This window comes from Chitinophaga sp. 01L420 (assembly GCF_056399985.1).
This window is the reverse complement of sequence record NZ_JBFTSK010000031.1, coordinates 1-57,671: the sequence shown is the minus strand read 5'-3', so window position 1 is coordinate 57,671 and position 57,671 is coordinate 1. Positions and strand designations below refer to the sequence as shown.

The window sequence follows — 57,671 nt, the reverse complement described above, 5'->3', positions numbered from 1 at the left end:
ATATTAGCATGATTGAACTGCGACATTAATGCCGACAGGCTCTGGTAAAACATCACCATCCAGAAAGGTACTCCCATAGCAACGATGGCTATAAAGAGGGCGATTACCCTGAACAGGCTTTCCACCGGATGATGCCGGAGGGCGGTGGTAGCATCTATCTGCGTATCTATATGATGTATTTTATGAAATTGCCACATCCAGCCGGTTTTGTGCTGCACCCAATGTATGAGCCAGGCGCCGATGAAATCGAGCATCAGCAGGGCGAGTATGGTATGAAGCCATAAAGGAAGCTGCGTCAGGTAAAGGAGGCCAAAGCGGTGGGCGCTGGTCCATAGGGATGCTTTTACAATAAGGAAGGCCAGCCCGGTGTTCACAATCACGGTGGTGAGTGTAAAGAACAGGTTGGTACCCGCATGTTTATAGCGTTTGTTGCCGAAACGGAACCGGGGCGCCATGCCCTCAATGATCCATAACAGCAAGAGGCCGCTCATTAAAATAGCAGTACGATAGACGGACGGAATATGTTCAAAAAAGGTTACCATATGATGGTAAAATATATATAGTCGTATGTTACTCTGCGCTATGTTTGGTTCTCCTGACCAGGCCAACAAAATCTATACAGTGGATATGGGGAAGTGATCTTATATTATAATACACAGTAATCATATATGCGTTACTGTTATTATCCTTTCGTTACTGTCATGAACCTGCTGGTGTATTTCAACCACTGATTCCGGTTAAAAATTACAACTATTTGGGGAATAATAAAAGGCCTCTTTTGGGCCATAGACAAAGAAAAAAGCAACCTCTTTGTTAGAGATTGCTTTATGTATAAGTTTTTAGCTATAAGTATTTTTCTTTTTAGCATTTAGCTAACAGCAGCCGACTAGTTATTCAGCATCAGTGGCATAACCAGCATCAGCAGATCTTCGTTTTCTTCTTTTTCAGAAGGTCTGAGAATACCTGCTTTGGTAGCAGTAGCCAGGTCGATGGAGATTTCGTCGCCTTCTGCAGCGTTCAGCATTTCGATGAGGAATTTCGCATTAAAAGCAATTTGCATATCATCGCCGGTGTACTGGCAGTTCATACGCTCGTTACCTTCAAAAGAGAAATCCACATCCTGAGCAGATAACTGTAATTCGCTACCAGTGATGCTCAGGGCAACCTGGTTAGTGCTTTTATTGGCAAACACACCTACACGTTTTAAAGCGTTCTGGAAGTCGCTTTTCACCACGGTGAGGCGGTAAGGATTATCTTTTGGTATTACTACCTTATAGTCAGGGAAACGGGCATCAATAAGGCGGCAGATCATCTGGGCACCTTCGTGCTGCACGAAGAAGTGGTTCTGGCTATAAGCTATTTTGATAGGAGAATCGTTATCAGGCAGGGCAGATTTCAGCAGGTTCAGCGGCTTTTTAGGGACGATGAAGCTGTCTGCCTGCGGGCAGGTAACATCTGTTCTTACATATTTCACCAGGCGATGTGCATCGGTGGCTACAAAGGTGAGACTGTCCAGTGCAATTTCGAAGAACACGCCTGTCATAGCAGGACGGAGGTCATCGTTGCTCACGGCAAACAGTGTTTTATTAATAGCGGTTACCAGACCTGTAGCGGACATGGTAAAAGAAGTAGTGTCGTCAGCTGCCGGCTCTTTCGGGAAGTTTTCCGGGTTTTCGCCCATTACCTTGTATTTACCATTGTCTGAAGTAATTTCTACTGCGTAGGAGTTCAGGTCAATGTGGAAAGTCAGTGGCTGGTCAGGCAGATTTTTGAGAGAGTCCATCAGGATCTTCGCCGGAATACAGATACGTCCGGTTTCCTTGGCTTCTACCTCCAGCTTCACCCGCATAACAGTTTCCAGGTCAGTAGCAACTACAGTCAGTTCGTTTTTGTCAATCGAGAATAGGAAATCCTCCAGTATAGGCAATACTGTGTTAGAATTGATAACCCCGCTGATCTGTTGTAATTGTTTTAATAAAGTAGAGGAAGAAACAATAAATTTCATGATTTATATAAGTTTGCTTATCATTTTTTGTTGTTGGGTAACCTTGGCGTGCAAGCCCTGATTCACATAGTTACCTTTCATAAAAGGTCAAATGTACTGTAAACAAAGATAGAAAGTTTTGTCGTTCTCCCTAATTTCATCACATCTTATACACGAAGATAACGTGGTTTTACACAACGATTTGCAGGTATTCATACATTTGTTTTTAATATAATGCTAGATAGAAAGATTGAAAAGTGCCTTTTGTTTAGATGAGATGTAATAACTGCTATAGATTATTGATGAATGTRAAAAGAATTAGGGTATTCTTTTAAATTATCTTCAAATCGGTTACTTTTGCCGCGCTGAAAAAATATTCCAAACCAACAAAAAAAAGCAGGTTATGAAACTGTCTCATTTAGCCGAAACACTGATTGGATCCGAAATCATTAAGTTAGCAGCTGAAATAAAGGAGAAACAGGCCAAGGGTGAGAAGATCTACAATTTCACGATTGGCGATTTTGACCCGAAGGTATTTCCTATCCCGGTTGAATTTGAACAGGAAATCATAACAGCCTATAAGGAGCACCTCACTAATTATCCTCCTGCTGATGGTATCGCGGAGTTAAGACAGGCAGTAGGTGATTTTATAGCTGAGCGTGAAGGTCTCTCCTACGATCCTGCAAAGGAAATCGTTATTTCCTGCGGTGGTCGTCCTATCATCTACGCTACTTTCAGAACGATTCTGGATCGCGGTGAAAAAGTAGTGTATGCTACTCCTTCCTGGAACAATAACCACTACACCCACTTCCTGGAAGCGGAACACGTAGTGCTGGAAACCAAACCGGAAAATGATTTCATGCCCACTGCGGCTGAATTAAAACCACTCCTGAAAGGTGCTACCCTCCTGGCGCTTTGCTCACCGCAGAACCCAACCGGTACTGCCTTCGGCAAACAACAGCTGGAGGAAATCTGCGACCTCGTACTGGCAGAAAATAAAAGCAGGGGTGCCGACGAAAAGCCACTCTACGTATTGTTCGATCAGATGTATTGGGTACTCACTTTCGGTGAAACACATCACCACAACCCGGTGACTCTCCGTCCTGACATGCGCAACTACACCATCTTCATCGATGGTATGAGTAAAGCCTTTGCTGCTACCGGCGTAAGAGTTGGTTGGGCGTTAGGGCCTGCACACGTGATCGCTAAAATGAAATCCATCCTCTCTCACGTAGGTGCCTGGAGCCCGATGGCAGAACAAAAAGCTGCTGCCCGCTACCTGGTACAGAAAGAGAATGTGAATACCTACCTGAAACACTTTAAAGGTGAAATCGAAGAGAGACTGGTGAAAATCTACCAGGGCTTCGACAAACTGAAAAAAGCCGGTCACCAGGTAGAAGCCATTGCTCCGCAGGCTGCTATTTACCTCACCGTTAAATTTGACCTGGCAGGCAAAACAACGGCTGATGGTACAGCACTTGCAGATCAGGCTGCCGTTACTTCTTACATCCTGAATGAAGCTAAAATAGCCCTGGTGCCGTTCTATGCTTTCGGATCTGCTAAAAACTCCCCATGGTACCGCCTCAGCGTAGGTACCTGCGTGAAAGAAGAGATCCCGGCTATGCTCGAAAAACTGCAGGCAGCACTGGAGAAATTAAAATAAGTGTTAATAATTGGCCCCTGAAGGTCAGTGTATATTAGGAAAGAGCGAAGATGGAAGTGGATTTACCGCTTTTGTCTTCGCTCTTCTTTTTTCTCTGATCCTGACTTTCTGACTTTTACCATCGAAAAGTTAAATACCTGTTAAATGGTCAACTTTAGTTACTATATCCAAAAAAGTTCCTAATTTTGACCTTGAAACTAAAAAAGTCAAAAAGTTGATGCAAACAGAAGCTAAAGATGAAATGAGGGATAAGATCCTTGAGGCGGCTCTGAAGCGTTTTACTCATTATGGCGCTTCTAAAACAACGATGAACGAAATAGCAGATGATCTTCACTGCTCCAAAGCATCGCTGTATTACTATTTCCCCGATAAAAAAGCCATGCATACTGCAGTGCTGATGAAAATCGCGGAAGCCTATTTTCAGGCAATGGAAAAGGAAGCAAAGGAAGTGAAATCGGCAACAACAGCATTATATAATATCATCGACCTCCGGAAAGACTTCATCAGTAAATTCTGCCGGCTCGAAATATTTAAAATAATACAGGACAATTCGAAATTCTTTCTGGAAGAAAAGAAGAAAGCGAAACAACGTGAATTTAATATCCATACAGACATCATTAAAGCGGGTATTGCTTCAGGAGAGTTTAATGTAAAAGATCCTGTGCTAACGGCGGAAGTATTAGTACAGGCACTTATGGGCTTACGCTTTTCTGTTCCTGATCATATCCGGGAAGATATGGACCTCGATGATGAAATGATGGACAACATTATAGATAAACAAAAACAACTGCTGGAGATCTTCATTAAAGGAATAAAGGCGTAATAAACGGAAATCATGGTGGTGAGAGAACGGATACTGGAAACGGCACTGAGAATGTTCAGAACCTATGGTGTGAAGGGAGTGACTATGTTTGACATAGCACGTGATTGCGGTATCTCGAAGAAGACAGTATATGAGCATTTTGTAGACAAACAGGCGTTGATAGATGAGGGGATGCAGCAGTTGTTATCTAATCACATTAACTATTTCACAGAATGTCTGCAAACCACAGACAATGCTATTGAGGAAATGGTACGTAACATGAAATATGTTACCAACATGGCGAAGACGATGAATCCTGTAATGTTGCATGAAATCCAGAAGTATCATCCGGATACCTGGAAAAGCATACAGCGTTTTAAAGAAGATGGGATACTGTACAACATCAAAGAAAATTTAAAAAGAGGTATGACGGAAGGCCTATACCGTCAGAACCTGCATATAGATATTGTGGCACGAATGCGCCAGCTGCAGCTGGAAGCCGCATTTGATCCGATACAATACCCGGCAGATCAGTTTGAAATGCATGTGGTGATGGAACAGATAACCGCCCATTTTATATTGGGAATTGCCACTATTAAGGGACATAAACTGGCTAACCAGTACCTGCAAATAATAGACGAAGAATAAACTACTACGCTAACTGATTTAATTTATGAAGCGATTAAAGTTAACGCTTATCCTCTTGTTGGGGATAGGGGGGTATAATAGCTATGCCCAAACGCAGCTGACCTTACCGGAAGCACTGAAGTTTGCATTAAGTAATAACAAGCAATTGGCCAAAACCAGGATGGACGAAGAAATGGGTAAATATAAAACCCAGGAAGTCCGCTCCCAGGCTTTGCCACAACTGAATGGTAATGCCTCTTACACTGATAACCTGATGTTACAGAAGTCACTCATTCCGGGTGCTGTATTTGGTAAGCCGCCAGATAGTTCTATCCTGGTAGCTTTTGGTGTTAAATACAATGCTACTGTTGGCGCAGAGTTGAGCCAGCAGATCWTTAACCAGGCGGTGTTTACCGGCCTCAAAGCAGCTAAATCAGGAGAAGAGTATTATAAGATACAAACAGAACAATCTGTTGAAAACCTGATCTATAACGTATCTCAACTTTATTACCAGTTGCTCGTAACACAGGAAAAAATTATTACGACCAATAGTAATATAGAGAAACTCACACAATTGGTAAGCGCCACTAAATCACAGTTTGATAATGGGTTGGCCAAGAAAATTGACCTGGACCGTATCAAAGTGAATCTTACCAATTATGTTACACAACGCACACAGCTGCTGAACCAGTACGCTACGCAAACCAATAACCTGAAACGGGTAATGGGCATGCCGCTGCAATCTATGTTTCTGTTGCCACCTGCCTCTCTGAAGGATATTGAAAACAAGGCTGCAGGCGTATTACAGTACGATGATATGAACCTGGCCAACAGAACAGAATACAAATTACTGAAGAAGCAGGAAGAGTTACAGCTGTTTCAGAAGAAAGCTTATCTCGCAGAATACTATCCATCACTGTCATTATTTGGAAGATATTCCTACAACGGGATGAGTCAGCAATTCGCTTTTTCGAAAGATCCATCTAATTCTACCAGTTGGTTCGGTGCAGCCGCCATTGGCGTGTCATTGAAGATTCCCATCTTCGACGGTTTTGGCCGCCGCTCTAAAGTAAACCAGCAAAATGTTACACTGCGTCAGCTGGGCAAACAACTGGAAGACACGGAATTGTCGCTCAACACAGATTATGAAAATGCCAAACTGATGGTGCGTAGTAATTTATCTACCATCAGCACTCAAAGGGAAAATATGGACCTGGCCAACGAAGTATATTATTCTACACAGAATAACTACAAACTCGGTCTCGCTGGTTTAACGGATCTGCTGAATGCAGAAACTTCCCTGGCAGATGCACAGAACAGCTACAACGAGGCCCTGCTGCAGTATAAACTGGCAGAGCTGGAAATCATAAAAAGCAAAGGAAGTTTAAAAGACCTCCTCAACTAAACGTATAAACGAAAACAACGATAGACAATCAAACTATTTGCAGATGAAAAAGTTTATAATCTGGGGCGTAGTGACAATAGGTGCAGTGGTACTGATCATGTGGAAGCTCAACGCTAATAAAAAAGCCAACGAGGCCAAAACTGAATTCGTAAAACAAAGTAATATTGGCGATATCCCTGTGCTGGTGCAGAAAGTAACCCGCAACGATTTTTCACAGGGCTTCCTGGCCAATGGAAACTTTGCACCTGTTCGTGAACTGTCTTACCTGGCAGAAACAGCCGGCCGCATTACCAAATTGCTGGTAGATGAAGGTAGTGTAGTAAGACAGGGGCAACCTATTGCTTATATAGATGCACAGATCGTAAGCACAGATCTCGAATCTGCAAAAGCTAACCTCAACCAGCTGAAAGTAGATAAAGAAAGATATGAAAGCGCCTTCCAGACAGGTGGGGTTACACAAAAACAAATGGACGATGCCCGCCTGCAATACGACATCGCTAAAACACGCTATGAGGCTGCCAGCCGCCGTGTGAGCGATACGTATGTGAAGGCACCTATCTCCGGTATCATCAACAAAAAATACATTGAACAAGGTGCTTACCTTTCTGTCGGTAACAAAATGTTCGACATCGTAGATGTATCCCGGCTGAAACTCGCGGTATCTGTTCCGGAAGGTCAGGTGGTAACACTCAAAACCGGTCAGAAAGTAGCTGTCACCAGCAACGTTTTCCCGGAAACAAAGTATGAAGGTACTATTACTTTTATCGCAGCCAAAGGCGACAACTCCCTGAACTACCCCGTGGAAATGGAAGTAAGCAATGTACAGGGAAAAGACCTGAAAGCAGGTATGTACGGTACTGCGCACTTCGTGGATCCTAAAGCGGATAAAACTATTTTCATTGCACGCACTGCTTTTGTTGGTGGTGTAAACAGCAACGAAATATATATCATGGACGGTAATGTGGCCAGGAAACGTAAAGTGGTAGCCGGTCGTATTATCGGTGACCAGGTAGAAATACGGGAAGGGCTGAACGAAGGTGATACTGTTATCACAAGTGGTCAGATTAACCTGACAGAAGGTGCCACGGTAGCGGTTCAAGCCGCCACTAAGTAAGCGAGGAAAATGTATCTGGTGTTTGAACAAATTTTTGCAACATGAAGATTACTGAAGTATCGATTAAGCGACCTACGATTGTGGTGGTGGTATTTACCATCCTCACACTGTTGGGCGTGATGAGTTATAAATCGTTGAACTATGAGCTGTTGCCTAAGTTCAGCTCCCCTATCGTAACGATAGCTACTATTTACCCGGGAGCCTCTCCCAACGAGGTAGAGAGCAGTGTTACCAAGAAGATTGAGGATGCGATTGCCTCCATGGAAAAGATCAAAAAGATCACTTCCAAATCTTCTGAAAGCTTGTCTGTTATTACCGTTGAGTTGAATAACGATGCTAATGTGGATATCGCATTGCAGGATGCGCAACGTAAGGTAAATGCTATCCTGGCGGACTTGCCAGGCGATGCAAAACCACCTTCCCTCAACAAATTCTCACTGGATGATTTGCCTATCATGACGCTGTCTGCCACCGCTAAAATGGACGACAAGCAGTTTTATGACCTGGTAGATAAGAAGCTGCAACCTCTATTATCCCGATTACCGGGTGTGGCCCAGGTATCGCTGATTGGCGGCCAGGAACGCGAAATACAGGTGAATGTGGATCCGAAGAAAATGCAGGCATTTAATTTATCTATTCTGCAGCTGCGTCAGCTGATTACCAATGCCAACCTGGACTTCCCAACCGGTAAAGTGAAAACTGCCAATGAGCAGATCCTGATCCGTTTGGCGGGTAAATATAAAAACGTAGATCAGCTCCGCAACCTGGTGCTGCAAACAACAGAAAATGGTACACAGGTGCGTTTGACAGATGTAGCTGATGTACAGGATGCCCAGAAAGATGCGGATCGTATTGCCCGTGTAGATGGAGTGAGTTCCATTGCGCTGCAGGTGCAGAAACAAACGGATGCCAACGCGGTAACCGTGAGTGAGGAAATGAAAAAGACGATCGCTCAGATAGAAAAAGACTACGCTGCTAATGATCTGAAGATGCTGGTGGCAAATGATTCCTCCGACTTTACGCTGGAATCGGCCGACTCCGTAATACATGACCTTATCCTGGCGGTAGCGCTGGTGGCGGTGGTAATGCTGTTGTTCCTGCACAGTGTGCGCAGTGCCATCTTCGTAATGATCTCCATTCCGGCTTCCCTGATCGCTACTTTTATTGGTATGAAGCTGATGGGCTTCTCGCTCAACCTCATGTCTTTGCTGGGCTTGTCGCTGGTGGTAGGTATCCTCGTGGATGATGCCATTGTGGTACTGGAAAACATCTATCGCCACATGGAGATGGGTAAAAACCGTGTACGTGCTGCATTTGATGGGGTAAAAGAAATAGGATTCACCGTTACGTCTATTACATTGGTAATTGTGGTAGTGTTCCTRCCGATCTCTTTAACCAATGAGCTGGTGTCAAAAATTTTGCGTGAGTTCTGTGTGGTGGTAATGATTTCTACCATGTTGAGTTTGCTCTCCTCCTTTATGATTGTACCGTTGTTGTCTTCCCGTTTTGGTAGACTGGAACATATCACGGGGAAAAACTGGTTTGAGAAATTTATCCTCTGGTTTGAAGCGCAATTGTCGAAGTTCACCCGCTGGATGACAGATATCCTGCGCTGGGCGCTGGCACATAAAGCCATTACCCTGATAGTGGCGGTAGGCTTATTGTTCGCCTCTTTCATGCTGTTAGGTAAAGGATATATCGGAGGTGAGTTTATCCCGAAAGGTGACCGCGGGCAATTCATTGTGATGTTGGAAATGCCAAAGGATGCGTCTGTAGATCAGACTAACCTGGCTACCAGGACAGCTGAAAAATATCTCAACAAGAAACCGGAAATCACCCGTTTGATCACTACCGTTGGTCAAACCAGTGAAGATGGCTTTGGTAATTCACAGTCCACCGCCTATAAATCAGAGATCACCGTAATGCTGGTAGATCCGGAGAAACGTGCGGATGCTTCAGATATTTATGCGGCAAAGATTAAGAAAGAGTTGAAGAACATCTTACCGGGCGTTAAAGTGAAAACTACGGCAGTGAGTATCATGGGGACAGCGGAGAGAGCGCCGGTAGAGCTGATCGTAATGGGCACGGAACTCGATAGTGTAATGAACTACGCTAAAAGAGCGATGGATACCCTTAAAACCATCAGCGGTGCTACGGAAGTAAAACTGTCTGTAGAAGATGGTAACCCGGAAATCAACGTACAGGTAGATCGTGATAAGATGGCCGCGCTGGGGCTTACCCTGGATGCTGTGGGAGGAACCATGCAAACCGCCTTCAGTGGTACTGCAGATGATTCCAAAGTGAAATTCCGCCAGGGCGATTATGAATACGATATCAACATCCGTTTTGATGATTTCAGCAGAAAGAACCTGGACGATGTATCCAATATACAGTTCATCAATGATAAAGGTCAGTTGATTAAGTTGTCGCAGTTTGCAGCTGTAACGGAAGGTTCCGGCCCGAGTCACCTGGAAAGAAGGGATAAGAACACCTCTGTATCTGTGCAGGCACAGGTAATGGGTCGTCCTTCCGGTACCGTAACACAGGAGTTTACCGACAAGCTGGCTAAGATGGGTAAACCAACAGGTATCAGTTACCTGTTTGGCGGGGATGCTGAAAACCAGGGTGATTCCTTTGGTACACTGGGGGCGGCGTTGCTGATCTCTATTGTACTGGTATACCTGATCATGGTGGCACTGTACGACAACTACATCTATCCGTTTGTGGTACTGTTCTCTATCCCGCTGGCGATTATCGGTGCCTTGCTGGCACTGGCGTTGACCAACAATACGCTGAACATCTTCACCATATTAGGGATCATCATGTTGATTGGGTTGGTGGCAAAGAATGCGATCATCCTGGTGGACTTTACTAACCAGATGAAAGAGGAAGGCCAGAGTACGTATCAGGCGCTGATACATGCCAACAACGCACGTTTGCGTCCGATCCTGATGACCACTATCGCGATGGTGATCGGTATGTTACCTATTGCATTGGCAACAGGTGGTGTGGGTGCTATCAAAAATGGTTTGGCCTGGGCCATCATCGGTGGTTTGATCAGCTCCATGTTCCTGACCCTCATTGTGGTACCAGTGGTATACATGGTGGTAGATAAGGTGATGGCGAAGTTTGGAATTGGTAAGCTGTCTACCAAACGTTATATCAGACAGCGTATGGTGGCTGCTTATGAAGAAGTACCGCTAAGTGATATTCATTCGAATTAAAGATATGTTACTAACAGTGTAACAGTTGTAGGTTTAGGTAATAGCCGGGATAGTCATATCCCGGCTTTCTTTTTTCTTTGATATTAACAAGTAATTCTTTCCTTTTCACATTCCATTTTTATTTGCAGCGTATTACTTTTGCGGATATAAATTATCCTCATGAAAAAGTATATCCCCATTTTATCATTATTAGTGCTGCCATTTATTACGCAGGCCCAGCAAACCATTACAGGACTGGYATTACCAGAAAGCGTAGTAGCTTATAAAGGCGGATATTTTGTATCCGACATCGGGGCCAAACTCGATCCCACCGCCAAAGACGGTGATGGCGCTATCTCCTATGTGAACAGCGCAGGTAAGCTGCAGGAGTTAAAGTATTTTAATGATTCACTGAATGCTCCCAAAGGGCTGGAGATCATTGGTGATGTAATATATGTGGCAGATATTGACCACCTGAAAGGGTATAATATTTCCACCCGCCAAAAAGTATTTGATTTAAACCTGGAAGGAAAAGCGGTACTGCTGAACGATTTGAGCAAAGTAGATGATAGTTTGCTGGTGATAACAGACTCTTTTAAAAGTCATGCATTACTGATAAATGTACATACCGCTTCCTGGACAATACTAAAGGGAGATATGATGGTGCCCAATGGTATTTTATATAACGCGCAGCGGGACGAAGTATATGTATGCTCCATGGGTGCTGATTTAGATGGTACCGGTAAATTATTTTCAAAGAAGTTGCATGACGACAATGCCGCCTTTGAGCCGATGGAAGGTTCTCCTATAGGGCTTTTTGATGGTATTGTACAGTTAGATGATCACCGTTTGCTGGTATCTGACTGGATCACTATTAAAGATCCGGTGAAAGGTAATTTATATGTGTACGACCTGGATAAAAAGCAATACACAAAAATAGAGACGAAACGTTCTCCTGCAGATATCGCATTGGATGTAAAGAAGCATGATTTGCTGATCCCGCAATTGCTGGATAATAGATTGGAAATTGTATCACTGAAGAAATTAGGGTTGTAAGGCAGAGCGAAGCAGAAAGCTGTGGCCAGCAGCTTTCTGCTTTTTATTATTTTCTGGCCATCAATAACATATGTGATACAGGAAATGGGATAGGTAAGGGTACATCATTATTGCACGGGCGCATCAGTTGTACCTTTCCTTCCAGCCTGTTTTTCACAATCCATTCATTCCGCCACGTGGAAGATAGGTTATCCAATCTTAGTCCGGCTTCCTCCAGCGCTGCTTTCCAGTCGCTGTAATTCCAGAAACAAAACGTTTCATGCATTTCACTGAGCCAGTTATCGTGGTAATCTTTTTTGAAAAGAAACTCACAGGCATTTTGCATAGATAACTGCGCATAGGTTTTATCTGCGATAGTTACCCATTCATGAGGTAATTGAAATCCTTCATGATGACGGAAATCTTTTACGAATTGTTTGAAAATGGCCATAGTAGATAGTTTGCCCAGCCAGGCTGCCAGTTCATGTGTATTGGCATTTTCGGGTTTAGGCAAATTGTTTTCTCCATCTGTGTTGTTGAGCCATAATAAGACCGTTTCTTCTTTATTCTCTGGTCCCACCACATCTCTGTTAATCCATACACCGCCGGGAACGAGTTCACTATAACGGTTACGAATGAACGCTATTAAATCTTCCCTGCTACCATACGATTCTATTTCATGTGTGAGTGAGGAGGTATGAATGGTATTCATGCTGCCTGCTTCAAATACGAGGCTTGTCACCGCATTTTTTTGTGAGAAGAAAACTGATGGGTTGGCGAATTCACCGTTATGTTTTCGTTGCAGGCAGATATCGTATAAATGCCGGGATACTTCAATGCCGTAGAAGTCGCACTCATGGAGACGATCATCTTCGCAGGCCATTTTAATCCAGGAGCCTACTGCGCAACCGATGTCGCCGATAGTGCCGGGCTGAATGTAGGGGGCTGTTTCGCGGTATTTGTCGGCCGCGATATCGTCCATTTGTTTTACGTATACGTTGTAATCGCGGGTAGCGGTGAGATCGCCGTCTGCTCCAATGATAGGATCTTTCAGGATATGCTGCACCTTCTCTCCTACTCCATACAGTGACCATATTTTAAAAGACGCCGGGTGCATCTGGTCGAGGATGGTTTTGTTTTTGCGCCAGTCACCGGAGTGTGCTACCAGTTTTACTATGTCCCATGGCATGGGTTGTGTAAACTGGTTACTGGCAGGGTCCCATTCTGCCGGTAAAACGGTATAGCCATGATGGAGGTACATTTCCTTCACCGCGGTGGAGCAAATAACGAAGGTATTTTCCGGATTCAGCTGGTGTACACCTTCACTGGAATGTCGTATAGTCTTTACCGTATATTCTGTAAAATCGTTGATCACGCCTACGTCATCGATACCATACACAAATGCAGGTACATCCAGCGAGTTGGAGAATTCCTGGATGATCATGGCGCGGAGATAGAATGGTACCGGGTTCCGCTTGGTACCCAGGTGATTGGCAGAAGTAACGGCGAAGATAACACCGTCTATTTCCTGTGTGGCTAACGGGTTGCCATACACGTCTTTTTCGCCTTCCAGTTTGCATTTGATAAGGCGGTTCAGGTATTTGAACTGAAAATCTGTTAGCAGGTGATGGCGGCCAGGTATGAGTAGATACATGTCGTGAAGTTAAGCAATGAGATGAATTATCATAAGTCATATTCGTTAAAAAAAGTATAACAATTCAATATTTTGTCATAACCGTATGCGTTGCTGAATGTCTTATAACCTGCTGTGGAAGACCATTTTAGCTAGCATGATTCTTGTCTTGTAATAGATGGTTATGCCTGCATGATGTCATCTTTTTTAACGAGTATTAAAAACGTGTCATATGAAAAAAATAATATTGGTCACCTGCTTAATTATCAGTGGTTTCTTCTACGGGAACGGGAGTGCGCAGGTGAAATTAAATGTGAATGTAAATATCGGGAGCCAGCCGGTATGGGGACCAGTTGGATATGATTACGCCGAATATTACTATCTGCCTGACGCAGATGCATATTATTATGTACCCAATCATCAATATATCTATCTGAATGGAGGCCGGTGGGTGTTCGCTTCTGCATTACCTGGCAGGTATCACTACGATCCATACAGGAGCTACAAAGTAGTGGTGAATGAGCCGAGGCCTTATCTGCATCCAGACATATACAGGAACAAGTATGGTAAATACAAAGGGAATTATAATCAACAGCAGATTATCAGGGATAGCAGAGATGAAAGGTATTATGTAGTAAAAGGCCATCCTATGAATGGAAAGGGTAACCAGAAGAAATACTACGGCGATGATAATAATGGCAACAAGTATAAAGACAAGGGACATGGGAATAACGGTAATGGGCATGGCAATAATGGTAATGGGCATGGGAACGGCAATGGGAATGGTCATGGCCACAACAAGGACTAATCGTTTTTTTATAAGTGTAAGGTGTCTCATTCCTGGGGCACCTTTTTCATTTGTGGCAAAGTAAAAGGCCGCCTCACACAGGAGGCGGCCAGGAGCTGAGGCAAACTTGCTGGAAGAAATAAGGATGATTTTAGAGAACGGCGGTTTTGCGGACTTCATCGAAAGTATAGCTCTTGATGACTTCACCGTTTTCGAATACCGTTTGCAGCAGATCGGCGGAGGCGGGAGCTTCTGCTTCGCTGACTGTTTTGAAGGTGTTATTATCTTTTACGAGCCTGAGTTTTCCGGCTTTTGATTTTTTGAAAGAGGTGCGTAAGTGGCCGGTAGCATCTAGCTCTACCGGCATCTTTTGTACATTGATGGGCGCTCCGTTCACCACAGCGTAAGCGCATTTGAGGGCAAATTCCTGCGTGTCGCGGTTTACGCGCTGGAGCAATGCGCCACCCATACCCAGTACGAGGTTTTCAGCACTGATACCTGCTTGTTTCAGGGCTTCAAATATGCCAGGTATAGAAGAGTAGCTGATACCATCGCCTTGTATTACCCTTACCTGTGGAGGTAATACTTTAAAGCCTTTTTCATTGGTAGTAAAGCCAAACTTATCCATCAGTATACTGAAGATTTTCAGGAGGGTTTGTACGGGATCGCCGCTATCGGGGCGGATAACCAGGGTGCCATCTCTCTTCAGTATTTGTTCTTTTAGAGCAGTACCCCAGTATTCTTCGCAGGCCCGGAAAATATTGTAGGAGTCGGATACACAGGCGATGGTGCCGGTGGGATAAGTATCCAGTATATGTTTGAATATTTCCAGTTCTCCTTCTTCTCCTAATAAAGTAACAACAGAGTGTTCGGTAGCGGGAATGGACAGACCGGGTGCAGTGGGGGCATCATAATATCTTTTGGCAAACAGGGATCCGGGAATGGTATCGCTACCAGCGAAGTTAACCAGGTGGGCGCTACCGCCTATACCGGCGCTTTCTACAGAGCTGGCGCCGCGGAAACCAAAGTCGTTGAGTACAAAATCAATTCCGGCAAAAGCTTCCTGGCTGGCGGTTTCGTCATAATATTTCTTTACTACTTTTTTAATTTCGCGGGATACAGATGCTACGGTGCAGGGGTACCATACCTGCATGAGCAGTGTTTCGAGGAAGTTGGTGAGCCAGAAACATTCAGGGTCAGTGTTTTCGATGGTCATCAGCACATTTCGTACAGGGACTACCGTACCTTCTGCTACTGCTTTGATGCGGATGGGAAGTTTACCACCATGTTTGTTAATGATGTATTCAAAGCGGCTGCGGTCAAAAATATCTTTGCGACCAAAAACCTCTGTGAGCATGGTTTCTGCTTCGTCCAGCTTCTCTTTGGTGAATACTTCTCCGGCTAAATATTCTTTCAGAAAATATTGGAGACCATAGAAAACGGTTTCATCAAATTTACCACCTCTGCTTTCGAGGTAAGAGTAGATGTATTCGGTGCCGGGAATATAGAGTTTGTGGTGGGAGTATTTGTAAGCATCTGCGAGGAGGATTAGATTTTCCTTTGTCATATCTCAATATTTTAGTCTTAGTAAGAATATTTTTCTATCAGTTTGGCGAGTAAAGGGAGGTGTGTATCTGTAATTTCTCCCTGGGTCATTAAATCCGGTATATCCTTTACCGTTACCCATTTTACTTCGGCCAGGTCATCACCGGCGGCGGGTGTGCCGTCCACCAGGTCTGTACTGAACAGGGTGGTAATGATTTTGTTCACTTCAGAGCGATACCGCCAGTCGTTCACCCGCAGGGAGGCGACGTATTCCATGGGGCCAATTTCCAGTTTGCCACATTCTTCCTGTAACTCTCTGGCAGCGGCCATTTCGAAATTATCGTCTGTTGGGTCGGAAAATCCGCCAGGCAATCTCCATGCTTTTTCGTTGGGTTTACGACCTAACAGTAGCTCTTGTTTATTGTTTCTGAACAGTGCAATATCTACGGTTGCGTATACAGAAGGAAACAGGTTATAGGTATTGTATATAATGCCTGCGCGAAATTCTTCTGTGTCAAACACCTTGTCGGATAAGGCTTCCCGCATAGCGGTGGCGTTATAATCTTTCACCGGTGGCAATGCTTCGGTAGTATACTTACCGGAGTAAGTGCCCATGAAGCTATCGCGGCTGCCGTATAGCAAAAAGCTTTCGTGCGGAAAGTTGTTACGCAGCAGTTCATCCAGTTTCTGTGACCATACGGCATCGCTTTTCTGATCGCTCAGTGGTAATACGATGATTTCCGGGAACTGTTGTTTGATCATACGTTCGCGGGTGTAGTAGTCGAGCGGATTTTTGCGGCTGCCTCTTACCGGGCTTACACCTAGTATGATCAGCACCCGGTTGTGCTTCTGCTTCACTTGCCGAATCAGTGCCAGATGACCTTCGTGTAAGGAAGGTGTCTGGAACCTGGCGATAATAACTCCTGTGGGCTTCGTGTTTTGCATATCCGAGCTATTTTGTGTAATTGTTACACAAATGTATGTAGAGGGTTTGAAATGACAAAATATTTCTTGTAAAAAATACACAAAATAAAAAGTCAGGTGCCGGGAGATTGGTGGAATGCAATCTGATGGCAGGCTGAGATAGGATAAATGTAATGAGTTAGCGTGAAAGTTGTATGCCTGTCAGATTAAAAAGAATGTCTCATTTATGAGACATGTGTCTTATCTTTGAGCTATGGAAGAAACAGCCCAAAGAATTATTGATGCCGCCATTTATATATTCAATGATAATCTTTCCGCCACTTTAGACGCTGTTGCAGATAAAGCCGGTGTAACCCGAAGAACACTCAACAGGTATTTTAAGGAGCGTGCGCAGCTGATAGAAAGCTGTAAAACCGAAATGCGTCAGACCTGTGAGCAGGCAATGAATACTGCTTTTAATAACAATACTGATCCTTTAAAGCAACTGGAAATGATGCTTTATGCCGGAATTGATTGCGGATATAAATATGCATTTCTGAATAAACTGAAACAGCAAAACATACCTCCACAAGTAGAAGTCTGTAATGACCAGATGGATAATGTAAAGCAGAAATGGTTTTCGCTGGTAGCTGGCTTGCAAAAGAATGGTACAGTAGATAACCAGCTTACGCTGTGGTGGATCTTTGTTCTCTATGGTGGCATGATCAATACCACCATAGATGCGTTACGATCCGGTAACGTTGCGCAAAATGATATTAAAAAATTCGCCTGGTTTTCTTTTAGCAGGAGTATCGGCATAACGTTTTAAAAATGGAACAGCATGATTGATTTTTTAAAGCCTGTCATATGACGGAATTCTGGGAATCAAGTTTTATAGAAAAGCAATTAATGTGGGGTGCGGAACCAGCAGATTCCGCCATCCAGGCAAAAGATTTTTTCATAGCGAATAACGCCCATGATATACTGCTGCCTGGATTTGGATACGGCAGAAATGCCAAGATCTTTCATGATAATGGTATTAACGTTACCGGCATCGAGATCTCCAAAACAGCCATAGATCTGGCAAAAGCCCAGGGGGCTGATGACATGACTGTTTATCACGGTTCCGTGTCGGACATGCCTTTTGATAACAAATTGTATGACGGAATATTTTGCTTTGCGTTGATCCATTTATTGAATAACCAGGAAAGAAAGAAGTTCATCAGGGATTGTTATGATCAGCTGAAACCCGGTGGATATATGATTTTCGTGACGATCTCAAAAAAGGCGCCTATGTACGGGAAAGGTCGGAAACTGAGTAGAGAGCGGTTCGAGGCAAGGAAAGGCGTACAACTGTTTTTCTATGATGCCGATTCGATACAACGGGAATTTGGAAAGTATGGGTTGATGGAATTCTCAGAAATGGAGGAGCCTAATAAGCAGGTGGAGAATGGAGCATCACTGAGTTTTATAATTATAAAATGTAAGAAGGAATAATAAGGCAGATTGATGGGCGGCCGGATATGTTTCCGGCCTTTTCACAGCACACTCCTATCTTCAGAAATTAAATCTCAAACGTCATCCCTTCTTTCTTCAACTTAAAATACCGGTCCTCATCAAAGCTGAACAGATTGGCGGGTCTCCCCTGCGACACCTGTTTTTGCTTTTCATTATGCGAAATCAGTATGCCGAGGTGGTTAATCTTCTTTTGAAAATTGCGGCGGTCAATCGGCCGGTCGAGCAAGGTTTCATAGAGTTTTTCCAGATCGGCGATGGGGAATTTTTTATCGAGGAGTTCGAAGCCGATAGGTTCGTAGCGGATTTTGCTGCGCAGGCGTTGTACGGCCACGTTAATAATGGTGGCGTGATCGAAGGCCAGTGCGGGGAGGTCTTTGATGTTAAACCAGTTGGCATCTTCCGCATCGGAGCTGGCAGCCAGTTTAAAGTTAGTGGGATTTACCAGGCCGAAGTAGGCGATAGACACTACCCTGCCGCGTGGATCACGGCCCGGGAGACCAAAAGTATACAGTTGTTCCAGGTAGTTGATGTTTACGCCGGCTTCTGTGAGCAGTTCACGGGTCACTGCTTCTTCCAGGGCTTCTTCGTCCAGCACAAATCCACCGGGCAGCGCCCAGCTGTGCAGATAGGGCTGTATGGTGCGCTTAATAAGCAGTACCACAATGCCTTCTTTGGGAATATATCCAAATACGACCGCATCTACGGTTAGTCTGATGTTTTGTTTTATCGCCGCCAAACTCTTATCTGATTATTTTACTTGAATGTAATGATCTAACTGGGCAGTGCCTTTATGTAAATTTACGAACAAAGGATTTTTCTGCGGATCAAAAACGATAATAGTGCTTTGTTCCCATATATCCTGAGGGGTGGGTAATTCTATGATCACTTCCTGGCCGTTGGCGCGGTGAAACAGCAGGCTATCTTTTGCGGCGATGTGGCCTTTAAACTGGTGCTGGTCCAGGTAGTCGGTGAGTTGTTTTCTTAGTTGCAGTACGGAATCGTTCTCTGCGCTGGCGGCCGGTTTAAATTCGCGGTACACGTAGGATTTCTCGCTGATCACATCGTAAGCGGATTTGTCTGTAGTGTGCTCGTCATTACGGGAATGGTTACACGCAAACAGTGTTACGGTGATAGTAAGGAGTGATAATATTTTATTCATGATCTCAAAGCTTTAATGTTCGTAACAATCGTAGTTGCGTTGGCGGTAAATTTTGCCATCGCGAAATTCGATGATGGTGCAGATGAATGCTTTCATTATTTGTCCCCGGCGGAATTGTCCTGCATCTACTCCTATTTCGCCGGTCCATTTGGCTTCTACCACGAGGGTGTTGCCGGATTCCACTACTTTCAGCACGCTGAAGTGTTGGGATTTTAAGATGATTTTATTGGTAGCCATGCTTTCCAGCATGATCTCAAAATTTCGTTGTTTGATCTCATTCGAGAGCTGATTTGGATATTCAGTCTGAATGATGTTGGGATGAAAAATCCTGGCAAATTCAACGGGGTCTGCTGAAAAGCTCTCCAGCAGCTGGAAATACCGGTATATAAGCGCCAGTTTCTCGTCCATTTAAAGGGATAAATTGAAGTATGTACGGTGCGAAAATATACAATTAGAGGTTAGAATTACGAATTAGGAATTACGAATTACGGATTTGTGGGGAGGTTGACCGCTATCATCTCCCCACAAATCCGTAATTCGTAATTCCTAATTCGTAATTCCTGTGAATGCGAGTTTGTCTTTATCGTTTGTTTTATCAATGATATTGTATACCAGCTTCAACACGTTGAGGGTGCCATCGTAATTTATCTTGTTGTCGCTGGTGGCCGTGCTGGTAGAGAAGTAAAGAACGGGTATATTTTTTTTGTAGAAAGATGCATGATCAGAGTTGTAGATACCRCTGGAATCATATACCAGTGGCAGCTCTTTGGTAGTGGCCTGTTGTAGAATTGCAGCCCATCCCGGGGAGGTGCCGGTGCCACCGATCTGTAAGGCGGTGCCGGGGTTCAGCTGGCCGATGCCGTCCATATTAATCATATAGTTTACCTGCGAAAGGTTCACGGTGCTGTGGGCCGCAAAATATTTAGAGCCGGACAAGCCTTGTTCCTTGCCGGAAAAGGCGGCAATAATATAGTTGTTGTTATGGAGACGGGAGTTGTTCAGTAAGCGGGCTATTTCCAGCAAAGCCGCTGTTCCGCTGGCATTATCTTCTGCCCTGGACGTGGTTTCCCAACCGCGGTAGTCATAATGTGCGCCGATGATGATGGTTCTGGGGGCTTTGTTGTTAATATAGCCGATCACGTTGGTACCGCTGCGTTTAATGGCTTTAAAGGCAATCTGCATGTTTACCTGGAAGCTGCCGGCATCTTCGGCATTCAGCTTTTTGCTGACATCGTTGCTCACCCAAACGGCCGGGATGCCTGTAGGGGTTGGGTGTTGCTCGAGCCATTTCAGTACTTCAGCAATGGTTTCTTTCCCATTATAAAATACCACACCGGAGGCGCCGGATTTTTCGGCGATCTGGGTTTGCTGCAGATATAGCTGGAGCATGCTTTTCTGGCTGTCGGAATCTATTTCGGCCACATTAATGAGCCAGATGTTATCGGGTTCATTTACGCTGGGCATCGCTTCGCCTTTGGCTGATTTCTCTGCGCTGAAGGGTAATGGGAGAAATTGTTTGCCTGCCAGCAACTTATCTTCATTGATGGTTATATGGCAGGAAGCTGCCGGTTCACGGGTTTCTTTTATGGTAAAAGTCTGTAAAAATCCATCTTCTCCCATGGGAGTTAAACCGTTTTGCTGCATCTGTGCGGCAATGTATGCTGCGGCGAGCTGTTCACCGGGAGCCCCGGTACTACGGCCTTCCAGCTTATCGCTGCTTAGGTAATTAATGTGCAATTGTAGGTTACCTATGGTTTTTCTGTCCTCTTTCTTCTGTGCATGAACGTATATGGTTACAACCACCAATGGTAACAGCCAGGTTATCTTTTTCACAGCAATCTGATTTGGGTGTTGGTGCAAAATTACGGATTACCAGTGTCGAATAGCTAAATTGAGTGAAGTTCTTTTGACGATCCTGTTGTATTCTAACTAATTATAATGTAATGCTTTCGTCTTAAAACAGTCATTCGCCACTTTCTGTTGGCCGTTCATAATTCTCAAATCGCTATTTTTGCCCCGTTTTAAAAACAAAGTATGAAAAACACGCCTTTTACAGAGAAACACATTGCGCTGGGTGCCAAGATGGCTGCCTTTGCGGGTTACAACATGCCTATTTCCTACACTGGTATTAACGATGAGCATCAGGCGGTGCGTACAAACGCCGGCGTGTTCGATGTAAGCCACATGGGCGAATTTATTTTAAAGGGCGAAAATGCACTGGACCTGATTCAGCGCGTTACCAGCAATGATGCATCCAAGCTCACTGCAGGCAAAGCTCAGTACAGCTGTTTACCCAACAACAACGGTGGTATCGTAGACGATCTGCTGGTTTATTGCATCGAAGAAAATAAAGTATACATGCTGGTGGTAAATGCCAGCAATATTGAAAAAGACTGGAACTGGATCAGCCAGTTCAACACCAACAACGTGGAAATGCACAACATTTCCGACAAAACCTGTCTGCTGGCCATCCAGGGACCTAATGCTACCAGCATTCTCCAACCGCTCACAGAAGTAGACCTCGTGAACATGAAGTACTACACCTTCACCAAAGGCATGTTTGCAGGAGTACCTAACGTCGTGATCAGCGCTACCGGCTACACTGGCGCAGGTGGTGTGGAAATTTATTTTGAAGATGTAGATGGCGCAGCAGACAAGATCTGGGACGCTATTTTCGCAGCCGGTGGTCCTAAGGGCCTGAAACCTATTGGTTTGGCCGCCCGCGATACCCTCCGTCTGGAAATGGGTTTTTGCCTCTACGGTAATGATATTGACGATACTACTTCTCCCATGGAAGCTGGTTTGGGATGGATCACCAAATTCACCAAACCATTTACCTCCAGCGAGTTATTTGCAAAACAGAAAGCAGAAGGTGTTACCAGAAAGCTGGTAGGTTTTGAAATGGTGGATAAAGGTATTCCCCGTCACGACTACGAAATTAAAGATGCGGAAGGTAATTTGATTGGCCGCGTAACTTCCGGCACCCAATCCCCTTCTATGCAGAAAGCTATCGGTCTCGGCTATGTGAAAACAGCTTTCGCAGCGCAGGATACTGAAATATTTATTGCCGTTAGGGATAAGGCCCTGAAAGCAAAAGTGGTAAAAGTGCCATTCCTGAGTTAGGAATATGTATGAATAGCCGGTTAAAGTTGTTAATTTCGGTGCCTGGAAAGTTTTCAGTGCACCGGAATTTTTATATTTTATTACCATATCTATGCCTACCATTCACTTAACTACTGTCATCCATGCTCCGCTGGAGAGGGTCTTTGACCTGAGCAGGAGCATTACGCTGCACAAAAAAAGTATGTCGCACCGCCAGGAGGACGCGATAAAAGGTCGTACCAACGGACTGATATCTTATAACGAAACAGTGACCTGGCGAGCAAAGCATCTGGGCAAAATGAGGGAGCTGACGACTAAGATCACCGCGATGCGCCAGAATGAGTTCTTTACTGATGAAATGACTTCCGGCGACTTTACCCATTTGAACCATGAACATCACTTTAAAGAAATCGGCAACGGTACAGTAATGATTGATATCATGGATTTTGGAACGCCCTACGGCTGGTTCGGACGGGTATTTGAACGATTCTATCTGTGTAAATATATGACCAAACTCCTGCAGGAGCGTAATAATGCCATTAAGGGTTATGCAGAGAGTGAAAAGTGGAGAGTAATCCTTGATTAAAGTTAAAAGTAATTGAATGACAGAAAGCAACAAACCCAGTCTGGAAGTATGTTTATCTCCGGCTTTATTACATTTGTTTGATGTAAAAAACAGTATTGTAGTTATTATAGATGTACTACGCGCTACTTCTACCATTTGCACTGCACTGTATAATGGTGCTTCCCGGGTAATACCAGTGGCCAGTGTGGAGGAATGTGTGAACATCGGCCGTGCCATTGGTGGCATCACCGCCGGTGAACGCGATGGCAGAATAGCAGAAGGACTGGTACACGGAAATTCTCCTTTCGAGTATCCACGTGAGTTTGTAGAAAATAAAACACTCGTTTTAACCACTACCAACGGTACCAAATTATTGCACATGGCGAAAGATGCCATACAAATCATTACCGGCTCTTTCCCTAATATCAGCGCCGTGTGTGATTACCTCATCGCACAAAATCAAAACGTTATTCTTGGCTGTGCTGCCTGGAAAGACCGTGTAAACATGGAAGATACTCTGTTTGCCGGCGCCGTGGTAAGCCGCATCAAAGCGCACTTTGACGTAAGCTGTGATTCTGCTGTTGCCGCAGAAACCCTTTACGATACCGCCAAAGGCGATATCTATACCTTTATGACACAAGCGTCCCACTACAAGCGCTTAGCGAATTATGGGCTGGAAAAAGATATACATTACTGCCTCACCGCAGATGGCGCTAACGTGCTGCCACTGTTTAAGGACGGGGAGTTGATTGCAGGATAATTTTCTTGCATTGGATAAAAAGAGGAGCGAAGATGACCATATCAACGATGGGATCTTCGCTCCTCTTTTTTGACCCTCTCAGGCTGCCACGGACGAAACCTTGCCTTTATTCAGCGCAAAAAACGTGGTCACCAGCAACATCGTCAACGGGTAAGATATTTCTGCAAAAGAGGCGCCACTGCTCACTTTAAAGATCGTGGCCACGACCATGGTTAAGAATAAACCGATCGCTAATGGTCTCACAAAAAATCCGGTGATCAATGCAAGCCCGCCTAAGAACTCTGCCAGGGTAGCCAGTAAGCCAAATCCAACCGGGAAGAAATCAATCCCCACCGTTTTTAAGGTGCCGCCCAGGAAGCCCCAGGTACCAGGGCCGCCGGCCAGTTTCATGATACCAAAAATGGTAAATAAAACGCCTATGCCTATACGTAAAATTAGAAATGCCAATTTGTTGTTGTCTTTCATAGCAATTGTAGTTTAAGTAATACCACAAAAGTAGACTACATCAACACACCAGTCGATGGATAAAAAGTGGTTTGTATTGTACTTTTTTACATTTGCTGTTCCTGTTCCCGGAATTGCTGTGGAGCTATACCCATATTTTTTTTGAAGAAACGATTAAAATAGGCAGGGTCTTCAAAGCCAATCTGATAGCCTATTTCCTTGATACTGAGCGTGTCTGTGAATAACAGGCGCTTGGCTTCCAGCAGCATACGTTCCTTTATAAGGGTGCCGGCAGTTTTGCCGGTGAGTTTTTGTACCAGCGTATTCAGTTGCCGGGGTGTAATATGCAGTCTGGCGGCATAGTCCTGTACTTCATGCAGTTCATGAAAATGCTGATGCAGCAGCTTTTTAAATTCCAGCAACTGTGTTTGTGGGATGCCGGGATGAAGGTGTGTTTCCTGCAGGTGTTGTTTCCGGATACGCAGTATTTCCATCAGGATCACGCGGATATAGGAAAACAGGATATCTGCTGCACCATTGCCCGCCTGGTCGTATTCCTGCAGCGCCAGCGTCATCAGGGTATGTAAGCGGGTGTATTCAGGTGGTTGCAGCTCAATTACAGGATAGGTTTGCAGGTTGTCGAACAGGAAGTGGGCGTATAGCTGGTTGTCGGGGTCGTTGCCGCTGCTGAAAAACGGCTCGTTAAATTTCAGGGAAAAGCCCCTGCTGCCTTTAGTACGCACCAGTTCATGTACTTGTTCCGGGGATAACATAAACACGGCTGGTCCTTTGAATGGGTAAGGTGTGAAATCTACATGATGTATGCCTTCACTGTCGTTCAGCAACATAATTTCATAATAGTCATGACGGTGGGGATATTGCCGTTTCATGACCTTTCCTTCATCGTTTATGCCCGCCACCAGCACATCTTTGAGCTGAGTGGGGATGTTGGCGGTAACGCCGTCGGATATACGATGAGATGGAATCTGTTTTCGCTGCATGTCCAAATGTACAAGAGATTGTTAGGTATGTCCATTGAGCCGGCTATCGGGCCGGCGTAGTTTTGTGGGGTAAAAATAATGGAATATGTCAGACGATACATCAAGAAGAAACTGGATCAGGCAAAGTACATTGGCAATGATGGGTTTGCCTGTTTTGTTTAAAAATCCCTATATTTTCAAGCCTAACGATAAAGAAGAAACTATGACACACTATCTCTGCAGCACCTGCGGGGTGCAATATGAAGCCAGTGCGAAGGCGCCGGAACATTGCCCTATCTGCGAAGACGACCGCCAATACGTAAATCCGGGCGGCCAAAGCTGGACCACCCTGGAGCAGGTGCAGAAAACGCATAAAAATATTATAGAGCTGGTAGCTCCTAATTTATATGCGATCTATTCTACTCCTGATTTTGCTATCGGGCAGCGGGCGCATTTGCTCATTACTCCCGGTGGTAACATCCTGTGGGATTGCCTTGCTAACCTGGACGCCTCTACGATAAATATCATACAACAGTTGGGGGGGATCAAGGCGATTGCACTCTCCCACCCGCATTATTTTTCTACCATCGTGGAATGGAGCCATGCTTTTGGCAATATCCCGGTGTATGTACATCAGCTGGATGCGGAATGGCTGCAACGCCGCGATGAGGTGATTAAGTTATGGTCTGGTAATGAACTAACCTTGTGGGATGGTATTAAGCTGGTGCTTTGTGGAGGTCATTTTGCCGGTGGTAATGTGCTTTACGCTCCTGCTGGCAAGGGCATGTTGCTCGTGGGTGATGTTATCCAGGTATCCTCCGATAGAAAAACGGTATCTGTGATGTATAGTTATCCAAATAATATCCCGTTATCTGCGCGGGAAATTAATGTATTGCATGCGGCGGTGAAACCCTTAGCATACGATGCCATGTATGGTGCTTTTGGAAAATATATTAAAACAGGTGCATCTGCCGCGGTAGATTTTTCTTTGGAAAGATACCTGAGGCGCATCCGTTAACCTATTAAAGGGTTGATAAACAAGCATCTATATTTGTAAAAAAAGATAAGGAAAAATTCCCGCTACCTCGCCATGGCAACCGGGGTGCGGTTCATCTCTTCTTGATGAGTGGCCTGCGGGTTATTAGAAAATTTCTGCTTACTTTTGTGGATTGCCTTTTTATCAGCTGTTAAGTTTTTTTGATATATCTATTAACCCTTTTGCTGATAATAAAAGCGGGCAACAACGTATAGTATGTCGCTACCCCATTTGCTAAAATATGTTTACAACAACGGCACTGATGAAGTGATCCGCAGGGGGAAGCGTATTTTTTCGGCCGGGGGCGTTGAACTCATCGAGGCAGACCCGGTACTGAAATCAGCTACCTTCCGCGTAAAGAGCGACACACATGCCAATTACTACCGTGTTTCCATCAGCAAGTATGGAGAAACAACAGGTATGTCTATCCGGTGTCAGTGCCCATACAACCTGGGTGACATCTGCCGGCACGAAGCAGCCGCGCTTTTCCAGCTACAGGAAATGCTGGATAAAAATCATTTCGAGAGCTTCGACACACAGTTTGATCAGCAGCACACGCTGATTAAAATGAAGTCTATCGATATCAAATCAATTAAACTCCTGACCTCCGGTGCTATCCTCGCCGAGGCAGAAGAAATTGCCAAAAAACATCCTGCCAAAATAAAACTGGCCAAAGATGAAAAGGTAGAAGCCCTCCTGAAGCTGGATGGAGAAGAATTTCCGCTGATCATTCAACGGAATGAAGAACGCTTTTATGATACCCACTGCACCTGCGATGAAACAGAACATGCGCTGTGTGTTCATAAAACAGCCCTCTTTCTCCAACTGCTGCAGAAAAATGGTCCGTTTTACTTCGATACCCTCCGTAACTGGGATAAAGAAAAAAACAAACTGCTGTCCCTATATGGCTACTCCCTGTCAGATGACCTGAACGGGAAATTCGCCTTCTCTTATATGGATGGCAAACCATTTCTCCGGGTACTGGATCCTACCATTAAACGGGTAGATGGCGCCGCAGCAGGCAGACAGCCCGTAACGGCTCCTCCGCCACCGGAAGAAACCATTACCATTACACAACGGCTGGCAGCGGTTTTCAATGCCAACGAAACGTTGTATCCTTATTTCAAAATAGACCTGGTCAGCGGCGAAATAAACGATGAGCAAACTGCCTTCGTATCGCTCGCCAGCAAACTGGATCTTACCAAATACGTAGACTTTTACCAGTACAAGGAAAAAGACAGGGAACTCATAGCACCTATACGAAAATTACAAGGCAGCGAAGTGAGCAAATTCCTTAGCAAAAACTCTCCGTTTGCCGGCATCTGGGAAAATATTACGCACGAAAATGCGGAAGAACTACCCACCGAAACAAAAGAGCTGATGCTGGAATACCTGCATCCTAAGCTGGCCAAACTGTTTCCTCAGCTGGCCGAGCACGGACTGGTATTTGCGCTGCCCAACAGGCAAGCCTTCAAAACAAAAAATTTACAACAACTACAAATAGGTGCCGACCGCCTCAAACTGGTGATCAAAACCCATACAGGCGATACGCATGTAGAAGTAAACTGTTACGTAAATATTGAAGGTGAACTGGTAAATGTAGCGGACAACGAATGGGAAAGCCCTTTAATGTTCCTCTACAAACAGGTGATTTATTTGTTTGAAAGTCCACAGGATGCCCTGCACGTGGAACTCTTCAGACAAAGCGGTAAACTGCGCATCGCCAACAAGGAATGGCCGGCTTACCTGAAAGATTACCTGCTGCCTTTAAGTCGTCAGTACGATATCCAGTTCGACAAAGGATTGCTGGCTGAGGTAGATGATATCATGCCTGAATCCCGCGTATTCCTGAAAGAGCTGGGCGAAACATTTATCATACAACCAGGTTTCGCTTACCGCGGCCAGGAAGTAGAATGGAATGATGAGAGCAAGATCACTGTGCAGGAAGGCAACAAAGTGCTCATCATCCATCGTAATAAAGAGGCGGAAGAAGAATTTGTAGCCAAGCTCCGCACCTTACATACCAACTTCGCCCAACACGATAACCACAACTATTTTTATCTGCGTGCTAAAGAAGCCCTGAAGAACAACTGGTTCTTCCTCTTCTTTGATGCGCTGAAAGAAATGAATGTGCGCGTGTTCGGATTTGATAACCTGCGCAACTTTAAATTCAGTTCGCATAAACCGGTTACCAACTTACAGATCAGCTCGGGCATCGACTGGTTTGACGCACAGATCGAAGTATTATATGGCGATCAGAAAGTAAGTATCAAGGATATTAAAAATGCGCTGGCCAACAAACAGAACTATGTTCAGCTGGCAGATGGCTCCCTGGGCCTGCTGCCGGAAGAATGGCTGCGCAAATATTCCCTGCTCTTTAAAGTAGGGGAAGAAAAAGATAAAGGTCTTAAACTCAGCAAATACAACTTCAGCGTAATCGATGAACTGTATGAGTTTATAGATGATGAAGCAGTAGTACTGGAGCTGGAACAAAAGCGCCGCAAACTGCTGCAGTTCGATGAGATCCGTAACATTGCGCTTCCTGAGAATTTGCAGGCTACCCTGCGACCTTACCAGGAGAGTGGCTTCCAATGGCTCAACTACCTCGATGACATCAAATGGGGCGGTATTCTCGCCGATGACATGGGGTTGGGTAAAACCATTCAGGCCCTCACCTTCTTACAGTATTACAAAAACAAGAACGGTGGTAAAACAATGGCGTTGATAGTTTGTCCTACCACGCTGATTTACAACTGGGAAAATGAAATAAAGAAATTCACACCGGATATCAGACATCATATCCACCACGGCCCTGCACGACTGAAATCGTCGGAAGAACTGGTGAAATTTGATGCCATTATTACTACCTACGGCACCTTGCGCAGTGATATTCAGCTGCTCATGAAAGTGGAGTTTGACTATGTGATCCTTGATGAATCACAGGCTATCAAAAATCCGCAATCCAAGGTTACCAAAGCGGCGCAACTGTTACAAACAAAAAACAGGCTGGCGCTGAGTGGTACGCCTATGCAGAATAATACTTTTGATATCTATGCGCAGATGAACTTCCTGAATCCGGGTATGCTCGGTAGTGTAGACTTTTTCCGCAACGAATTTGCTACGCCTATCGATAAATTCCAGGATGAAGAAAGAAAAGAACACCTGCGTAAACTGATCTATCCGTTTATCCTTCGCCGTACCAAAGAACAGGTGGCGAAAGACCTGCCGGAAAAAATAGAAACGGTGATCTTCTGCGAAATGGATGCGGAACAACGGCATATTTACGATGCCTACCGCAATACCTATCGCTCCAAGATCCTCGGTGTTATTGAAGATCAGGGTATGGAACGTTCACAGCTCACCATCCTGCAAGGTTTGATGAAACTGCGGCAGATTTGTGACTCCCCTGCTATCCTCAACGATACGGAGCAGTATCCGAATCACTCTGTGAAACTGCATGAACTGACCCGCGAAATATCTGAAAACATCGGCAACCACAAAGTGCTGATCTTCTCTCAATTCCTGGGAATGCTGGGACTGATCCGCGACCGGATGCAGCACCTCAAAATTCCTTACGAATATTTCGATGGTAGTACTTCTACAGTAGATCGTGAAAAAGCCATTCAGAACTTCCAGAACAACGATGAATGCCGCGTATTCCTGATTTCACTGAAAGCCGGTGGTGTGGGCTTGAACCTCACCGCAGCGGACTATGTATACATCGTAGACCCATGGTGGAATCCGGCGGTAGAGCAACAAGCGATTGACCGTACGCACCGTATCGGACAAACGAAAAATATTTTCGCTTACCGCATGATCTGTAAAGACACGGTGGAAGAAAAGATACTGCAGTTGCAGGAACGCAAGAAGTCACTGGTAAAAGAAATTATTTCTGACGACAGTGGTTTTGTGAAGAAGTTGACGAAGGAAGATGTATTGTATTTGTTCAGTTAATGAACAGTATGTAAATAAGTTAAAAGGGGTGCCTGAGGTGCCCCTTTTTTTATGTGTTCAGGTGTCCGGGGAAAATTGTCCATGCGATTGCGTTAATTCTGCATGGTATAGCCGGTTGCTTTGTACCAATTTTGTGCTATCAATAACAACTGCATAAAATCTTCACAAAGTAAAAACTTAAAAACATGGCACGATTAACTGCACTGAATCCCGACACCGCTTCCGGTAAAACCAAAGAACTGTTTAATGCTGTACAAGGCAAACTGGGCGTGGTTCCCAATATGATGCGTACAATGGGTAACTCACCTGCCCTGCTGAACGGATACCTCCAACTGAGCAGCGCACTCGGTGGTGGAAGTCTTGGTACAAAAACAGGTGAGCTGATTGCACTTGCTGTAGGAGAAAGCAACAGTTGCGACTACTGCCTGTCGGCCCRTACCTTTATAGGTACCAACCTGGTAAAAATTGACGCCGAAACTTTGGCTGCATCCAGAGAAGGTAAATCGGCAGATGCGAAGACACAGGCTATCCTGCAGTTTGCTAAAACATTGGTGAGCAAAAATGGTCATGTGAGTGATGAGGATGTTGAGGCTGTGAAAGCGGCAGGTTTAACAGAAGGTGAAATTGGAGAAGTGATAGGCCATGTAGGATTAAATATCCTGACCAATTATTTTAATAATACGGCCGAAACGGAAATTGATTTTCCACCGGTAACAGCACATGCTGCAATAGTTTAATTTTACGGATATAATAAGCAGGTGAAAGTGCACGCACCTGTTTATTATCAAACTGTTATCAGTATTATGGACACAACTACTGCTTATACACTTACGGATCCGGCTACGGGAAACCTTGCCCTGAAACTATTTTCCTTTGAGAATAACAATCACTTTGACCATGTGCAGCGCAATAATTACTATTCTGTGATCTGGTTGCATCAGGGAAGTGGGACATTGAAATCAGATTTTTCATCTTATGACTTTGATGATAATAACCTGTTGGCATTTGCTCCATATCAGCCGTTTATGTTCTGTACCACTTCCCGCCTGACCGGGGTGGCATTGCAGTTTCATCCTGATTTTTTCTGTATTCACATGCATCATAAAGAGGTGTCCTGCAATGGGGTGTTGTTTAACAACATTTACCAGGCCCCCTATGTGAAGGTAGATAGCAGCGCAGCCGCTACTTTCAATATGATCATTGAGCAGATGAAGATGGAAATGAAGCATAAAGAGCTGGCGCAGTATGATGCGCTCATATCCTATCTTAAGATATTCCTGGTAACGGCTTCGCGGTTAAAGATCCAGCAGCAGGAGGAGTTGAATTTATTGTCGGATAGCCAGTACAAAGAACCCCTTATTTTACAACACCTCAAAGATGCCATTGAAGGCAATTATAAGGTGAAACACAGTGCCGGTGATTATGCGACACTGCTTAATATTTCCACGAAGGCTCTGGGACGTATTACCAGGACGCACTTCAATAGAACCATTACCCACCTTATTGCAGAACGCATCATTGTAGAAGCCAAACGGGAGCTGTATCTGACCAATAAGGCGGTAAAGGAAATTGCTTTCGAACTGGGTTATGATGACGAGTTTTATTTCAGCCGCTTTTTTAAAGCCAATACGGATGTGTCCCCGCAGATGTTTCGTAATACCGTGGGCTTTGGTCGCGCTGCCTCGTTATGACCCTTTTTTATGCACATAAGGCAATGATCAGCTTTGGTAATCCTATGGCTACAAATATTCCATAAGCAAGATCCAGCCAGAAGAAGGAGCCCAATGCACCAAGCATAATCAATCCTGCTACGGGAACTGCCAGTACTTTAAGCCACAGCGGCGTATCTTTCCCATGCCACAGGGTTTCCCACATGCTTTTTGCATCACCTGTACTGGGAAAAGCGTGCATGGCAATGCTGATGCCGAGGTACAGTAATATATAATCGAACAAAGTACCAGACTGAAATTGTACTACCGGAATAGCGGCAGGGAATGCAATGATGAAGCCTAACAGGGTGTTTACGAAAAACGGACCTATACTGATCATCAGCTGATGTACCGGGTTGCGTGGGATTTCGTGAATCACGTATCCGGCAGGATTAGCCACCTGGAAATATTTTACTTCAAATATGGCTACGCCAAACAAACGGCAAAAAAGCTGGTGTGCAAGTTCATGTACAATTACACCGGGGAAGGTGATCAGGGCAATGATGATACCAGGTACAAACATGATTTTAATTTTTTTAGATGTTGGAAGAGGATTATCTGTAACTGATTTTGCCGCTGAAAATGTCTGTCATTTCAGCAATGGTAGTGGAGTCGGCGTCTGGCATCACTTTCATTTTTGCCAGCAACTGATCCCTTTCTTTCAGCCTGTTATTGAAATGATCTGCGATGGCAAGTGCATATATGCTTGCTGCTGAATCTGGGTTGAGCTCATATGCTGCGGTTGCCTTTTGCAGTGCTTCCTTATCTTGTTTTTGTTTTAATAGTATTTTTGCGATGGCAGCTAATGCATGATGTGACTCGGCATTCTGTTTCAGTATTTTTTCGCAAAGTTTTATTGCTTCATCATATTTTTTCTCTTCTCTATAGGTATTGGCTAACCACAGGGTTGCCACACGGAAATCTGGTTTGGTGGTTGCCAGCATACTAAACAGGCTGTCTGCTTTGGGATAGTTCTCACTATTAAAGGCATATCTGCCTAACATGAAAACAGCGCATGCATCCCCGGAATGTTTACTGCAATACTTATCCAGTTGCTTTTCATACTCCGGATCGGTTTCTGCTATCTGGCTAATGGAAGCTGCAAAAGAAGTGTCGCTTAGATTGTAATACCGGAGGGTTTCCGTCACCTCGTTCACTTCATCGACCAGCTCGTGGTTATCACTTTTTTTGTTAGCCATCAGCGTCAGCATGCTATCGGCTTCTATAAAATTATCACTCCGTACAACGGCCATCAGGTAGTGGGCGCCAGCCTCGAAATTGTCTGGAAATTGCTGCAACACTTGTCCGAGCAACCTTTTTTCGGTGATATAGTGATGTGTTTTCTCTGCTTTCAAGGCTTTCTGGTAAGTCACCCCTGCTTTAAAATATCTGGGCAAATTGTACCCTGAAATCAAAATGAGTAATGCTACGCCAGCTGCAGCCCATTTCACGCTGTTAAGTATGGGGTATCGGCTGAACTTTTTTCTGCATTCTCTGCAAAGAGGAGTAAGATATCCCGGTTCAATTTCGGGATTAGTGCAATTATGGCAACCGGTTTTCGGGACCGGTGGCTGTGTTTCTTCATTGATTTCATCCATGGGTAAAATGGCTTTAGGTATCGGGAACGGGTATACTACAATAAGGCTGCAAGGTATTAAAAACACTTTCATTTTTGCATACACCCTACCATTTCTGCATGGTTTTCTGCAACCCCTGTTTACTCCCTTCTTCCTGAATTATTTTTTAAAATATTGATAATCAATTAAATATATCAATAATGAGCCTCGATCGGTTACGCTGGCATTCCAATGGCATTACCCTATTTGTATCAAAACAAATTGATCCAGATGCTACCAGACTCGAAAATCTCTCAGCTAATAGGTTTACAGATCCCGGGATTTACATTTCCCGCGGAGGAACAGGTACCTGCCAAAGGTTCCGTTAGTAAAGTGATTCACACTTTCGCCGATTATACCGGGCGTATGATACGTAGTGAACAATTGCACGAGGTGAAACGTTGCTTCACAGTAGCGGGTGTATTGTATCATAATGGAAGTAATGCATTGCGTAACGCTATCGAGAGCGCATTTATGTATACGTTATCTCCGCTGATCTGCGGAAAGCATAAGGAATTACTGCCTTTATCTCTGAAGAACGTAAGGATCCAGCATTTACAAACAATTGCTATATAAAACAACCTTTTATGATGATGACTATTCTCTTGGTATTGGCGGGACTGGCCTGCTTTGCCTTATTCTTTAAATCGGTAGACTATTTCGAAAAGATCTAACTCAACTATTATGACTGCATTATTTGTTTTATCACTTTTCGTTTTCGGCTACATGATATATGTACTGTTGAAACCTGAAAAATTCTGATTGGAGTAGTATCTCCCACGCCTATACGCAACGCTTTTTTAACTAACTATAGAAATGACAACAGAACTTTTAGGCGTAATTGCCACCTATGGCATCACGCTGTTGCTAGCCTGGCCGCTGTCCAGGTACATCGTAAAAATATTCCGGGGTGAGCGGACCTGGTCCGATTTTATGTCGCCATTGGAACGCCTTTTCTTCAAAATTTCCGGGATCAATCCGAAAGAAGAAATGGACTGGAAGCAGCACATGAAAGCATTGCTGACAATCAACCTGGTTTGGTTTGTATATGCTTTCTTCGCGTTGTTTTTTCAGGATAAACTGCCGCTGAATCCGGATGGCAACCCGGGACAGTCGGCTGATCTGGCGTTTAATACCGCCATCAGTTTTGTGGTAAACTGTAACCTGCAACACTATTCCGGCGAAACAGGTGTTACCTATTTCACGCAATTATTTGTACTGGCCTTCCTGCAATTTGTAAGTGCCGCTACTGGTATTGCCGCCCTGATAGTAGTGTTTAAGGCGATGAAAGAAAAAACGACTACCAAGCTGGGTAACTTCTGGGATATTTTCCTGAAAACAATTACCCGTATCCTGTTACCTCTCAGCATTGTCATTGCACTCATCTTTATATTTAATGGAATGCCTGCCAGCTTCGCCGGCAAGGATACCATTGTAACCATGCAGGGCGATACTGTGAATGTATCCCGTGGTCCGGTGGCCGGATTTGTGGCTATCAAGCATCTGGGAACCAATGGTGGTGGCTTCTTTGGAGCCAACTCCGCGCACCCGCTGGAAAATCCGAACTACGTTACCTGGATGACAGAAATGGTGGCACAGGTAGTATTACCTATTGCGATGGTTTTTGCATTGGGCTTGTTTATACAGAAAAGAAAATTCGCCAATGTCATATTCGGGATCATGACCATTGGGATGATATGTTTACTGATCCCATCGATGCAGCAGGAAATGGCCGGGAACCCGGAAATTGCCAAAATGGGTATACACCAGGTCACGGGGGCCATGGAAGGCAAGGAAGTGCGGTTTGGCGCTGCAGCTACCGGGTACTGGAGTACGGTGACCACCATTATATCTACGGGTTCCGTATGCGGCTGGCACGATAGCACCATGCCTATGACCGGTTTGATGCAGTTGCTGGGTATGATGCTGAACTGTCTTTATGGTGGTTGCGGTGTAGGTATCCTGAACTATTACATCTACATTATCATCGCAGTATTTATATCAGGACTCATGGTAGGCCGTACACCGGAATTCATGGGGCATAAACTGGAAGCGAGGGAAGTAAAGATTGCAGCCATCATTACGCTGTTATCGCCCTTCCTGATCCTGGCTGGTACAGCATTATCTGCTTATATGTTATCGCATCATCCGAATGCGGACTGGGCAGTGAAGCCATCGGCGTGGCTAAACAATCCCAGTTTCCACGGCTTCTCTGAAATGCTGTATGAGTATACTTCTGCCAATGCCAATAACGGTTCTGGTTTTGAAGGTTTGGGAGATGGTAACGTATTCTGGAACGTTTCTACCGGATTTGTACTGATCCTCGGCAGGTTCCTGCCTATTATAGGACCGGTGGCGATTGCAGGTTTGATGGCCTCCAAGAAATATGTGCCTGAATCTGCCGGTACACTGAAAACAGATTCACTCACTTTCGGCGCCATGACATTTGCTGTGATTGTTATTCTCACTGCCTTGTCTTATTTCCCGGCGCTGGCATTGGGTCCTATCGCAGAGTATTTTTCCCTGTAATTTTTTAATGACTGACTACCATGAAGCATGATAATAAATTGTTTCCGAAAGACCTGGTGATGGAGAGCCTGAAGCAGTCCTTCGTGAAGCTGAATCCAAGATTGATGATTAAAAACCCGGTGATGTTCACCGTGGAAGTAGGTACCGCTGTAATGCTGATAGTAGCGCTGTATGCGCTGTTTACCGGTGCCAAAGATCAGGGCAGCGCGGCCTATAACGTAGCAATATTTGTAGTGCTTTTCCTCACCGTATTATTTGCCAACTTCGCAGAAGCCATTGCAGAAGCACGGGGTAAAGCGCAGGCAGAAAGCTTGCGTAAAACAAGGGAAGAAACACCTGCTAAAAAAGTAGAGCTGATTGGTGAAATATTCACCAACGAAATAAAAATCGTTTCTTCTGCTACCCTGCGTAAAGGCGACATCTTCGTATGTGAAGCCGGCGATATTATYCCCGCAGATGGTGAGATCGTACAGGGTCTTGCCAGCATTGACGAATCAGCCATCACTGGTGAAAGTGCACCGGTGATCCGGGAAGCGGGTGGCGATAAGTCAAGCGTTGTAGGTGGTACCAAAGTATTGTCCGACCATATTAAAGTAAGGGTGAGCACCGAGCCTGGTGAATCATTCCTGGACAAAATGATTGCCCTCGTAGAAGGCGCCAGCAGGCAGAAAACGCCGAATGAAATTGCGCTCACTATCCTGTTAGCTAGTTTCACGCTGGTGTTTATCATTGTATGCGTTACGCTGAAGCCTTTTGCAGACTACGCACAAACGCCTATCACCATTGCCGCATTCATCTCTTTGTTTGTATGTTTAATACCTACTACCATCGGCGGTTTGTTATCTGCCATCGGTATTGCAGGGATGGATCGTGCACTGCGTGCCAACGTGATCACCAAGTCGGGTAAAGCGGTAGAAACCGCCGGTGATATTGATGTGCTGTTGCTGGATAAAACAGGTACCATCACCATCGGTAACCGTAAGGCTACTAACTTCTATGCTACCAACGGTATTTCCAGTGAAGAATTTATTCGTCTCTGCGCACTCAGTTCCTTATCTGATGAAACACCGGAAGGTAAGTCCATCGTGGAGCTGGCCGGCAAAGACGTAGTAAATAAATTATCTGTCAGCGGCGCCAGCCTGGTGAAATTCACCGCAGAAACCCGCAGCAGTGGTATTGACCTCCCCGATGGCAATCGTATCCGTAAAGGAGCTTATGATGCCATTAAACGACTGGCAGAAAAAGAAGGATTTAGCTTTCCTGCAGAAACCCTGGCGAAAGTAGAAGCCATCTCCAATGATGGTGGTACACCGCTGGTGGTATCGCTCAACAGTAAAGTACAAGGTGTTATTGAATTACAGGATATCATCAAACCAGGTATCAGCGAACGTTTTGACCGTTTGCGCAGAATGGGTGTGAAAACGGTGATGGTGACCGGTGATAACCCACTCACAGCTAAGTATATTGCTACCAAAGCCGGTGTGGATGATTTCATCGCAGAGGCCAAGCCGGAAGATAAAATGAGTTATATCCGGAAGGAGCAAAATGAAGGTCGCCTTGTAGCCATGATGGGTGATGGTACCAACGATGCTCCTGCCCTGGCGCAGGCCGATGTAGGCGTGGCAATGAACAGTGGTACCCAGGCAGCGAAGGAAGCCGGTAACATGGTGGACCTGGATAACGATCCTACCAAGCTGATTGAAATAGTGGAAATCGGTAAACAGTTGCTGATGACACGTGGTACACTCACCACTTTCTCTATTGCCAACGACGTGGCTAAATACTTCGCTATTGTGCCAGCCTTGTTTGTGACGTCTATACCTGCATTACAGGGTATTAACATCATGAAACTGCATAGCCCTGAAACAGCTATTTTAAGTGCGGTTATTTTCAACGCCATCATTATCCCGATGCTCATTCCGCTGGCATTACGCGGTGTGGCTTACAAGCCTATCGGCGCCAGTGCCCTGCTCCGCAGGAACCTGCTGATATATGGTGTAGGTGGTATCATTGCGCCTTTCATAGGTATCAAGTTGATTGATATGCTGATTGCGCTTTTCATGTAATTCTAAATGATAAAAATTTAAAGAGATGAAAAAATATCTTTGGCCTTCTGTAAAACTCACTTTATTACTGGTGGTATTGCTGGGCGGAATATATCCTTTGTTCTTAGCTGGTGTAGCTAAAATGGCTCCTGGTAACGGGGATGGTATAAAGGTAGTGCGTAATGGTAAAGTAGTGGGTTATGAAAATATAGCACAGAAATTTTCTGACGATAAATATTTCCAGCCCCGTCCTTCTACCGTAGATTATAATGCTGCCGGTTCCGGTGGATCCAATAAATCAGCTGGTAATCCTGATTACCTGAAAACGGTGCAGGAAAGAATTGACACCTTTATGGTGCATAACCCGGATGTTAAAAAATCCGATATCCCTGCAGAACTGGTGACTGCTTCTGCGAGCGGTCTTGACCCACACCTTACGCCTGAAGCGGTATACGTACAAATACCACGTGTGGCTAAACACAGAGGTATTGCTGCTGACCGCCTGAAACAACTGGTGGATGCCAACACCAAAGCACCGGTGCTGGGCGTACTGGGACTGTCTACTGTTAATGTGTTAAAATTGAATATCGCGCTTGATGAGTTGAAGTAAGTTAAGCGCTGTCCTTTTATTCCTTTCGCCTGTGAATATCCTATGATGAACTATCTTGCCTGGCAATTCGTCGCAGCGGATTGCCAGTGATTACAACACCAGCAACCTATATTAAAAGTCAACTTGAAATGAAGAAAATTCTATTACTGGCCGGCGCAATGGCTGCTGCCATTACTATGTTCGCCCAGGAAGCACCAAAGACAGAGAAAGAAAAAGACAAGGGTAAAATCACCTTTTCCGGATATGCAGAAGCATATTACAGCTATGATCTTAATCAGCCGGCAGATCATACCAAACCCGGCTTCCTGTATAATTACAATCGCCATAATGAGCTGAATCTGAACCTGGCCATGGTGAAGGCTAACTATACCTCCGATCGTGTACGGGCCAACGTGGCATTGATGACAGGTACTTATGCACAATACAACCTGGCGGCAGAGCCTACGATCATGCAATATGTATATGAAGCCAATGTAGGTATTCGTGTAGGCAAAAACGTTTGGATTGATGCGGGTGTAATGCCGGCACATATCGGTTTTGAAAGTGCCATCGGAAAGGATTGCCCTACCCTTACCCGCAGCATACTCGCAGAGAACTCTCCTTATTATGAAACTGGTGCAAAGGTAACCTGGACGCCCAATGACAAATGGTCTTTTGCCGCCATGTACCTTAATGGATGGCAGCGGATCAAGAAAGTAGATGGTAACCAAACGCCTAACTTTGGTACACAAATTACCTTCAAGCCATCGGATAAAATATTGCTTAACTGGAGCACCTATATTGGTAATGATCTTCCGGATAGTGTACGCCAGATGCGCTATTTTAATAATGTTTATGGTACCTTTAGTATTACGGAAAAATTCAGTCTCATTGCAGGATTTGACTTTGGATTACAACAAAAAGCCAAAGGCTCTTCCGATCTGAACAGCTGGTACAGTCCTATTGTAATAGGCAGGTATGCATTTACAGATAAATTCGCCATGGCAGCACGTGTAGAACATTATAACGATCAGCACGGAGTGGTGATAAACAGTGGCACACCCAATGGATTTCAAACTACCGGCTACTCTTTGAACGTTGACTTTACCCCGGTAAATAATGTAATGTTCAGACTGGAAGGAAGAACGTTTGATGGGAAAGACAAAACATTTATGAAGGGAACCGAAATGAAAAATACCAGTACATCGATCACTGCATCGCTGGCAGTATGGTTTTAATGAAATTACGAATTATGAATTACGAATTACGGATTTGTGGGGAGATATACCCGAAAAACACCAGTTACGATCTACACACAAATCCGTAATCCGTAATTCGTAATTCGTAATTCTAATTTCAAATAATGGACTCAAAAGAACACTCCGTACAGCATTTTCTTAACCTGGCAAATCGCGCCGGCAGAGGTAAGTTTAAGATATACATCGGCATGAGTGCCGGTGTGGGAAAAACATATCGCATGCTGCAGGAAGCACATGCCATGTTAAGAAATGGGGTGAACATCCAGATAGGTTATATCGAAACGCATGGGCGTGTGGAAACACACGCCCTGCTGGATGGTTTACCCCAGATACCCCGCAGACAGGTATTCTATAAAGGAAAGATGCTGGACGAGATGGATCTCTCCACCATATTACTACTGGCACCGGACTGGGTGGTAGTAGATGAACTGGCACATAGCAATATTCCCGGTTCTAAAAATGAAAAACGCTGGCAGGATGTGGTAGACCTGCTGAATGCTGGTATTAACGTGCTTTCCGCGGTGAATATTCAGCACATCGAAAGCATTAACCAGGAAGTGAAGTCCATTACCGGCGTGGAAGTACAGGAGCGTATTCCTGACCTGGTACTGCAAATGGCCAATGAAGTGGTAAATATTGATCTTACCGCCGATGAGTTAATTACCCGTTTGAAAGAAGGCAAGATCTATGATCGTTCTAAAGTAGAGAGTGCCCTGAGTAATTTCTTCCAGGCAGATAAAATCCTGCAGCTGCGGGAACTGGCGCTGAAAGAAGTGACCACACAGGTAGAAAGGAAGGTAGAGACAGAAATCCCACGTAACCTGCAAATGCGCCATGAAAGCTTCCTGGCGTGTATTTCCACTAATGATGAAGTAGCCCGGAAAGTGATCCGTAAAACAGCCAGACTGGCTGCCTATTATCATGCAGACTGGTTTGTATTGTATGTGCAGGTACCTGGAGAGAGCTCTGATAAAATAGCGCTATCTGCCCAACGTCATCTTATTAATAACCTGAAGCTGGCTACAGAGCTGGGCGCTGAAGTAATACAGGAGCATAATGCCAAAGTTTCAGAAGCTATCATTAACATTGCATTACAGAAACGGGTCACTACCATTTGTATGGGAAAGCCGCATATCAGTCTTTTTCGTATCATTTTGCGTACTAACCTGTTTAACCAGTTATTAAAAACGCTTTCTTCCAACGATATTGACATCATCATATTATCATGAGTAAGTTCAGATTAAAAACAAAGATCACCCTGGGGGTATTGTTCCTCTACATCATGCTGTTGGTGGTGAGCATTCTCGGTTATTACTATCTGAACCGCCTGAACGAAAAAGCAAAATTTATCCTGAAGGATAACTACGAATCGCTGGAATACTCTAAGAATATGCTGGTGGCGCTGGAAGATTTGCCGAAACACCGGGATGCTGCTATGGCCGCGTTTTCCGGTAATCTGAAAAAGCAGCAGGCCAATGTAACAGAACGGGGTGAGAAAGATGCTACTACAGAAGTAACCCGCATTTTTGAACTGTTACGTAAAGATACCACCACAGATGTGGGCGCCATTAAAAAAAGCATCTATACCATCATGGACCTTAACATGGCAGCCATTGTTGGTAAAAATGAAAAGGTGAAAAAAACAGCGGACAACGCACTGATGTATATTGCTATTATCAGCGGCGTTTGTTTTTTACTGGGATTTACTTTTGTGTATAACTTCCCTGGTTATATTGCCAATCCTATTCATGAACTTACAGAAGGTATCAAAGGCATTGCCAATAAACAATACAGTAAACGGCTCTATTTTACCTCCGGTGATGAATTCGGTGATCTGGCTACCGCGTTTAATACCATGGCGCAGCGCCTGGACGATTATGAGCACAGCAATCTTGCACGTATTATGTTTGAGAAACAACGTGCAGAGGCTGTGATAGGTAGTTTGAAAGATGCTACTATTGGATTTGATGTCAATAACATTATCCTGTTTGCCAACACACAGGCGTTGCAATTACTGAGTATGCAGGAAGGAGATGTAATCGGGCAACCTGCAGAAATAGTGTCTAAACGCAATGACCTGCTACGTTTCCTGGTGAGTACCCAGGAGAATGCACCACTCAAAATTGTAGTAGATGGCAAAGAGTGTTTCTTTACCAGGGAAACAACAGATATGCAGCATGAAGGAAAGCGTATAGGCTATGTAGTGATACTTCGTAATATTACCTCTTTCAAAGAGCAGGACATTGCCAAAACGCATTTCATTGCCACTATTTCTCATGAGCTGAAAACTCCGCTGGCAGCATCAGACTTCAGCATTAAGCTGTTGGAAGATGAAAGAACCGGTACGCTCAGCACTGAGCAGAAAGAACTGGTAGACAGTTTGAAACAGGATAACCGGCGCATGATAAAAATTGTGAGTGAGCTGCTGGATTTGTCGCAGGTGGAAAGCGGGAACATACAGTTGCAACCGCAGCCGGTAACCGCATTGAATATTGTGCAATACGCCATGGATACGGTACAGAAACAAGCCGCACAGCGGGAAGTAGTTATTCGTACGGACGTTCCCGATAGTTTACCCAAGGTATTGGCCGATGTGGAAAAGACAGCCTGGGTGCTGGTGAATTTGCTCACCAACGCCATCCGCTATTCCGCTCACGGCGCCGCTATTGACCTGGTAGTGACTAGTACCGGCACAGAAATGGTTTCTTTTGTGGTGCAGGATTACGGAAAAGGTATTCCGGTAGCTTTCCGCGGCCGGATCTTTGAACGGTTCTTCCAGGTGCCTGGCATGAAAGGGCATAAAGGCAGCGGGCTTGGCCTGGCTATTTCCAAGGAATTTATTGAAGCACAGGGCGGCATTATCGGGGTAGATAGCGAAGAGGATAAGGGCAGTCGTTTTTATTTTACATTACCGGAAGCTAGTGTTCAGCATTGATCTATATGTTCTTTAATCAGGTGCGCATGTTTATAATAGATCTGCATGATTTCTGTGAGGCGGGGTAGAATCGTATCCAGGTTTTCTTCGAGGCGGGCATCCCGTTCTATAGTATAAGCTACGTTGGAAGCTTGTTGCAGGCCTGCCACGTTGAGGTTAAATTTCATCTGATGTGCCAGCATATATAGTGGTTGCCAATCCTGTTCATCCACCAGGGTATTCATCTCCGAAAACTTTTTAGGAATACTGTCGAGCAGGTCTTCCAGCAGGATTTTCACATGTTCCTTTTCACCTGACATCATCTTATACACCGTGGAAAAATTCAGGGCATTGGGAGGTGTTGTTTCTGTTGCGACTTTCGATGGTATTTCCGGAACCCGCTCTCCCAGCCCTTTCAGGATTTTATGAAAAAGATCTTCTCTTTCAAATGGTTTGGAAATATAATCATTCATTCCTGCCTCTAAGCAACGTTCCTTTTCTCCTTTCAAGGCGGAGGCTGTCATGGCAATGATGTAGGTTTGGATGCCTTTCTGACGTATTGCCTGCGTGGTTTGGTATCCGTCCATGCCGGGCATTTGAATATCCATGATGATGCAATCGTAGGATTTATAATCCACCATTTCCAGGCCTCCTTTGCCGCTGTTCACCACATCTGTTCTGGCGCCGGCGTTGCGTAGGGTGTGAAATACCACCTGTTGATTAATTTCATTATCCTCTACCACCAGTATCGTTTTTCCCTGAAGTGGTTTATCTATATGAATGAGGTTTCCCTTCTCATCCTTATTGATGATTTCGCCTTTATTCCGGGTAAAGGGGAGTTCAAAATAAAAGCAGGCACCTTCATCGAGCTGGCTATCCACGTGAATAGATCCCTGTTGTAGTTCTATCAGCTCCTTGCTGATGGCGAGTCCCAGGCCGGTGCCGCCAAATTTTCGTGCATTGTCGGTATGTGTTTGTGAGAAGCTTTTAAAGATAAGATCATGTTGTTCCGGGGCTATGCCAATACCGGTATCTTTTATTTCAAAGCCAAGTTTAAGTGTGGCTGCTGCTTTGTTTTCTTCTACCAGGGATACCTTCATCATTACTTTTCCGTGATGGGTGAACTTGATTGCGTTTTCTACGAGGTTGGTCAATATCTGGTTCAGTCTTATTTCATCGCCCAGGAGGTACGTGGGAACTGCGCTGTCGATTTCATCGAAGAAGGAAAGCCCTTTTTGCTGGGCCTGTAGTTTCAGTGGGAACAGTGCGTTGTCGATGACCTCATATACATCAAAGGGTTCATGTTGCAGATGCAGTTTACCGGCTTTTATTTTAGAGAAGTCGAGTATTTCGTTGATGATGACCAGCAGGTGATTGGCAGATGTTTTAATGGCGCCTGTATATTCCAATTGGGAAGGTGTTAGCTGGTGTTGTTGCATGAGCAGGTTGGTCATACCAATGATACCGTTCATGGGCGTACGAATTTCGTGGCTCATGTTGGCCAGGAACATTTCCTGCGCATTAATGGCTTCCTGTGCCAGGGCGTTGGCGTTTTCAACGGCTTTGATATAATTGGCTTTTTCTGTGAAATCCTGTCCGATGCCGCAGATGCCGATCATTTCGCCTTCTGTATTACGCAGCGGGAATTTGGTGATGAGGAAATGGTATTCTATACCGTTTACCGTGATGATATCTTCTGCTTTCACTCTTGCTTTTGTGGCCAGTACTTCCCTGTCGAGTGGGGCATAACGGGCTACCCAGTCATAGGATAGTTCCGCATCTGTTTTGCCGATGATATCTTTTTTGGACACGCCCATCATTTCCGTAAAGCGGTTATTGACCAGCAGGTATTTGCCGGGCATATCTTTTATGAACATCATGGAGGGCATGTAATCCAGAATGGCATCGAGTCGTTGTTGCAGGTACATGGCCTGGTCATCGTTTCTTTTTTCCTTGTCTATGTCCCGGACGATGCATTGAAATTCTTTCACCCTGCCATCTTCCCCATAGATGAGGGCGGCCATTTGTTCTACCCACTTTTTGCCGCCTGACCTGGTGATGATTTCAAATTCCTGGAAGGTATAGTCATCACCGGTTTTCACCTGGTTCATATAGAATTCTTCCAGCCGGCGGTGGGTGTCTTCATCCAGGAACAGGGAATAATGTTTGCCGACCAGCTCTGTGGCGGTGTAGCCGGTCATTTCGGCGGCGTGTTTGCTAACGGAAGTAAAGGTGCCGTCTACCTGGGATTTGAACAGGATAAGTTCTGTTTCTTCTGCCAGCCGCATAAACGACTGTTCTCTTTTGTACAGGCGGTTGGTTCTTTGTTTCAATTTCAGAAAGAGCCGGTATATGTAGCGGGATTCTCCCAATAGCAGAATAAGGGTAAAGAGGCTGATGATAATCGTTGTCAGGAAGGAATACCAGGTGTATAGATTGTCGTTGTCTACCTGGGTGATGAGTTTCCGTCGGTTTACCTCGAGATATTCCGTCACCAGCTTCATGAGATTGATCCGTAAGTCGTGTCCTTTTTCCGCCGTGATGAGCTGTTTGGCGAGTGTTGGCCGGGTGGCAGCTGTGGTAAATATTTCGTTGTTGTAGGCGATTTTTTCCAGCATCACGGTTTCCAGGCTGGCTAGTATTTTTTGAGAGGCGGTATCATTTTCCGAATTATTCCTGATATTTTTCAGCGTGGTTTTCATGCTATCCGGTAATCCGTAGCTGCTGGCCGGCATGGTGGTTTTATCCATGATCAGCATATCGCGGATGGCGTTGGTATAGCTATTATCCATCATGGCAATGCTCCTGACCCTATCGATCATGGCATTGGTTTGCACCATTAGTTCAGAAGCGCTTTTACTCCTTTTCTGCACTATCCAGGCATAATATACAAATCCGGCGAGTGCCATGAACACTACCAGGACCAGTACCAAAACTGTATTTACAATTTTTTTCATGCGTAGTTTTTCAACGACTCATTAAAAGCATTGGCAGGGGTTATGACCTTAATGAAGGATTATTTATTCAAATTAGGATTTTTTGCGGCAATATTGTTGTTCATCTTGTTCAGTATGGATAGGGCCTATCAGGGAAAGTTTATAGGGGGCAATATCACTTTTTCTGTAACTTTCGACATGGGAATGTATAATACGGAACATGTTTTTGCAATATTTTAACCAATTGTGTTACAATCATTCCATTATATTTGCCTAATATTCTTTTTCCTAAGTATGTATATTATATGAAGAAAATAATTTTTACCCTTGGTCTGATAGCTGTTTCTATTGGAGTTTTCGCGCAGGATGGTGGCTCACCGATGAATAAAGCGGTTAATAAGGTTACCCATTCCAACGACTTTTTGATGATACAGTTATCTTACGATGGCTGGGCAGGTTCGCCTGATAGTATTAAGACCGGCCTGAACAGGGGTTTTAATGTGGCCTTGATGTATGATTTCCCGTTTAAGAAATCCAAACTAAGCATGGCAGCAGGTTTAGGGATAAGCACGAGCGGTATCTACCTGAAAGATCATAGTATGGATATAACAGGAGAGAAGATTAAAAACCAGGCTTCTTTCCCTAGTTCTACTGCCAAAAAGAATAAAGTAGCTACTACTTACCTGGAAATTCCGATTGAATTACGGTATCGTAGCGTGCCAGACAACGCCAATAAAGGTTTCAAAGCCGCGATAGGTGTGAAAGTAGGCGCCCTGGTGGATGCGCATACCAAAGATAAAATTACAGGCCCTAATGGCAGCAAGCAGATTGAGAAAGAGGCTAACCGCGGATTCTTTAACCCATGGCGCTTTTCAGCAACTGCCCGTGTAGGTTACGGTAACTTCGCCCTGTTTGGCGCTTACTCCCTGAACCCATTGTTGAAAGACAATAGCAGCGGAAACCTGGATATCAGACCTTACTCTATAGGTATCTGCTTAAGTGGATTATAATCGCTTTCAGCGTTTAGCATAAAAAATTACGGCCATGGTTATTATAACCATGGCCGTTTTAATGATATCTATAGAAGGCTTACTGGCCTTTAAATACCGGCTTTCTTTTTTCCAGGAATGCTTGTATCCCTTCGGCATTATCGGTCGAGTTACCGGCTATTTCCTGGCAATATGCTTCGTAGTCGAGTACAGCGTCCAGGTCTTCTGTCATTCCTTTTGTCAGCATTTTCTTCATCAGGGCAATCGCTTTCGTAGGTGCGGCAGCGTAATAGGCTGCTTCGGCCTGTACAGTGGCATCCAACTGGGAGGCCGGCACTACTTTGTTGACCAGGCCCATTTGCAGTGCTTCCGGCGCCGTAATTTTAGTGGCTTTGGTAGCCAGTTCAAATGCGCGGTGGTAGCCTACGGTACGGGGCAGAAAATAGGAGGAGCCAGAATCCAGCACCAGGGCGATGTTCACAAATATTTCAATCATGGTGGCTTCTTCGCTGGCAATGATCATATCACAGGCCAGTGCGATGGAGCATCCGGCGCCAGCCGCTACCCCATTGAGCCTGCAGATCACCGGCTTGGGCATGTTGCGGATGGCGCGTATAATAGGATTGTAGCGTTTGTGGAGCGATTCACTTAAGTCGCGCTTCCCTGACTCCATGGATGCCTTCAGGTCTTGCCCGCTGCTGAAAGCTTTCCCCGCTCCTGTCAGCACCACCACTCTCACGGAAGAATCCTTTTCTGCCTTTTTTAATGCGTCCTGCAGTTCGTAGCTGAGCGGATCGTTGAATGCATTGTATACTTCAGGTCTGTTAAGTGTGATGGTAGCAATACCATCCTGGATATCCATTAATAAAGCCGCCATGATAGCTGGATTGTTTTGGTGATTTACAGGGTTTCTTTCAGCCAGTTAAAGAATTCACGTTGCCATGCGATACCGTTTTGAGGTTTCAGTACCCAGTGGTTTTCTTCAGGGAAGTAGAGCAGTTTGCTCTTGATTCCTTTCAGTTGTGCCAGCTGGAAGGCTTGTAAGCCTTGTTCAATAGGCACGCGGAAGTCGATACCACCCTGTATGATGAGGATGGGTGTATTCCATTTGCCGGCATATTCGCTTGGGTTGAAATGTTTGAAGCCGTTGGCATTAGCCGGATCCCAGTAAGCGCCGATGTCCCAGTTGGCAAACCAGAGTTCTTCTGTAGTACCATACCAGCTTTTCAGGTCAAAAAGGCCATCGTGGGCAATGAAGGATTTGAAACGGTTTTCGTGTACGCCTGCCAGCATGTATACGGAATAGCCGCCGTAGCTGGCACCTACTGCGCCTAAACGGGATTTGTCTACATAACTTTCTTTACTCACATCATCAATGGCACTCAGGTAGTCTTTAATGGGTTGTCCGCCCCAGTCCTTACTGATAGACGCATTCCACTCTACTCCATGTCCTGGCATCCCTCTTCTGTTAGGTGCTACCACAATGTAGCCCTGAGAAGCCATCAGCTGGAAGTTCCAGCGATAGGAATAAAACTGGGATACGGGAGACTGTGGGCCGCCCTGGCAGTACAGCAGGGTTGGATATTTTTTAGCAGGGTCAAAGTCCGGAGGGAAGATCACCCAGGTGAGCATATCCTTGCCATCCGTGGTTTTTACCCAGCGCTTTTCAATTTTGCACATGCCTATTTTGTCGTAGGCCGCTTTGTTGACATTGGTAAGCGCTGTCACAGTGCCTTTCTGGAGATCTACTGTGAACAGTTCCGCGGCATGGTTCATATCAGTACGGGATACCACCAGGGTATTACCGCTTTGCGCGAGCATATCATTGATATCAAAATCACCGGTAGTTACCTGACGTATATGCTTTTCCGTTGTTTGGGCGATGTTTTTCTGCAGGGTGATTTCCAGCACCTGTTCCGTACCTTTTATAACTGCCAGGAAATATATTTTTTTGCCATCGTTGCTGAAGCGGGTCGCGCCGGCAGTGCCATCCCAGCCTTTGGTAAGATTGGTGATGGTGCCGGTAGCACGGTCCATGATGATCACATCATTTTTATCTGCTTCGTAACCATCTCGGGCCATGCTTAACCAGGTAATGTATTTACCATCCTGGCTGAAAGCGGGTGCCACATCGTAGCCCATCATGCCCTGAGAGAGGTTGCGGGTACTTTTGGAATCGAGATTAAATTCGTAGATGTCGGTGTTGGTACTGAGTGCGTAATCTTTCCCGTATTTCTTCTTTGTTACATAAAGAATACTTTTCCCGTCCTGGCTCCAGATCATGTCTTCAGGGCCACCGGAGGGCACCTGTGGGCAGTCATACGGTTCATCTGCCATAATATCTACAGGCGTACCTACTTCCCCGTTGTTATACGTAGCATAAAACACATGGGAGAAGTTGCCATCTTCCCAGGTATCCCAGTGACGGTAGTTGAGGTTATCATAGATCTGTACATTGGATTTCGGGAGATCGGCGTAATGATCGGCGCCGGAAATCTTCTTTACTTTCACTTCTTTCGAAAACAGGATATGCTTGCCATCAGGGGAAATACGGATGTTTTGCATACCGCCTTCCACATTGGTTTTCTGTACCGGATCGGAGCCATCGGCATTCATTTCATACCATTGGCCTTTCAGGGAGAAGCCGATTTTATTGCCTGGCAATATGGCTACATCGCCTTCTGCACCTGGTGTTTGGGTGAGTTGCTTTGGTGTACCGCCTGCGAGCGGAATGGCATAGAGGTTTTTTTCTCCCTTATTCTCGGTCATATTGATCTGGGAAACGCCGTAGATAACGGTTTTGCCGTCAGCACTTACCGCTTCTCCACTCACCCGGCCCAATTGCCATAGCAATTCGGGTGTCATTTTATCCTGGGCTACTGCCATAGTTGATATTAATAGTCCTGTCAGTAAAAATGGTTTATACATGATATAGATGGGTTGTTTTGGATCGGGTAAATGTAGGAAGAAAAGGGGATTTTACGGGGTCCGCTAAATGGCGAGCAAATTCTCTGTAAATTTGCAGCAAATTCAGAAATAACTTGATTGAGAAAAAACAAGTAGTAGAAAAAGAAGAAAGAGCCGTCATCGTTGGTGTTATTACCAAGGATCAGACAGAGCGCCAGGTAAACGAGTTCCTGGACGAGCTGATGTTCCTGGCAGAAACAGCGGGTGCTCAGGCCGTAAAACGCTTTACCCAGCGACTGGCACACCCTGACAGGGCCACCTTTGTAGGTAAGGGAAAGTTGGAAGAAATACATCAGTTTGTTGCAGGCAGGAATATTTCACTGGTCATATTTGATGATGAGCTGACCGGCTCTCAGATAGCCAATATTGAAAAAGTGTTGAAGGTAAAGGTGATAGACCGCAGTGATCTTATCCTGGATATTTTTGCCCGCCGCGCCCGTACTGCACAAGCAAGAGTGCAGGTGGAACTGGCACAGTACCAATACATCCTGCCACGTTTACGTGGTATGTGGAGTCACCTGGAAAGACAGGGAGGCGGTATTGGCAGCAGGGGACCTGGTGAAACGGAAATCGAAACAGATCGCCGTATCGTAAAGGATAAAATAGCACTGTTACGCAAAAGACTGGAAGACATCGACCGGCAATCGCTTACCCAGCGTCAGGAACGGGGTGAATTTATTCGTGTGGCGCTGGTAGGTTATACCAACGTAGGTAAAAGCACCATCATGAATTTGCTCAGCAAAAGTGAAGTATTTGCCGAAAACAAACTGTTTGCCACCCTGGACACCACTACCCGCAAGGTAGTTTTTGACCAAACGCCTTTCCTGCTCAGCGATACCGTAGGATTTATCCGCAAGCTGCCCCACCACCTGGTAGAGAGCTTCAAATCCACGTTGGACGAGGTGCGCGAAAGCGATATCCTGATCCATGTGGTAGATATTTCCCATCCGCAGTATGAAGAGCAGATTGAAGTGGTTAACCGCACCCTGCAGGAGCTGAAAGCCTTCGAAAAGCCCACCATTATGATCTTTAACAAGATGGATCTGTATGAGGCCAACACTTTTGACCAATGGCTGGAGCCAGAAGTAAAACAGGATATCCTGAATAACCTGAAGCAACACTGGGAAACAAAAACCCAGGGCAACTGTGTATTCATTTCCGCGCTTGAGAAAAGGAATATTGAAGAGTTGCGCAAAACCATCCTGGATAAGGTATCGCAGCTGTATAAGGAGCGTTTCCCTTATAAAACCGAATTCTTCTACTAATGGCCAAAGAGTATTCCTGGTATAAATTAGAAGAAGGCCGGCTGCCATTTGCAGAGAAAGAAATCAGTGTGATAGCCGTAAATGGAAAAAAGATTTGCTGTACCCTGCATGAGGGACGGCTTTTCGCCTTTGCCTATAAATGTCCGCATGCCGGTGGCATTATGGCCGATGGGGTGATAGATGCCGCCGGCAACGTGGTTTGCCCGTTGCACCGTTATAAATTCAGTCTGAAAAACGGCTACAATAGCAGCGGAGAAGGCTACTACCTGAAAACCTACCCGATAGAACAGCGTGAAGACGGCCCCTGGCTGGGTATGGAGAAAAGTGGCTGGTTCTGGTAAGCAATTATCTTTCTGTTAAAAGTGATATGTGTGTTTGAAGTAACCGGTATATGCCTGTAACTTTTCGTCATGCTGACAACACCTACAACGCGCAGATTTATACTTACCGAACAACAGGTATGGCTGCTGATAACAGCCATGGTTATATTGTTGCAGTTCAGTGCACTGTTTGTACCTATCCTGGAGCCTGATGGCGCACTTTATGCCGGTATTGCCAAAACTATGGTACTGAAACATGACTACTGGAATCTCTATGCAGATGGTCATGACTGGCTGGATAAACCCCACTTCCCTTTCTGGATGGCTGCTATCAGCTTTCAGCTTTTCGGCATCCACACCTGGTCTTATAAGCTTCCTGCCATTCTATTTTTGTTGATGGGCGCCTGGTATACTTACCGGTTTGCGCTGCTGTTATACGATGAAAAGGTGGCCCGCTGGGCAGTTTGCATCCTGCTGACCGCCGAGCACCTGGTGATTTCCAACAACGATGTCCGGGCAGAGCCTTATCTCACCGGGTTGATCATTGCAGCAGTTTATCATTTTTATAAGCGGGGAATCCTCCTGGGAGCCTTTTTTACGGCTTGTGCCATCATGACCAAGGGTTTGTTTGCCCTGGTGCCTGTTTGCGCCGCAATTGGGGGGCAAATGCTGTTTACCCGTAACTGGAAAGAATTGTTTCACCTGCGCTGGCTCCTGGCGCTGCTGCTCATCGCTGTATTCATCACCCCTGAGCTATATGCCCTGTACCGGCAGTTTGACCAGCATCCCGAGAAAACTGTTTTTGGTACCACCGGCGTTTCCGGGCTGCGCTTTTTCTTCTGGGATAGCCAGTTTGGTCGTTTTATGAATACCGGCCCCATCAAAGGCTCCGGCGATCCATTCTTCTTTTTCCACACCCTGTTATGGGCATTTCTGCCCTGGTCTGTGATGTTATACGCAGCGGTCATCATCTTCATAAAAAATTGGAAACAACAAAAGGAATACTACTGCATATGCGCCGCCCTGGCCACATTTGCCCTATTTTCCCTCTCCCGCTTCCAGCTACCCCATTACCTGAATATTATTTTTCCTTTTTTTGCCATCCTCACCGCGCAATACATTTTATCGCTGCACAGCACCAAAGGGCTGAAATTTTTCCGGATTACCCAATACACCATTATCATACTCCTGGCTGTTGGCGCAGTGCTCATAGACCTGCTCTACAAGCCCGCCATGCACTATGCCTGGCTGCTGCTGGCAGCATCTCTTTGCCTGTTGTACCTCCTCCTCCACTATTGGCTGGATAAATCCACCAAACAGGCGGTGTTTTATCGTACTATTTCCATCAGCATCCTGCTGAATTTATACCTGAATACGATCTTATATCCCGACATGATGCAATACCAGAGCGGTAGTACCGCTGCGGTATATGCGAATACCTATCTCCCCGGACGTAGTATTGGTTTCTATTATGCTAACTCCTACGCTTTCGATTTTTACCTGCAGGCGCCGGTGTTACGCCCGGACTCCGCTATGGCGGGCGTTGTTTTCACCACGCCAGAGGGGACAGCTGCTTTGCAACAGCAAGGATATACCTGCACCGTTCTTAAATCATTTCCACATTTTTATGTGAGCAAACTGGATTTACCATTTGTCCGAAAGGTGACACGGGCGGGTGCTTTAGGGGAAAGGCAACTTGTAGCCGTGAAAAAATAATTTTTTTTATTTTGCCTGAAATGTTGTGTGGTGGCTGAATGCGTTGGATTTATTTTCTCTTTTAAGTGGTTTTTTTGAAAAAAAGCAGAATAAGATTTTGCAAAAATAAAAATTTACCTATTTTTGCAATCCCAAATCGCGTAAACGATGAGGGCAACACTCCTCCTTAGCTCAGTTGGTTAGAGCATCTGACTGTTAATCAGAGGGTCTCTGGTTCAAGTCCAGAAGGGGGAGCAAAAGGAACAGCTTAGCAGAAATGCTAAGCTGTTTTTGTTTTATAATATTATTGGTAATATACCATGTCAGTCATCTTGGCTTACAGCATCGCCATTGTTTTAGCGATTATAGTAGCGGTATTCCCCCCACTGCGAGCTAACACCAAATTGTTACTGGCATCAATGGTATAAGTATTGATTGGGGTATAATTTATTTTGTTAGAGGAAACGACAGCTGTAGTTTTTAGTCCGCTGAAGGAAGTGGCAACACTAACAATATCAAAAAAGCTGATGTTTCCGTTGTTCCCATCAAATCCCTTTACAAGTACCAGACAACAAAGGCCAGGTTGAATTAATGGATAAATTATTGTTGCTGTGATAGGTGCAGTAGTCCTTACTTCACCTGCATAATCAGCTAAAACGACACAGTTATCTGCATTTCTTTCGAAATTGGCAATATCTGTTGATGCCACATTACCTATTGAGTTTAGCTTGCCTCTGTATAAGCTGCTATCGATTTTCTTCAGAATGGTACCATCATCGGAAGTTACAAACTTATTTACGATGTTACCAAGTGTTACCTTAGGATGATTTCTGAATACAATCCAGGTGCCAATGGCACTTGGCCCACCGCAATTAAATTTAGAATTTATAAACRGGCAGTCTTCGATAGAAACCGAGTCTTCCTTATTACCGAGTCCTCCAACGATAATAATTGGAGCGGCATCGCTTGATATTAACCCAACAGTATTTGTAATGGATTCTCCGGTTAGTCCCTTTATGACAACCTGATTGGCTACCACATATAGTAATTCACCAACAGATAGAGACGTTTGTTTTACAAAGTCGCAGGAAAAATTCAAAATGGTAACATCGGAATATCCTACTACGCTGATCCCTCTTATGCCAACCCCGCGGCCGCGTTGCCCAAAATCCTGCACGGAAATCTTGCTGATGAGCAGTGTGGTGTTATCCGCTCCACTTATGGAAGTTGCCAGGTCAATGCCAATTGCTTTTATAGCAGATTTTCCTGGATTTATAATCATGAAAATATTCCTTATTTCTGTTTGCCATACTGCCCCGGTGTTAGCAGATGACTTTATTCCGGTATGAGCAAAATTTATAAAAAAGTCTGCGAAAACGCTGTTCATCACCTGGTCATTCGGATTATTCCCATTCTTGAAAAACCATATGGCTACGGCGTTTTCATCACATACGGTTACCGGTACATCCTCAAAGCTAATGTGAAGACCTGTATAAGTAAGTTTATAGCCTTTGATGTTTAATGCAGTGAAACTTCCACTAGGTCTGATATAAGCACTATGCCCTTCAATGGTGRCATAATTCAGGTTTACGTTAATGGTTTTTGTGATTTTGTAATTTCCTGGTGGAAAATAAACGCTCTTATTTTTATCGAAAGCAGCCTGGATAGCAGTGCTATCATCTGTATTTGGGGCATCACCTACTGCACCAAACCATTTCACATTGACTGACTCATTGTACAATCGCTTCCATCGACCGGTGGTAGACGTGTTAAATATAGTACCGCCATCCGCGGGGTCAGTAGAAATATTATCCCAATAGAAGGCACCTCCTCCTCCATCACCTTTATGGTGATATCCCAGTACCTGAACAAGTTCATCAGGAGCGGTAGGGGCATAATTTAATAAGTCATTTACAATAGTGGCTAAGGTCATTTTTTATATTTTGAGGGTTTGAAAAATTTTATAAATAAATAAACGACCTCCTTACGCATTGGATTTGCGTTGGAATAATTAAAGTGAATTAAGATAATTTAGTTAGGATACCTTCCTGATTATTTGCTTATCTATCTGTAATTTTAGAATACCTTCGGGTAAGTAACTCCTTTTACTTAAGGCTTTCGRCACCTGATGTGTAATGATAGTTGCATGGTAAATAATTAATATTTGTCATCTGAGGTAATTTCTGTAAAGGTCTCCTTCCCTCCGTTTTCGTAATATCTAAGCTATAGTTGGGGGATTCCAGGCTCACTTCCACTGCCGGTTTTTATACATCTCGCAATAAAAATCTATACAAACTGTACATTTATTCAAATATTTTACTAGATTTGCCGCCGATGTTCACAAAATGGTGGGCAACTATAAGATCTTCTTCGTTTAAAGGGACTTATGGAAACATTCCTCCTTAGCTCAGTTGGTTAGAGCATCTGACTGTTAATCAGAGGGTCTCTGGTTCAAGTCCAGAAGGGGGAGCAGAAAGAGAAAGGCTTGCAGTGATGCAGGCCTTTCCCGTTTTATACTTAGCGATTATATCACCATATATTTTGTGACTTCAATTTATCTTTTTCCTTTTACCATCCTCAAGGCGATCGTTTAATCCCCCATTTAAAACACTGAGCTCGCCTCATTACGGTTTGCCGTAAAAGTTACTGGTAAGGACTTTTTATTTTAGCATTGAATACAACGTATTATTTTATTAACTCTCCAATCTATTTAACAATGGAAATAATGATTTCTTCGAATCCACCAGTTGCTTCGTTTATGGAGGATATTAATGGAATTGATTTTACGATGGTAAAACAGAAGTTGCAAGAACCCCCCTATGAGGGATATGGTTGGTCTGCATCACAAGCGGACATTGCAGAAATTGAGTATAAGAGATTTCTGGCGCTGAAAAGGAAATATCCAGAAAAAGATATTGTGCCGCACAGAGATGTTGATCTTTTTTGGCATCAGCACATTCTTGATACAGAGAAATATGCAGAAGATTGCAAGGCAGTATTTGGATTTTTGTTGCATCATTATCCTTATTTCGGGATGAATGGGCCGGAAGATGAACAAAATTTGATTAACGCATTTGAGGAAACAAAGAATCTCTACGCTGAAACCTTCCATGTCGAGTATCTGGCAAAGCCAGCAAAGCCCAAAAGATGTCTTGCCCCAAAATGTAGGACACAGTGTAAACCAGTAAAATGTAAATAGGTCATTGTTCAAGTATACTAAGGGATAATAAAGGATGATGCAAAGAGATTCCCCAGTTACTGAAATCAACATAAGTCAGTAGCATATCGGCGCAAAACTGGCTCTAGTTCGTAAATCCGGCGTAAATTCTCTAAAAAAGTGTTCGAAATCCGTAAAGTAGGGGGAGCAACGAAAAGGCAGTTACAACTAAATGTTTGTAACTGCCTTTTTATTTTTATACTATAATATTCTTTACATGCACTCCTGAATTCAATCACTGCTTTATAGGATCAAGTTGAAAACCTGGGGATAGCCCAAATTTTAAGCATAAAGTTTAGTTCATCTATAAAGGAAGAATGGTGCAGATCTGGGCCTGCCAGCTACCCGAAAGCCTGCATCATGGATATTTTAGCAGGAATTTTATCTTCGTTATCTCTAAATACGCTTTTAAGATATAGGGCATTAAGAACCCCTATCATTATAGTCCGCATTACCTTTTCATTATGTAGGCTCCGTCGATGCTATGCTTAGCACCCGCTTAGTACCTACAGAAGCAGTGCAGGAGAGGTGGACTTGATGCGGGGATGACGTTCGGATGTATAACCGGGATGAAATTGAATCAGCAAATGAATGGAGGTGAGAAGTGGCCATAGCAATGCTGCTTCAGCACCAGGCTGTAGCTGCGGAAAGAGATGTGCTATTTAAAGGAAGCAGGTATAAAGGGTTTATTTATCAAAATATCTCCGGAGGCAAGATCGCTTTATTCCAGTTGAATGATAGCTGGATATGCGTGTGTATAGATAAGTTTGGGAAGCAATTTTGTCCGCTTTGGGTAAGTGCGTTTATTCACATATTTGGGTACTTGTGGCGCTGTCACCGCAATAATGTCTGCGGCCATATATTTTCTGTTGCCCGATGGGCCGTCTTTGTACATCGCTCTTACCTGGAAAACTACTACCAGTGAACCTTCCCCGGGTACATCGAGTGAAACATTTGTTTCCTGGAAAGTAGTATCCGGCTCTATCATGAGTGTAACCGTTTCACTACCCGCCACCTGGCGTGATGTAAAATCAATACGCGTAGCGATCACTTTTACTTCGAGGGCAGCAATACCTTTATACCCGTCGATGGTTTGTGCGGGAATATTTAATATCCCATTAGGGAGAAGCCGGGGTGCCACCGCAAAGAAACGATCTACTCCGGTATGCTGATTGAAACGGAAGCCTGTCAGGGCCGCATGATGATCGCCGGCAGCAATGAGTAGCTTGTTTAGCCGATTGATGTGGCCACCATCACAATGGATATCCAGGTGGGGGTAGAAAGCATGCCGGATAAAAGCGCCTTTCCTGCTGGCGATGCCAAAGCGCCGGGATGCGCGGCGGGTAGCAGCCGTTTGCTGCACGCTTTGCGGCATGGAGCGCAGGAAGTAGTTGCCATTGCG

48 protein-coding genes and 2 tRNA genes (1 of these 50 running past the window's edge) are annotated in these 57,671 nt (G+C 44.7%); 32 read left to right on the top strand and 18 right to left on the bottom strand.

Annotation, left to right across the window (positions count from 1 at the left end):
- Positions 1-542: the 5' portion of a sterol desaturase family protein gene (locus AC1DP6_RS25070; RefSeq protein WP_477057291.1), read on the bottom strand. The gene continues 298 nt to the left of window position 1, outside the view; only the first 542 of its 840 coding nucleotides appear in the window; the start codon lies at positions 540-542; the stop codon falls past the left edge of the window.
- Between the two features lie 344 nt (positions 543-886).
- Positions 887-2,005: a DNA polymerase III subunit beta gene (gene dnaN, locus AC1DP6_RS25065; protein WP_441572856.1), complete on the bottom strand. Its 1,119-nt coding sequence runs from the start codon at positions 2,003-2,005 to the stop codon at positions 887-889.
- 382 nt (positions 2,006-2,387) lie between these two features.
- Between dnaN and AC1DP6_RS25060 the strand changes: the two genes are divergently transcribed.
- From AC1DP6_RS25060 to AC1DP6_RS25030, 7 genes are all read left to right on the top strand, one after another.
- Entirely contained in the window at positions 2,388-3,647 is a 1,260-nt protein-coding gene (locus tag AC1DP6_RS25060; RefSeq protein WP_477057290.1) for a pyridoxal phosphate-dependent aminotransferase, read from the top strand.
- Positions 3,648-3,864: 217 nt separating this feature from the next.
- A complete protein-coding gene (locus AC1DP6_RS25055; RefSeq protein ID WP_477057289.1) occupies positions 3,865-4,470 on the top strand; it encodes a TetR/AcrR family transcriptional regulator in 606 nt (201 codons plus the stop codon).
- A 12-nt stretch (positions 4,471-4,482) separates the two neighbouring features.
- Positions 4,483-5,097 carry a TetR/AcrR family transcriptional regulator gene (locus AC1DP6_RS25050; protein WP_477057288.1) on the top strand — a complete coding sequence of 205 codons (615 nt, stop codon included), beginning with the start codon at positions 4,483-4,485 and terminating at the stop codon, positions 5,095-5,097.
- A gap of 25 nt (positions 5,098-5,122) precedes the next feature.
- Positions 5,123-6,481 carry a TolC family protein gene (locus tag AC1DP6_RS25045; RefSeq protein WP_477057287.1) on the top strand — a complete coding sequence of 453 codons (1,359 nt, stop codon included), beginning with the start codon at positions 5,123-5,125 and terminating at the stop codon, positions 6,479-6,481.
- Between the two features lie 43 nt (positions 6,482-6,524).
- The gene (locus tag AC1DP6_RS25040) at positions 6,525-7,595 is read left to right on the top strand and encodes an efflux RND transporter periplasmic adaptor subunit (protein ID WP_477057286.1); all 1,071 of its coding nucleotides are present in this window, start codon (positions 6,525-6,527) and stop codon (positions 7,593-7,595) included.
- 41 nt (positions 7,596-7,636) lie between these two features.
- Complete coding sequence (locus tag AC1DP6_RS25035) at positions 7,637-10,819, top strand: efflux RND transporter permease subunit (protein ID WP_477057285.1); 3,183 nt, start codon at positions 7,637-7,639, stop codon at positions 10,817-10,819.
- A gap of 159 nt (positions 10,820-10,978) precedes the next feature.
- Positions 10,979-11,854 carry an SMP-30/gluconolactonase/LRE family protein gene (locus AC1DP6_RS25030; RefSeq protein WP_477057284.1) on the top strand — a complete coding sequence of 292 codons (876 nt, stop codon included), beginning with the start codon at positions 10,979-10,981 and terminating at the stop codon, positions 11,852-11,854.
- Positions 11,855-11,900: 46 nt separating this feature from the next.
- Here AC1DP6_RS25030 and AC1DP6_RS25025 read toward each other — a convergent pair whose 3' ends face one another.
- Positions 11,901-13,487, bottom strand: coding sequence for a class I SAM-dependent methyltransferase (locus AC1DP6_RS25025; protein WP_477057283.1), 1,587 nt, complete (start codon positions 13,485-13,487; stop codon positions 11,901-11,903).
- Positions 13,488-13,698: 211 nt separating this feature from the next.
- Between AC1DP6_RS25025 and AC1DP6_RS25020 the strand changes: the two genes are divergently transcribed.
- Complete coding sequence (locus tag AC1DP6_RS25020; protein ID WP_477057282.1) at positions 13,699-14,274, top strand: hypothetical protein; 576 nt, start codon at positions 13,699-13,701, stop codon at positions 14,272-14,274.
- Between the two features lie 130 nt (positions 14,275-14,404).
- Here AC1DP6_RS25020 and AC1DP6_RS25015 read toward each other — a convergent pair whose 3' ends face one another.
- Positions 14,405-15,820, bottom strand: a complete 1,416-nt coding sequence (locus AC1DP6_RS25015; RefSeq protein WP_477057281.1) for a nicotinate phosphoribosyltransferase — start codon at positions 15,818-15,820, stop codon at positions 14,405-14,407.
- Between the two features lie 17 nt (positions 15,821-15,837).
- Positions 15,838-16,743, bottom strand: a complete 906-nt coding sequence (locus AC1DP6_RS25010) for an NUDIX domain-containing protein (RefSeq protein WP_477057280.1) — start codon at positions 16,741-16,743, stop codon at positions 15,838-15,840.
- Positions 16,744-16,975: 232 nt separating this feature from the next.
- Here AC1DP6_RS25010 and AC1DP6_RS25005 point away from each other — a divergent pair, with 232 nt between their 5' ends.
- Positions 16,976-17,530: a TetR/AcrR family transcriptional regulator gene (locus tag AC1DP6_RS25005; RefSeq protein ID WP_477057279.1), complete on the top strand. Its 555-nt coding sequence runs from the start codon at positions 16,976-16,978 to the stop codon at positions 17,528-17,530.
- Positions 17,531-17,568: 38 nt separating this feature from the next.
- Complete coding sequence (locus tag AC1DP6_RS25000; protein ID WP_477057278.1) at positions 17,569-18,198, top strand: class I SAM-dependent methyltransferase; 630 nt, start codon at positions 17,569-17,571, stop codon at positions 18,196-18,198.
- A gap of 67 nt (positions 18,199-18,265) precedes the next feature.
- Here AC1DP6_RS25000 and AC1DP6_RS24995 read toward each other — a convergent pair whose 3' ends face one another.
- The 4 genes from AC1DP6_RS24995 to AC1DP6_RS24980 form a co-directional block, all read right to left on the bottom strand.
- Complete coding sequence (locus tag AC1DP6_RS24995; RefSeq protein WP_477025248.1) at positions 18,266-18,955, bottom strand: NUDIX hydrolase; 690 nt, start codon at positions 18,953-18,955, stop codon at positions 18,266-18,268.
- Between the two features lie 12 nt (positions 18,956-18,967).
- On the bottom strand, positions 18,968-19,378 hold the full coding sequence (locus AC1DP6_RS24990; RefSeq protein ID WP_477057277.1) for a hypothetical protein: 411 nt from the start codon (positions 19,376-19,378) through the stop codon (positions 18,968-18,970).
- A gap of 12 nt (positions 19,379-19,390) precedes the next feature.
- Positions 19,391-19,786: a nuclear transport factor 2 family protein gene (locus AC1DP6_RS24985; protein ID WP_441572872.1), complete on the bottom strand. Its 396-nt coding sequence runs from the start codon at positions 19,784-19,786 to the stop codon at positions 19,391-19,393.
- A 138-nt stretch (positions 19,787-19,924) separates the two neighbouring features.
- On the bottom strand, positions 19,925-21,211 hold the full coding sequence (locus AC1DP6_RS24980; protein ID WP_477057276.1) for a M28 family peptidase: 1,287 nt from the start codon (positions 21,209-21,211) through the stop codon (positions 19,925-19,927).
- Positions 21,212-21,412: 201 nt separating this feature from the next.
- On the opposite strand from AC1DP6_RS24980, the gene gcvT reads away from it, so the two are divergent.
- The 3 genes from gcvT (at position 21,413) to AC1DP6_RS24965 (ending at position 23,805) form a co-directional block, all read left to right on the top strand.
- Entirely contained in the window at positions 21,413-22,501 is a 1,089-nt protein-coding gene (gene gcvT, locus AC1DP6_RS24975; protein WP_477057275.1) for a glycine cleavage system aminomethyltransferase GcvT, read from the top strand.
- 91 nt (positions 22,502-22,592) lie between these two features.
- On the top strand, positions 22,593-23,066 hold the full coding sequence (locus AC1DP6_RS24970) for an SRPBCC family protein (protein ID WP_477057274.1): 474 nt from the start codon (positions 22,593-22,595) through the stop codon (positions 23,064-23,066).
- Between the two features lie 16 nt (positions 23,067-23,082).
- Complete coding sequence (locus AC1DP6_RS24965; RefSeq protein ID WP_477057273.1) at positions 23,083-23,805, top strand: 2-phosphosulfolactate phosphatase; 723 nt, start codon at positions 23,083-23,085, stop codon at positions 23,803-23,805.
- 78 nt (positions 23,806-23,883) lie between these two features.
- Here AC1DP6_RS24965 and AC1DP6_RS24960 read toward each other — a convergent pair whose 3' ends face one another.
- Positions 23,884-24,270 (bottom strand): DoxX family protein, encoded by a 387-nt coding sequence (locus AC1DP6_RS24960; RefSeq protein WP_477025244.1) that lies wholly within the window; start codon positions 24,268-24,270, stop codon positions 23,884-23,886.
- 86 nt (positions 24,271-24,356) lie between these two features.
- Entirely contained in the window at positions 24,357-25,250 is an 894-nt protein-coding gene (locus tag AC1DP6_RS24955) for a helix-turn-helix domain-containing protein (RefSeq protein WP_477057272.1), read from the bottom strand.
- Positions 25,251-25,335: 85 nt separating this feature from the next.
- Here AC1DP6_RS24955 and AC1DP6_RS24950 point away from each other — a divergent pair, with 85 nt between their 5' ends.
- The 4 genes from AC1DP6_RS24950 (at position 25,336) to AC1DP6_RS24935 (ending at position 31,910) form a co-directional block, all read left to right on the top strand.
- On the top strand, positions 25,336-26,247 hold the full coding sequence (locus AC1DP6_RS24950; protein WP_477057271.1) for an MBL fold metallo-hydrolase: 912 nt from the start codon (positions 25,336-25,338) through the stop codon (positions 26,245-26,247).
- 234 nt (positions 26,248-26,481) lie between these two features.
- Positions 26,482-30,219 carry a DEAD/DEAH box helicase gene (locus AC1DP6_RS24945; RefSeq protein ID WP_477057270.1) on the top strand — a complete coding sequence of 1,246 codons (3,738 nt, stop codon included), beginning with the start codon at positions 26,482-26,484 and terminating at the stop codon, positions 30,217-30,219.
- Positions 30,220-30,404: 185 nt separating this feature from the next.
- The gene (locus tag AC1DP6_RS24940) at positions 30,405-30,956 is read left to right on the top strand and encodes a carboxymuconolactone decarboxylase family protein (RefSeq protein WP_477057269.1); all 552 of its coding nucleotides are present in this window, start codon (positions 30,405-30,407) and stop codon (positions 30,954-30,956) included.
- Between the two features lie 66 nt (positions 30,957-31,022).
- On the top strand, positions 31,023-31,910 hold the full coding sequence (locus tag AC1DP6_RS24935; protein ID WP_477057268.1) for a helix-turn-helix domain-containing protein: 888 nt from the start codon (positions 31,023-31,025) through the stop codon (positions 31,908-31,910).
- 7 nt (positions 31,911-31,917) lie between these two features.
- On the opposite strand, the gene AC1DP6_RS24930 is transcribed toward AC1DP6_RS24935, so the two are convergent.
- Positions 31,918-32,451: a DUF3267 domain-containing protein gene (locus AC1DP6_RS24930; protein ID WP_477057267.1), complete on the bottom strand. Its 534-nt coding sequence runs from the start codon at positions 32,449-32,451 to the stop codon at positions 31,918-31,920.
- A gap of 31 nt (positions 32,452-32,482) precedes the next feature.
- Complete coding sequence (locus AC1DP6_RS24925; RefSeq protein WP_477057266.1) at positions 32,483-33,526, bottom strand: tetratricopeptide repeat protein; 1,044 nt, start codon at positions 33,524-33,526, stop codon at positions 32,483-32,485.
- 249 nt (positions 33,527-33,775) lie between these two features.
- On the opposite strand from AC1DP6_RS24925, the gene AC1DP6_RS24920 reads away from it, so the two are divergent.
- From AC1DP6_RS24920 to AC1DP6_RS24885, 8 genes are all read left to right on the top strand, one after another.
- Positions 33,776-34,120: a DUF7674 family protein gene (locus tag AC1DP6_RS24920; protein WP_441572883.1), complete on the top strand. Its 345-nt coding sequence runs from the start codon at positions 33,776-33,778 to the stop codon at positions 34,118-34,120.
- Between the two features lie 108 nt (positions 34,121-34,228).
- Complete coding sequence (locus tag AC1DP6_RS24915) at positions 34,229-34,306, top strand: potassium-transporting ATPase subunit F (RefSeq protein WP_441573950.1); 78 nt, start codon at positions 34,229-34,231, stop codon at positions 34,304-34,306.
- Between the two features lie 54 nt (positions 34,307-34,360).
- On the top strand, positions 34,361-36,073 hold the full coding sequence (gene kdpA, locus AC1DP6_RS24910; RefSeq protein ID WP_477057265.1) for a potassium-transporting ATPase subunit KdpA: 1,713 nt from the start codon (positions 34,361-34,363) through the stop codon (positions 36,071-36,073).
- A 20-nt stretch (positions 36,074-36,093) separates the two neighbouring features.
- On the top strand, positions 36,094-38,139 hold the full coding sequence (gene kdpB, locus AC1DP6_RS24905; protein WP_477057264.1) for a potassium-transporting ATPase subunit KdpB: 2,046 nt from the start codon (positions 36,094-36,096) through the stop codon (positions 38,137-38,139).
- 25 nt (positions 38,140-38,164) lie between these two features.
- Positions 38,165-38,728, top strand: coding sequence for a potassium-transporting ATPase subunit KdpC (gene kdpC / locus AC1DP6_RS24900; RefSeq protein ID WP_477025235.1), 564 nt, complete (start codon positions 38,165-38,167; stop codon positions 38,726-38,728).
- Between the two features lie 128 nt (positions 38,729-38,856).
- Positions 38,857-39,945: a porin gene (locus AC1DP6_RS24895; RefSeq protein WP_477057263.1), complete on the top strand. Its 1,089-nt coding sequence runs from the start codon at positions 38,857-38,859 to the stop codon at positions 39,943-39,945.
- A 125-nt stretch (positions 39,946-40,070) separates the two neighbouring features.
- Complete coding sequence (locus tag AC1DP6_RS24890; RefSeq protein WP_477057262.1) at positions 40,071-41,195, top strand: sensor protein KdpD; 1,125 nt, start codon at positions 40,071-40,073, stop codon at positions 41,193-41,195.
- Positions 41,192-42,901 (top strand): ATP-binding protein, encoded by a 1,710-nt coding sequence (locus AC1DP6_RS24885; protein ID WP_477057261.1) that lies wholly within the window; start codon positions 41,192-41,194, stop codon positions 42,899-42,901. The genes AC1DP6_RS24890 and AC1DP6_RS24885 overlap by 4 nt, the downstream gene beginning before the upstream one ends.
- Here AC1DP6_RS24885 and AC1DP6_RS24880 read toward each other — a convergent pair.
- Positions 42,892-45,837: a PAS domain-containing hybrid sensor histidine kinase/response regulator gene (locus tag AC1DP6_RS24880; protein ID WP_477057260.1), complete on the bottom strand. Its 2,946-nt coding sequence runs from the start codon at positions 45,835-45,837 to the stop codon at positions 42,892-42,894. The two genes, AC1DP6_RS24885 and AC1DP6_RS24880, sit on opposite strands and share 10 nt — an antisense overlap.
- Before the next feature lie 284 nt (positions 45,838-46,121).
- Between AC1DP6_RS24880 and AC1DP6_RS24875 the strand changes: the two genes are divergently transcribed.
- On the top strand, positions 46,122-46,826 hold the full coding sequence (locus tag AC1DP6_RS24875; RefSeq protein WP_441572891.1) for a porin family protein: 705 nt from the start codon (positions 46,122-46,124) through the stop codon (positions 46,824-46,826).
- Between the two features lie 79 nt (positions 46,827-46,905).
- Here the strand turns inward: AC1DP6_RS24875 and AC1DP6_RS24870 are convergent, their stop codons facing one another.
- Entirely contained in the window at positions 46,906-47,682 is a 777-nt protein-coding gene (locus AC1DP6_RS24870) for an enoyl-CoA hydratase-related protein (protein WP_477057259.1), read from the bottom strand.
- Positions 47,683-47,705: 23 nt separating this feature from the next.
- The gene (locus tag AC1DP6_RS24865; protein ID WP_477057258.1) at positions 47,706-49,733 is read right to left on the bottom strand and encodes an alpha/beta hydrolase family protein; all 2,028 of its coding nucleotides are present in this window, start codon (positions 49,731-49,733) and stop codon (positions 47,706-47,708) included.
- Positions 49,734-49,846: 113 nt separating this feature from the next.
- On the opposite strand from AC1DP6_RS24865, the gene hflX reads away from it, so the two are divergent.
- The 4 genes from hflX (at position 49,847) to AC1DP6_RS24845 (ending at position 53,307) form a co-directional block, all read left to right on the top strand.
- Positions 49,847-51,037, top strand: coding sequence for a GTPase HflX (gene hflX / locus AC1DP6_RS24860; RefSeq protein ID WP_441572894.1), 1,191 nt, complete (start codon positions 49,847-49,849; stop codon positions 51,035-51,037).
- Positions 51,037-51,378 carry a Rieske (2Fe-2S) protein gene (locus AC1DP6_RS24855; RefSeq protein ID WP_477057257.1) on the top strand — a complete coding sequence of 114 codons (342 nt, stop codon included), beginning with the start codon at positions 51,037-51,039 and terminating at the stop codon, positions 51,376-51,378. The genes hflX and AC1DP6_RS24855 overlap by 1 nt, the downstream gene beginning before the upstream one ends.
- 69 nt (positions 51,379-51,447) lie before the next feature.
- Positions 51,448-53,073 (top strand): ArnT family glycosyltransferase, encoded by a 1,626-nt coding sequence (locus AC1DP6_RS24850; protein ID WP_477057256.1) that lies wholly within the window; start codon positions 51,448-51,450, stop codon positions 53,071-53,073.
- 160 nt (positions 53,074-53,233) lie between these two features.
- Positions 53,234-53,307: transfer RNA gene (locus AC1DP6_RS24845), tRNA-Asn, on the top strand.
- Between the two features lie 82 nt (positions 53,308-53,389).
- Here the strand turns inward: AC1DP6_RS24845 and AC1DP6_RS24840 are convergent.
- Positions 53,390-54,985 (bottom strand): glycosyl hydrolase family 28-related protein, encoded by a 1,596-nt coding sequence (locus AC1DP6_RS24840; RefSeq protein WP_477057255.1) that lies wholly within the window; start codon positions 54,983-54,985, stop codon positions 53,390-53,392.
- A gap of 463 nt (positions 54,986-55,448) precedes the next feature.
- Between AC1DP6_RS24840 and AC1DP6_RS24835 the strand changes: the two genes are divergently transcribed.
- Positions 55,449-55,522 (top strand) — tRNA-Asn (locus AC1DP6_RS24835).
- A 246-nt stretch (positions 55,523-55,768) separates the two neighbouring features.
- Positions 55,769-56,251: a glycine-rich domain-containing protein gene (locus AC1DP6_RS24830; RefSeq protein ID WP_477057254.1), complete on the top strand. Its 483-nt coding sequence runs from the start codon at positions 55,769-55,771 to the stop codon at positions 56,249-56,251.
- 739 nt (positions 56,252-56,990) lie between these two features.
- Here the strand turns inward: AC1DP6_RS24830 and AC1DP6_RS24825 are convergent.
- Positions 56,991-57,671 (bottom strand): hypothetical protein (locus AC1DP6_RS24825; RefSeq protein WP_477057253.1); only part of this gene is annotated, 681 nt, incomplete at its 5' end.

Excerpts from the sequence above, each read along its gene's own strand:
- kdpC (WP_477025235.1), top strand. The coding sequence starts at position 38,165 with ATGAAAAAATATCTTTGGCCTTCTGTAAAACTCACTTTATTACTGGTG.
- AC1DP6_RS24950 (WP_477057271.1), top strand. The coding sequence starts at position 25,336 with ATGTCAGACGATACATCAAGAAGAAACTGGATCAGGCAAAGTACATTG.
- AC1DP6_RS24920 (WP_441572883.1), top strand. The coding sequence starts at position 33,776 with ATGCTACCAGACTCGAAAATCTCTCAGCTAATAGGTTTACAGATCCCG.
- AC1DP6_RS25015 (WP_477057281.1), bottom strand. The coding sequence starts at position 15,820 with ATGACAAAGGAAAATCTAATCCTCCTCGCAGATGCTTACAAATACTCC.
- AC1DP6_RS24925 (WP_477057266.1), bottom strand. The coding sequence starts at position 33,526 with ATGGATGAAATCAATGAAGAAACACAGCCACCGGTCCCGAAAACCGGT.
- AC1DP6_RS24865 (WP_477057258.1), bottom strand. The coding sequence starts at position 49,733 with ATGTATAAACCATTTTTACTGACAGGACTATTAATATCAACTATGGCA.
- AC1DP6_RS24990 (WP_477057277.1), bottom strand. The coding sequence starts at position 19,378 with ATGAATAAAATATTATCACTCCTTACTATCACCGTAACACTGTTTGCG.
- AC1DP6_RS24850 (WP_477057256.1), top strand. The coding sequence starts at position 51,448 with ATGCTGACAACACCTACAACGCGCAGATTTATACTTACCGAACAACAG.
- AC1DP6_RS24885 (WP_477057261.1), top strand. The coding sequence starts at position 41,192 with ATGAGTAAGTTCAGATTAAAAACAAAGATCACCCTGGGGGTATTGTTC.
- AC1DP6_RS24930 (WP_477057267.1), bottom strand. The coding sequence starts at position 32,451 with ATGTTTGTACCTGGTATCATCATTGCCCTGATCACCTTCCCCGGTGTA.
- AC1DP6_RS24935 (WP_477057268.1), top strand. The coding sequence starts at position 31,023 with ATGGACACAACTACTGCTTATACACTTACGGATCCGGCTACGGGAAAC.
- AC1DP6_RS24945 (WP_477057270.1), top strand. The coding sequence starts at position 26,482 with ATGTCGCTACCCCATTTGCTAAAATATGTTTACAACAACGGCACTGAT.
- AC1DP6_RS25050 (WP_477057288.1), top strand. The coding sequence starts at position 4,483 with ATGGTGGTGAGAGAACGGATACTGGAAACGGCACTGAGAATGTTCAGA.
- dnaN (WP_441572856.1), bottom strand. The coding sequence starts at position 2,005 with ATGAAATTTATTGTTTCTTCCTCTACTTTATTAAAACAATTACAACAG.
- gcvT (WP_477057275.1), top strand. The coding sequence starts at position 21,413 with ATGAAAAACACGCCTTTTACAGAGAAACACATTGCGCTGGGTGCCAAG.
- AC1DP6_RS25055 (WP_477057289.1), top strand. The coding sequence starts at position 3,865 with ATGCAAACAGAAGCTAAAGATGAAATGAGGGATAAGATCCTTGAGGCG.
- AC1DP6_RS25005 (WP_477057279.1), top strand. The coding sequence starts at position 16,976 with ATGGAAGAAACAGCCCAAAGAATTATTGATGCCGCCATTTATATATTC.
- AC1DP6_RS25000 (WP_477057278.1), top strand. The coding sequence starts at position 17,569 with ATGACGGAATTCTGGGAATCAAGTTTTATAGAAAAGCAATTAATGTGG.
- AC1DP6_RS24830 (WP_477057254.1), top strand. The coding sequence starts at position 55,769 with ATGGAAATAATGATTTCTTCGAATCCACCAGTTGCTTCGTTTATGGAG.
- AC1DP6_RS25060 (WP_477057290.1), top strand. The coding sequence starts at position 2,388 with ATGAAACTGTCTCATTTAGCCGAAACACTGATTGGATCCGAAATCATT.
- AC1DP6_RS24875 (WP_441572891.1), top strand. The coding sequence starts at position 46,122 with ATGAAGAAAATAATTTTTACCCTTGGTCTGATAGCTGTTTCTATTGGA.
- AC1DP6_RS24880 (WP_477057260.1), bottom strand. The coding sequence starts at position 45,837 with ATGAAAAAAATTGTAAATACAGTTTTGGTACTGGTCCTGGTAGTGTTC.
- AC1DP6_RS25010 (WP_477057280.1), bottom strand. The coding sequence starts at position 16,743 with ATGCAAAACACGAAGCCCACAGGAGTTATTATCGCCAGGTTCCAGACA.
- AC1DP6_RS25025 (WP_477057283.1), bottom strand. The coding sequence starts at position 13,487 with ATGTATCTACTCATACCTGGCCGCCATCACCTGCTAACAGATTTTCAG.
- AC1DP6_RS24855 (WP_477057257.1), top strand. The coding sequence starts at position 51,037 with ATGGCCAAAGAGTATTCCTGGTATAAATTAGAAGAAGGCCGGCTGCCA.
- AC1DP6_RS24985 (WP_441572872.1), bottom strand. The coding sequence starts at position 19,786 with ATGGACGAGAAACTGGCGCTTATATACCGGTATTTCCAGCTGCTGGAG.
- AC1DP6_RS24915 (WP_441573950.1), top strand. The coding sequence starts at position 34,229 with ATGACTGCATTATTTGTTTTATCACTTTTCGTTTTCGGCTACATGATA.
- AC1DP6_RS24955 (WP_477057272.1), bottom strand. The coding sequence starts at position 25,250 with ATGCAGCGAAAACAGATTCCATCTCATCGTATATCCGACGGCGTTACC.
- AC1DP6_RS24965 (WP_477057273.1), top strand. The coding sequence starts at position 23,083 with ATGACAGAAAGCAACAAACCCAGTCTGGAAGTATGTTTATCTCCGGCT.
- AC1DP6_RS24895 (WP_477057263.1), top strand. The coding sequence starts at position 38,857 with ATGAAGAAAATTCTATTACTGGCCGGCGCAATGGCTGCTGCCATTACT.
- AC1DP6_RS25040 (WP_477057286.1), top strand. The coding sequence starts at position 6,525 with ATGAAAAAGTTTATAATCTGGGGCGTAGTGACAATAGGTGCAGTGGTA.
- AC1DP6_RS24890 (WP_477057262.1), top strand. The coding sequence starts at position 40,071 with ATGGACTCAAAAGAACACTCCGTACAGCATTTTCTTAACCTGGCAAAT.
- AC1DP6_RS24870 (WP_477057259.1), bottom strand. The coding sequence starts at position 47,682 with ATGGCGGCTTTATTAATGGATATCCAGGATGGTATTGCTACCATCACA.
- AC1DP6_RS24970 (WP_477057274.1), top strand. The coding sequence starts at position 22,593 with ATGCCTACCATTCACTTAACTACTGTCATCCATGCTCCGCTGGAGAGG.
- AC1DP6_RS25020 (WP_477057282.1), top strand. The coding sequence starts at position 13,699 with ATGAAAAAAATAATATTGGTCACCTGCTTAATTATCAGTGGTTTCTTC.
- kdpA (WP_477057265.1), top strand. The coding sequence starts at position 34,361 with ATGACAACAGAACTTTTAGGCGTAATTGCCACCTATGGCATCACGCTG.
- AC1DP6_RS24960 (WP_477025244.1), bottom strand. The coding sequence starts at position 24,270 with ATGAAAGACAACAACAAATTGGCATTTCTAATTTTACGTATAGGCATA.